Annotated in this window: 54 protein-coding genes (1 of these 54 only partly in view); 31 read left to right on the top strand and 23 right to left on the bottom strand. The window is 69.6% G+C overall.

Annotation, left to right across the window (positions count from 1 at the left end; translation table 11 throughout):
* The 7 genes from NGK70_RS03365 to NGK70_RS03335 form a co-directional block, all read left to right on the top strand.
* A protein-coding gene (locus tag NGK70_RS03365; protein WP_251971965.1) for an ABC transporter ATP-binding protein crosses the window boundary here: on the top strand, positions 1-571 show its 3' portion. The gene continues 188 nt to the left of window position 1, outside the view; 571 of the gene's 759 nt are visible here — the last part of the coding sequence; its start codon lies off the left edge, out of view; it ends in the stop codon at positions 569-571.
* Between the two features lie 139 nt (positions 572-710).
* On the top strand, positions 711-2543 hold the full coding sequence (locus NGK70_RS03360) for an FAD-dependent oxidoreductase (protein WP_251971964.1): 1833 nt from the start codon (positions 711-713) through the stop codon (positions 2541-2543).
* Positions 2540-3382, top strand: a complete 843-nt coding sequence (locus NGK70_RS03355) for a sugar phosphate isomerase/epimerase family protein (RefSeq protein ID WP_251971963.1) — start codon at positions 2540-2542, stop codon at positions 3380-3382. Before NGK70_RS03360 ends, NGK70_RS03355 begins: the two co-directional genes overlap by 4 nt.
* Positions 3319-3618 carry an SDR family oxidoreductase gene (locus NGK70_RS03350; RefSeq protein ID WP_310742577.1) on the top strand — a complete coding sequence of 100 codons (300 nt, stop codon included), beginning with the start codon at positions 3319-3321 and terminating at the stop codon, positions 3616-3618. Before NGK70_RS03355 ends, NGK70_RS03350 begins: the two co-directional genes overlap by 64 nt.
* A 96-nt stretch (positions 3619-3714) precedes the next feature.
* Entirely contained in the window at positions 3715-3987 is a 273-nt protein-coding gene (locus NGK70_RS03345; RefSeq protein ID WP_251971961.1) for a hypothetical protein, read from the top strand.
* A gap of 16 nt (positions 3988-4003) precedes the next feature.
* Positions 4004-4381: a type II toxin-antitoxin system VapC family toxin gene (locus NGK70_RS03340; protein ID WP_251971960.1), complete on the top strand. Its 378-nt coding sequence runs from the start codon at positions 4004-4006 to the stop codon at positions 4379-4381.
* Between the two features lie 180 nt (positions 4382-4561).
* Positions 4562-4825 carry a helix-turn-helix domain-containing protein gene (locus NGK70_RS03335; RefSeq protein ID WP_251971959.1) on the top strand — a complete coding sequence of 88 codons (264 nt, stop codon included), beginning with the start codon at positions 4562-4564 and terminating at the stop codon, positions 4823-4825.
* A 27-nt stretch (positions 4826-4852) separates the two neighbouring features.
* Here NGK70_RS03335 and NGK70_RS03330 read toward each other — a convergent pair whose 3' ends face one another.
* The 3 genes from NGK70_RS03330 to NGK70_RS03320 form a co-directional block, all read right to left on the bottom strand.
* Positions 4853-6007 (bottom strand): aminotransferase class V-fold PLP-dependent enzyme, encoded by a 1155-nt coding sequence (locus NGK70_RS03330; protein WP_251971958.1) that lies wholly within the window; start codon positions 6005-6007, stop codon positions 4853-4855.
* 82 nt (positions 6008-6089) lie between these two features.
* Positions 6090-7862 (bottom strand): FAD-dependent oxidoreductase, encoded by a 1773-nt coding sequence (locus NGK70_RS03325; RefSeq protein ID WP_251971957.1) that lies wholly within the window; start codon positions 7860-7862, stop codon positions 6090-6092.
* A gap of 75 nt (positions 7863-7937) precedes the next feature.
* Positions 7938-8909 carry a helix-turn-helix domain-containing protein gene (locus tag NGK70_RS03320; RefSeq protein WP_251971956.1) on the bottom strand — a complete coding sequence of 324 codons (972 nt, stop codon included), beginning with the start codon at positions 8907-8909 and terminating at the stop codon, positions 7938-7940.
* Between the two features lie 151 nt (positions 8910-9060).
* On the opposite strand from NGK70_RS03320, the gene NGK70_RS03315 reads away from it, so the two are divergent.
* The 9 genes from NGK70_RS03315 to NGK70_RS03275 all read left to right on the top strand — a co-directional run bounded on the left by NGK70_RS03315 (position 9061) and on the right by NGK70_RS03275 (position 17554).
* Entirely contained in the window at positions 9061-9912 is an 852-nt protein-coding gene (locus NGK70_RS03315) for an SDR family NAD(P)-dependent oxidoreductase (RefSeq protein WP_251971955.1), read from the top strand.
* A 15-nt stretch (positions 9913-9927) separates the two neighbouring features.
* Positions 9928-11676 carry an FAD-dependent oxidoreductase gene (locus NGK70_RS03310; RefSeq protein WP_251971954.1) on the top strand — a complete coding sequence of 583 codons (1749 nt, stop codon included), beginning with the start codon at positions 9928-9930 and terminating at the stop codon, positions 11674-11676.
* 76 nt (positions 11677-11752) lie between these two features.
* Complete coding sequence (locus NGK70_RS03305; RefSeq protein ID WP_251973665.1) at positions 11753-12034, top strand: NIPSNAP family protein; 282 nt, start codon at positions 11753-11755, stop codon at positions 12032-12034.
* Positions 12035-12036: 2 nt separating this feature from the next.
* Complete coding sequence (locus NGK70_RS03300; RefSeq protein WP_251971953.1) at positions 12037-12855, top strand: SDR family NAD(P)-dependent oxidoreductase; 819 nt, start codon at positions 12037-12039, stop codon at positions 12853-12855.
* Positions 12856-12930: 75 nt separating this feature from the next.
* Positions 12931-13734, top strand: a complete 804-nt coding sequence (locus tag NGK70_RS03295; protein WP_251971952.1) for a branched-chain amino acid ABC transporter permease — start codon at positions 12931-12933, stop codon at positions 13732-13734.
* A 40-nt stretch (positions 13735-13774) separates the two neighbouring features.
* A complete protein-coding gene (locus tag NGK70_RS03290) occupies positions 13775-14779 on the top strand; it encodes a branched-chain amino acid ABC transporter permease (RefSeq protein WP_251971951.1) in 1005 nt (334 codons plus the stop codon).
* A 48-nt stretch (positions 14780-14827) separates the two neighbouring features.
* Positions 14828-15547, top strand: a complete 720-nt coding sequence (locus NGK70_RS03285) for an ABC transporter ATP-binding protein (protein WP_251971950.1) — start codon at positions 14828-14830, stop codon at positions 15545-15547.
* Positions 15544-16260: an ABC transporter ATP-binding protein gene (locus NGK70_RS03280; protein WP_251971949.1), complete on the top strand. Its 717-nt coding sequence runs from the start codon at positions 15544-15546 to the stop codon at positions 16258-16260. Before NGK70_RS03285 ends, NGK70_RS03280 begins: the two co-directional genes overlap by 4 nt.
* Positions 16261-16345: 85 nt before the next feature.
* Entirely contained in the window at positions 16346-17554 is a 1209-nt protein-coding gene (locus NGK70_RS03275) for an ABC transporter substrate-binding protein (protein ID WP_251971948.1), read from the top strand.
* Between the two features lie 44 nt (positions 17555-17598).
* Here NGK70_RS03275 and NGK70_RS03270 read toward each other — a convergent pair whose 3' ends face one another.
* Positions 17599-17940: a hypothetical protein gene (locus tag NGK70_RS03270; protein ID WP_251971947.1), complete on the bottom strand. Its 342-nt coding sequence runs from the start codon at positions 17938-17940 to the stop codon at positions 17599-17601.
* 336 nt (positions 17941-18276) lie between these two features.
* On the opposite strand from NGK70_RS03270, the gene NGK70_RS03265 reads away from it, so the two are divergent.
* From NGK70_RS03265 to NGK70_RS03255, 3 genes are all read left to right on the top strand, one after another.
* The gene (locus tag NGK70_RS03265; RefSeq protein ID WP_251971946.1) at positions 18277-19200 is read left to right on the top strand and encodes a hypothetical protein; all 924 of its coding nucleotides are present in this window, start codon (positions 18277-18279) and stop codon (positions 19198-19200) included.
* 350 nt (positions 19201-19550) lie between these two features.
* Positions 19551-19802 (top strand): ribbon-helix-helix protein, CopG family, encoded by a 252-nt coding sequence (locus tag NGK70_RS03260; protein ID WP_251971945.1) that lies wholly within the window; start codon positions 19551-19553, stop codon positions 19800-19802.
* Entirely contained in the window at positions 19799-20221 is a 423-nt protein-coding gene (locus NGK70_RS03255; protein ID WP_251971944.1) for a type II toxin-antitoxin system VapC family toxin, read from the top strand. Before NGK70_RS03260 ends, NGK70_RS03255 begins: the two co-directional genes overlap by 4 nt.
* Before the next feature lie 64 nt (positions 20222-20285).
* Here NGK70_RS03255 and NGK70_RS03250 read toward each other — a convergent pair whose 3' ends face one another.
* Entirely contained in the window at positions 20286-20516 is a 231-nt protein-coding gene (locus tag NGK70_RS03250; protein WP_251971943.1) for a MerR family transcriptional regulator, read from the bottom strand.
* 267 nt (positions 20517-20783) lie between these two features.
* Between NGK70_RS03250 and NGK70_RS03245 the strand changes: the two genes are divergently transcribed.
* Both NGK70_RS03245 and NGK70_RS03240 read left to right on the top strand, forming a co-directional pair.
* Complete coding sequence (locus tag NGK70_RS03245; protein WP_251971942.1) at positions 20784-21677, top strand: hypothetical protein; 894 nt, start codon at positions 20784-20786, stop codon at positions 21675-21677.
* A gap of 346 nt (positions 21678-22023) precedes the next feature.
* A complete protein-coding gene (locus NGK70_RS03240) occupies positions 22024-23037 on the top strand; it encodes an IS701 family transposase (RefSeq protein WP_251969112.1) in 1014 nt (337 codons plus the stop codon).
* An 873-nt stretch (positions 23038-23910) separates the two neighbouring features.
* Here the strand turns inward: NGK70_RS03240 and NGK70_RS03235 are convergent.
* From NGK70_RS03235 to NGK70_RS03225, 3 genes are all read right to left on the bottom strand, one after another.
* The gene (locus NGK70_RS03235; RefSeq protein ID WP_251971941.1) at positions 23911-24795 is read right to left on the bottom strand and encodes an AraC-like ligand-binding domain-containing protein; all 885 of its coding nucleotides are present in this window, start codon (positions 24793-24795) and stop codon (positions 23911-23913) included.
* Positions 24796-25138: 343 nt separating this feature from the next.
* Positions 25139-26710 (bottom strand): acyl CoA:acetate/3-ketoacid CoA transferase, encoded by a 1572-nt coding sequence (locus NGK70_RS03230; RefSeq protein WP_251971940.1) that lies wholly within the window; start codon positions 26708-26710, stop codon positions 25139-25141.
* Between the two features lie 29 nt (positions 26711-26739).
* Entirely contained in the window at positions 26740-27903 is a 1164-nt protein-coding gene (locus NGK70_RS03225) for an acyl-CoA dehydrogenase family protein (RefSeq protein WP_251971939.1), read from the bottom strand.
* A 153-nt stretch (positions 27904-28056) separates the two neighbouring features.
* Here NGK70_RS03225 and NGK70_RS03220 point away from each other — a divergent pair, with 153 nt between their 5' ends.
* Positions 28057-29163, top strand: a complete 1107-nt coding sequence (locus NGK70_RS03220) for a Gfo/Idh/MocA family protein (protein WP_251971938.1) — start codon at positions 28057-28059, stop codon at positions 29161-29163.
* A gap of 55 nt (positions 29164-29218) precedes the next feature.
* A complete protein-coding gene (locus NGK70_RS03215) occupies positions 29219-30010 on the top strand; it encodes an IclR family transcriptional regulator (RefSeq protein ID WP_251971937.1) in 792 nt (263 codons plus the stop codon).
* Between the two features lie 70 nt (positions 30011-30080).
* Here the strand turns inward: NGK70_RS03215 and NGK70_RS03210 are convergent, their stop codons facing one another.
* The 7 genes from NGK70_RS03210 to badH all read right to left on the bottom strand — a co-directional run bounded on the left by NGK70_RS03210 (position 30081) and on the right by badH (position 37358).
* Positions 30081-31241 carry an acyl-CoA dehydrogenase family protein gene (locus tag NGK70_RS03210; protein WP_251971936.1) on the bottom strand — a complete coding sequence of 387 codons (1161 nt, stop codon included), beginning with the start codon at positions 31239-31241 and terminating at the stop codon, positions 30081-30083.
* 21 nt (positions 31242-31262) lie between these two features.
* On the bottom strand, positions 31263-32033 hold the full coding sequence (locus NGK70_RS03205; protein ID WP_251971935.1) for an enoyl-CoA hydratase-related protein: 771 nt from the start codon (positions 32031-32033) through the stop codon (positions 31263-31265).
* A 32-nt stretch (positions 32034-32065) separates the two neighbouring features.
* Positions 32066-32632 (bottom strand): tripartite tricarboxylate transporter substrate-binding protein, encoded by a 567-nt coding sequence (locus tag NGK70_RS03200; protein ID WP_251971934.1) that lies wholly within the window; start codon positions 32630-32632, stop codon positions 32066-32068.
* Positions 32633-32778: 146 nt separating this feature from the next.
* Entirely contained in the window at positions 32779-34524 is a 1746-nt protein-coding gene (locus NGK70_RS03195) for a cyclohexanecarboxylate-CoA ligase (RefSeq protein ID WP_251971933.1), read from the bottom strand.
* Between the two features lie 71 nt (positions 34525-34595).
* Positions 34596-35753: a cyclohexanecarboxyl-CoA dehydrogenase gene (gene aliB, locus NGK70_RS03190; RefSeq protein ID WP_251971932.1), complete on the bottom strand. Its 1158-nt coding sequence runs from the start codon at positions 35751-35753 to the stop codon at positions 34596-34598.
* A gap of 19 nt (positions 35754-35772) precedes the next feature.
* On the bottom strand, positions 35773-36555 hold the full coding sequence (badI, locus tag NGK70_RS03185; protein WP_251971931.1) for a 2-ketocyclohexanecarboxyl-CoA hydrolase: 783 nt from the start codon (positions 36553-36555) through the stop codon (positions 35773-35775).
* A gap of 35 nt (positions 36556-36590) precedes the next feature.
* A complete protein-coding gene (gene badH, locus NGK70_RS03180) occupies positions 36591-37358 on the bottom strand; it encodes a 2-hydroxycyclohexanecarboxyl-CoA dehydrogenase (protein ID WP_251971930.1) in 768 nt (255 codons plus the stop codon).
* A gap of 134 nt (positions 37359-37492) precedes the next feature.
* Between badH and NGK70_RS03175 the strand changes: the two genes are divergently transcribed.
* Positions 37493-38014, top strand: a complete 522-nt coding sequence (locus NGK70_RS03175) for a MarR family winged helix-turn-helix transcriptional regulator (RefSeq protein WP_251971929.1) — start codon at positions 37493-37495, stop codon at positions 38012-38014.
* A gap of 4 nt (positions 38015-38018) precedes the next feature.
* The gene (locus tag NGK70_RS03170; protein WP_251971928.1) at positions 38019-38564 is read left to right on the top strand and encodes a cupin domain-containing protein; all 546 of its coding nucleotides are present in this window, start codon (positions 38019-38021) and stop codon (positions 38562-38564) included.
* Between the two features lie 16 nt (positions 38565-38580).
* On the opposite strand, the gene NGK70_RS03165 is transcribed toward NGK70_RS03170, so the two are convergent.
* Together NGK70_RS03165 and NGK70_RS03160 are read right to left on the bottom strand one after the other, a co-directional pair.
* Positions 38581-39771 carry an FAD-dependent monooxygenase gene (locus NGK70_RS03165; protein ID WP_251971927.1) on the bottom strand — a complete coding sequence of 397 codons (1191 nt, stop codon included), beginning with the start codon at positions 39769-39771 and terminating at the stop codon, positions 38581-38583.
* On the bottom strand, positions 39768-41429 hold the full coding sequence (locus NGK70_RS03160) for a (2,3-dihydroxybenzoyl)adenylate synthase (RefSeq protein ID WP_251971926.1): 1662 nt from the start codon (positions 41427-41429) through the stop codon (positions 39768-39770). The genes NGK70_RS03165 and NGK70_RS03160 overlap by 4 nt, the downstream gene beginning before the upstream one ends.
* A gap of 87 nt (positions 41430-41516) precedes the next feature.
* Here NGK70_RS03160 and NGK70_RS03155 point away from each other — a divergent pair, with 87 nt between their 5' ends.
* Together NGK70_RS03155 and NGK70_RS03150 are read left to right on the top strand one after the other, a co-directional pair.
* Positions 41517-42467 (top strand): LysR family transcriptional regulator, encoded by a 951-nt coding sequence (locus tag NGK70_RS03155; RefSeq protein WP_251971925.1) that lies wholly within the window; start codon positions 41517-41519, stop codon positions 42465-42467.
* A 172-nt stretch (positions 42468-42639) separates the two neighbouring features.
* Positions 42640-43242 (top strand): Ntn hydrolase family protein, encoded by a 603-nt coding sequence (locus NGK70_RS03150; RefSeq protein WP_251971924.1) that lies wholly within the window; start codon positions 42640-42642, stop codon positions 43240-43242.
* 48 nt (positions 43243-43290) lie between these two features.
* Here NGK70_RS03150 and NGK70_RS03145 read toward each other — a convergent pair whose 3' ends face one another.
* A complete protein-coding gene (locus NGK70_RS03145) occupies positions 43291-43860 on the bottom strand; it encodes an adenine phosphoribosyltransferase (RefSeq protein WP_251971923.1) in 570 nt (189 codons plus the stop codon).
* A gap of 13 nt (positions 43861-43873) precedes the next feature.
* Positions 43874-46915: an adenosylcobalamin-dependent ribonucleoside-diphosphate reductase gene (locus NGK70_RS03140; protein WP_251971922.1), complete on the bottom strand. Its 3042-nt coding sequence runs from the start codon at positions 46913-46915 to the stop codon at positions 43874-43876.
* A 457-nt stretch (positions 46916-47372) separates the two neighbouring features.
* Here NGK70_RS03140 and NGK70_RS03135 point away from each other — a divergent pair, with 457 nt between their 5' ends.
* Together NGK70_RS03135 and NGK70_RS03130 are read left to right on the top strand one after the other, a co-directional pair.
* Positions 47373-47747, top strand: coding sequence for an iron-sulfur cluster assembly protein (locus tag NGK70_RS03135; RefSeq protein ID WP_251971921.1), 375 nt, complete (start codon positions 47373-47375; stop codon positions 47745-47747).
* Positions 47748-47850: 103 nt separating this feature from the next.
* Entirely contained in the window at positions 47851-48219 is a 369-nt protein-coding gene (locus tag NGK70_RS03130) for an iron-sulfur cluster assembly protein (protein WP_251971920.1), read from the top strand.
* Between the two features lie 15 nt (positions 48220-48234).
* Here NGK70_RS03130 and NGK70_RS03125 read toward each other — a convergent pair whose 3' ends face one another.
* Genes NGK70_RS03125 through NGK70_RS03115 form a run of 3 tightly spaced genes read right to left on the bottom strand, consistent with a single transcriptional unit; the run spans position 48235 to position 51487 of the window.
* Positions 48235-49311, bottom strand: coding sequence for a zinc-dependent alcohol dehydrogenase family protein (locus tag NGK70_RS03125; protein WP_428985566.1), 1077 nt, complete (start codon positions 49309-49311; stop codon positions 48235-48237).
* Between the two features lie 4 nt (positions 49312-49315).
* Complete coding sequence (locus tag NGK70_RS03120; protein ID WP_251971919.1) at positions 49316-50104, bottom strand: SDR family oxidoreductase; 789 nt, start codon at positions 50102-50104, stop codon at positions 49316-49318.
* A gap of 57 nt (positions 50105-50161) precedes the next feature.
* Complete coding sequence (locus tag NGK70_RS03115; protein WP_310742576.1) at positions 50162-51487, bottom strand: NnrS family protein; 1326 nt, start codon at positions 51485-51487, stop codon at positions 50162-50164.
* A 242-nt stretch (positions 51488-51729) separates the two neighbouring features.
* Here NGK70_RS03115 and pbpC point away from each other — a divergent pair, with 242 nt between their 5' ends.
* Positions 51730-53976 (top strand): penicillin-binding protein 1C, encoded by a 2247-nt coding sequence (gene pbpC / locus NGK70_RS03110; protein ID WP_251971918.1) that lies wholly within the window; start codon positions 51730-51732, stop codon positions 53974-53976.
* 111 nt (positions 53977-54087) lie between these two features.
* A complete protein-coding gene (locus NGK70_RS03105; RefSeq protein WP_251971917.1) occupies positions 54088-54420 on the top strand; it encodes a hypothetical protein in 333 nt (110 codons plus the stop codon).
* Between the two features lie 52 nt (positions 54421-54472).
* Here NGK70_RS03105 and NGK70_RS03100 read toward each other — a convergent pair whose 3' ends face one another.
* Positions 54473-55690 (bottom strand): 6-phosphofructokinase, encoded by a 1218-nt coding sequence (locus NGK70_RS03100; protein ID WP_251971916.1) that lies wholly within the window; start codon positions 55688-55690, stop codon positions 54473-54475.
* Positions 55691-55768 lie beyond the last annotated feature (78 nt).

Genomic DNA, 55768 nt, shown 5'->3' with positions numbered 1-55768 from the left:
CCGTCTGGACGGCCAGGACATCACCGGCGCCAACGCCAAGCAGCTACTCACCGAGCACGGCGTGGCCTTCGTGCCGCAGGGGCGTAACCTCTTTGGCCAGCTCTCGGTCTACGAGAACCTGGAGCTCGGCGGCATCACGCTGGGCATGAAGACCACGCACGAGCGCATCCCCGAGGTGCTCAAGCTCTTCCCCCGCGTGTCCGAGCGCCTGCACAGCGCGGCGTCGTCGCTCTCCGGCGGCGAGCAGAAGCAGCTGGAGGTCGGCCGCGCGCTGCTGCTGCGCCCGAAGGTGCTGCTGATCGACGAGCCCTCCATCGGCCTGTCGCCGCTGGTGGTGCAGGACGTCTTCCGCCTGCTGCGCAAGCTGGCCGACGAGCAGGGCGTGACCGTGCTGATGGTGGAGCAGAACGTCAAGAGCGCGCTGAAGATGGCCGACGAGGCCATCGCGCTCGAATCCGGCCGCCAGGTGCTGCACCGCCCCGCCGACGAGCTTCTGGCCGACCCGCACATCGAACGCCTCTTCCTCGGTGGCGCGCACACGATGGCAAGCCCGGACGCCGCCACGGTCTGAGCGGCGACCAAACGCCCAGCAGGTACGGCAGCAAAACGGGCGCTCGATCTTCGGGTCGATCGCCCTTTTCTCTGCCAAACAAGTGGAACACAATTCAACTTGATAACGTCGTTCCTTTGATTTCAATCGGAGCCCCGCCTTGTCTTCCGCCGCACCGGCCCCGGCCTCTTTCGACTGCGACCTGCTGGTGCTCGGCTCCGGCGCCGGGGCGCTGAGCGCCGCGGTCACCGCCGCGCACCTGGGGCTGAAGGTGATCGTGGCCGAGAAGGAGCCTGTCTTCGGCGGCACCACCGCCTGGTCCGGCGGCTGGATGTGGATCCCGCGCAACCCGCTGGCGGTGGCCGCCGGCATCGCCGAGCCCATCGAGGAGCCCCGCCGCTACCTGCAGGGCATCGTCGGCCGGCACCTGGATGCGCAGCGCGCCGAGGCCTTCCTGACCTACGCGCCGCAGATGGTCCAGTTCCACCTCGACCACACTGCGCTGCGTTTCATCGACGGCAACGCCATCCCCGATTTCCACGGCCGTGCCGAGGCCGCGCGCACGGGCGGGCGCTCGGTCTGCGCCGCGCCCTTCGACGGCGCTCGGCTGGGCACCGACCTGAAGCGCCTGCGCCCGCCCGCACCGCTGCTGAGCTTCCTGGGCATGAGCATCGGCAGCGACCTGCGCCACTTCCTGCGCGCCGGCCGCGCCTGGGATTCCTTCTTCTACGCCGCCAGGCGCACCAGTCGACACCTGTTGGAACTCGCGCTGCACGGCCAGGGGCGGATGCGTTTGGGCGGCAACGCGCTGGCCGCCGCGCTGCTCAAGTCGGCGCTGGACGCGGGCGTGTCCCTGCGCGAGCGGCACGCGGCCATCGGCCTGATCGAGGAAGGCGAAGGGAGCAGCGGCCGCATCGTCGGTGCCCGGCTGCGCACGCCGCAGGGCGAGGTCACCCTGCGCGCCCGCTGCGGCGTGGTGTGTGCCTGCGGCGGCTTTCCGCACGACGACGCGCGCAAGGCCGCCCTCTTCCCGCACGCGCCCCATGGCTACGAGCACCGCTCCGCCGCCGTCCCCAGCAACACCGGCGACGGCCTGCGCCTGGCCGAGGCGGCCGGCGCGCGCGTCGCCACCGACCTGGCCGACGCGGGCGCCTGGTGCCCGGTGTCCGTGGTCCCCAATGCCCCAGGCGGGCTGGGCAATTTCCCCCACCTGGCCGAGCGCGGCAAGCCCGGCCTGATCGCGGTGGACCGCGCGGGCCGGCGCTTCGTCGACGAGGCGGGCAACTACCACTCCTTCATGCGCGCCCTGTTCGCCCGCTGCGCCCAGGACTTCCCGGGTCAACCGGTGGAAGCCTGGCTGGTGGTGGACCACCGCTTCCTGCGCCGCTGGGGGCTGGGCGCGGTGCGGCCCTTCCCGCTGCCCTACGGCGCGCACCTGAAGAGCGGCTACCTGAAGCGCGGCGCCACGCTGGCCGAGCTCGCCGCCGCCTGTGGCATCGACGCCGCCGGCCTGCAGCGCACCGTCGCCGAACACAACGCCGACGCCCGCGAGGGCCGCGACCGCGCCTTCGACCGCGGCGGCATCCCCTACGACCGCATGCAGGGCGACGCGGAGCACCCCGGCCCCAACCCCTGCGTCGCACCGATCGAGCAGGGCCCCTTCTACGCGGTGAAGGTCGTACCCGGCAGCCTGGGCACCTTCGCCGGCCTGGCGGTCAACGCCCACGGCCAGGTGCTGCGCGCCGACGGCTCGCCCAACCCTGCCCCGATCCCGGGCCTCTATGCCGCCGGCAACGACATGGCCAGCGTGATGGGCGGCCACTACCCCAGCGGCGGCATCACCCTCGGCCCCGGCATGACCTTCGGCTGGATCCTCGCCCACCACGCCTCCGGCCGGCCGCTGCCCCTGCCCGAGCCGCCCACGCTGCCTGTTCCACCGGTTTCCACGGTTGCCCCGGTTTCCACCCCCTCGCCCCAGGACCTCCGCGCATGACGCCCACCCCCGCCACCCCCCGCCGCATGTACTCGCTGGCGCAGCTGATCGCGCTGCCCTACACCCCGCCGCAGATGGTGCAGCTCGCCGCCAACACCGGCTGCCACGCCTGCGGCATCCGCATCCGCCCCAGCTCGCCCGGCGGCCCCTTCCACGCGCTGGAGACCGACGCCGCGCTGCGCCGCGAGACGCTCGCGCGCATCGCACACACCGGCGTGAAGGTGCTGGACGTGGAGATCATCCGCATCACACCGGACTTCGACCTGGCCAACTGCCGCGCCTTTCTGGAGGTCTGCGCCGAGCTGGGCGCCCGCCACGTGCTGACCGCCGGCATCGACGAGAACGAGGCCCGGCTGACGGCTCACTACGCCGCACTCTGCGACCTGGCCGCGCCCTACGGCCTGTCGCTGGACCTGGAATTCATGCCCTGGACGGCGGTGAAATCCGTCGGCGACGCCGCCCGCATCGTCACCGCGGTCAGCAAGCCCAACGCCGCCGTGCTGGTCGACGCCCTGCACTGGGCCCGCTCCGCCAGCACGCTCGACGGCGTGGCCGCCCTGCCCCGCAGCGCGCTGAACTACGCCCAGATCTGCGACGGCCGCGTGCCCGGGCCGACCACCGTCGAAGGCCTGATCCACGACGCCCGCTGCGAGCGCATGCAGCCGGGCGAAGGTGGCATCCCGCTGCGCGAGCTCTTTGCCCGTCTGCCCGCCGACCTGCCGGTGAGCATTGAGGTGCCGGACGACAAGCGCGCACCAGCGATGGGTTACGAAGCGTGGGCCAAGCAGTGCTTTGCTGCGGCGAAGCGGGTGCTCGAACCGCAGGGGGCCGAACCGTGAGCACGAACCCCAGCATGACCCGCACCCCGCTGACCGAACCCGTTTACCAGGACGCCGCCACCAAGGCCGCCCGCGAGGCCCTCGTCCCGCTCGGCCGCATCGGCACCCCCGCCGACGTCGCCCAGGCCGTCTGCTACCTCGCCGACGCCTCCTACGTCACCGGCCAGAGCCTGGTGGTCGACGGCGGGGTAGCGGACCACATGCTGACGATGATTCCGGGGCGGCCGGGGAAGTGAGGCGGCGCGCAAGACCCCGAATGGGCCGGCCACGACGAACCGAACACGATTCGCCGCAACCGCGATATCCTGACCGCCTCTGACGAGGCAGCAGCGATGAACGCAGTGGTGTTGGAACATGTCCCGGTGGCCGAGCTTCCCCAGGCTTGGCGCGACAGGCTCGGCCCGTTGCTGGCTCAAACCGCCGGGGCCCAGGTGACGGTGCGCATCGAGCAAGAGCCTCTGCCCGTGCCCGCCGAAGACTTTCTGACGGACGACCCGGCCTTTGGCATCTGGCGCGACCGGGACGACGTGGCGGACGTCGATGCCTACGTGCGCCGCCTCCGCGCCTCGCGCTTCAGCCGCGACGGCTCACGCAACGAAGCCTGACGCAGCGGAGCTCGCGATGCTGGTCGACACCGACGTGCTGATCTGGCACCTGCGCGGCTATCCCCAGGCCACGCGGCGGTTGGACCAACTCCCCAACCTGACGATCTCGGCTGTCACCTACCTCGAACTGCTGCAGGGCATGCGCAACAAGGCCGAACTGGTTGCCGTGCAGAAAATGCTGCAGCGGCGACAGACCGTCACCCTGCCGATCACCGAAGCCATCACCCGCCACGCCACCGAGTTGATGGAGGCCATGACCCTGAGCCACGGCCTGCAGATGGGGGATGCGCTCATCGCGGCCACGGCGTTGGAGCATGGACTGCCGGTGCTCACAGGCAACGTCAAACACTTCGCGGCCGTGCCGGCGCTGCAGATCGAGGGATTTGTACCTTGAGTCCCACTGCAAGGGACGTGATCTGAGCCGAACGCAGTAGTCTGTCATCGACACTCCCCACCGCTTTGCAAGGCATCAGGCAGTCCTGCTGAAGCTGGCTCGGGCACGTCTTGCAACATCAATCAGTGCTTCTCGCCCTCTGTCCTAGAGGTGCGAATCGATCCGGAGTCGGTCCCGCACTTGAGCTCGGCGCTGGACAACTTCCTCGACGAAGTGGGCGTGCGTGCCGAGTTCGAGGTGCGGGCGGTGAAGGAGGTGATCGCCTGGCAGATCCAGCAGGCGATGACGGAGCGCTCGATCTCCAAGGCCCGCATGGCCGCCCAGATGGGCACGAGCCGCGCACAGCTCGACCGGCTGCTGGACCCGGGCCGCGATGTCACGCTCTCGACGCTGGCGCGGGCGGCCCGCGTCGTGGGGCGGACGCTACGGGTCGAGTTGCAGTGACGGGCGACCGCTGAGCCCGTCGCTCCGTCAGGCGACGTCGCGCACCAACGCCTGCACCAGGCGATCGACGTCGCCCGCCGTGTTGTAGCCCTGCACCGACAGACGCACGAACACCTGGTCGTGGTGGGAGGTGACGGGCACCTCGATGCCATCGCGCTCGAACAGGCGTTGACGCAGCGCCTGCGGGTCCTGCGGCGGTACGGGGATCGCGACCATCTGCGCCCAGTCGGCGTCACTGGCGATGGGCGGCAGGCCGAAGCGCTCGGTCAGCGCCGTCAGCGCCTCGCGGGCCAGGGCGTGGCAACGCGCGCGAACGGCCGGCCAGTCGTGGCGGGCCTGGAAGTCGATCGCCGCGGGCACCGCCAGCCAGGCGGCCAGGTCGCGGGTGCCTTGCCACTGCAGGCGGCGCTCGAACAGGCTGCGGCCCAGGTAGGCGTCGAAGCCGGAATGCCCGCCGGTGCCCTCGGCATAGCCCCAGCTGGTGACCGGCGCGTCCAGCATCGGCTGGCGCTCTGGGCGGGCGTGCAGGAAGCCGGCGCCCTTGGGCGCGCAGAGCCACTTGTGGCAGTTGCCGACGTAGAAATCCGCGCCGATGGCGTCCAGGTCCAGGTCGATCTGCCCCGGCGCATGGGCGCCGTCGACCAGCGTGGGGATCCCGCGCACGCGGGCGGCGGCACAGACCTCAGCCACCGGCAGGATCAGCGCGGTGGTGCTGGTGAGGTGGCTGAGGTAGATCAGCCGGGTGCGCGGCGTGACCGCGGCCATCAGGCGCTCGACCACCTGCTCGCGCTCGTAGGGCAGCGGGATCTCGACCTGGCGGTACATCGCGCCGGCCTGGTCGCACAGGCGCTGCCAGGTGGCGTCGCAGGCGCCGTACTCCAGGTCGGTGGTCAGCACCTCGTCGCCTGGCTGCAGTGCAAAGGAGCGCGCGACGATGTTGACGCCGGTGGTGGCGTTGGGGACGAAGACCAGGTCTTCGCCCTTTGCGCCCAGGTATTGGCCCAGCGCCGCACGCGCCTGCGCCAGCAGCTCGGCCGAGCGTCGACCGAGGAAGGCCACCGGGTTGCGCTCCATCTCCAGCTGCCAGCGCTGCTGCGCCTCCCACACCTCGCGCGGGCAGGCGCCGAAGGAGCCGTGGTTGAGGAAGACGAGGTCGGGGTCGAGCAGGAAGAGATCGCGCATGGGACAGCCCGCAAAAGGGGCAGTCTAGCGACCGGTGCGTGGAGCTCGACCAGGCCGTCGTCGGCAGCGCTGCCGCGGCGCGTCAACCCCTCGCCCGCGCCACCGCGTCGCGCGCCGCAATGAAGGCGAACACCAGCCCTGGCCCGATGGTGATGCCCGGCGCCGGGTAGACGCCGCCCATCGCGGACTGCATGTCGTTGCCTACCGCGTAGAGGCCGGGGATGACTCGGCCGGCGGCGTCCAGGCTGCGGGCGGCGGCGTCGGTCTTCAGGCCGCGCGCGGCGCCGATGTCGCCGGGGTAGAGCCGCACCGCATAGAACGGCGCCTTGGCCACCGGGCCGAGGCTGGGGTTGGGCCCCGTCCAGGTGGCGTCGCCGTTGGCGCGCTGGTAGGCGGTGCTGCCGCGGCCGAAGTCGGGGTCGATGCCGTCGGGCCAGTGGCGGTTGAAGCGCTCGATCGTCGCGGTCAGGTTCTGCACCGGCAGGCCGAGCTTGCCGGCCAGCTCGGCGATCGAGCCGGCCGCGGTGACGTAGCCATCGGCCAGCGCCGCCGCCAGCCCCATGCCCTTGGGCCGCACCATGCCCAGGCCGTACTTGCGCAGGCCCTCGGCGTCGGTGATCAGGAAGGACGGTATACCGGGCTTGCCGTCGCGGAATTGATGCGCCTGCATCGCCAGCCCGTAGAGGTGGTACGAGGTGGACTCGTTCAGGTAACGGCGGCCCTCGCCGTCCACCGTGATCGTGCCGGGCTTGGCGCGGTCGAACACGAAGTGCGGGAAAGACGCGGTGCTGCCGTCCGGCCGCTGGCGCAGCGACACCGGCGCCCAGAAGGCCGGGCTCATGCCGCCGTCGCCATAGACCGCGCCCACCGCCTCGGCCAAGTCGTGCGCGGCGCCGGTGTGCCCGGGCGCGCCCGGGCACCAGGTGGCCGGCAGCGCGGGGCCGAACTGCTCGGTGCGGCGCTTCGGGTGGCGGTTGAAGCCGCCGGTGCCCAGGATCACGCCGCCCTTCACGGCGATGCGCTTCGTCTGGCCGCCTTGCGTCAGCGTCAGCCCCGTGACCGCGCCGCTGGCCGGATCGCGCTCCAGCGCGCTGGCCTGGGTCTGCATCAGCAGCGTCACGCCGCGCTCCTTGATCGACAGCAGCAGCCGGCCGATCAGTGCGTTGCCCATCAGCAGCCGCGTGCCGCGCGGGTGGCGCAGGCGGTCGCTGAGGTGCCGCAGCATCAGCCGGGTGACGTAGGCCGCCGACTTGAACGACTTGCTCCAGCCCAGCAGGTGCGGGATGTCGTCGCGGTCCACCATCATCCCGCCGAGCACCAGGAACTCCGGGATCGGCGGTCGCACCAGCGCGAAGTGCTCGCCCAGCCGCCGGCCGTCGAAGGGCAGCGGCTCCAGCGCCCGGCCACAGAGCGTCGAGCCCTCCAGCTCGGAGAGGTAGTCAGGGTGGAAGGGCCGGATGCGGTACTGCAGGTGCGAGTGCTTCTCGATCGTCGCCACCGCCTCCGGGCCGTGCATCAGCAGGGCCTCGCGCACGGCGGGGTCGGAGCGATCGCCCACCGCGGCGTCCAGGAAGCGGCGCGCCTCGCCCAGGTTGTCCTGCGGGTTGACCTGCGGCGCCAGGTGCGTGCCCGGCACCCAGGTGGTGCCGGCCGAATAGGCCGTGGTGCCGCCCACGTACTCGGTGGACTCGACCAGCAGCACGCGGGCCCCGGCGATGGCGGCGAAGACCGCGGCGGACATCCCGGCGCCCCCGGCGCCGAGCACCACAACGTCGAACGCGGCCCCATCGGGCAGGGCCTCCAGGCGGGCGGGGAAGTCGGCGGAGGGGGAGGATGCGGCGGCAGCTGCGGACATGGTCGATCTCTCAGGGTGAGATCGACATCATATGGAATTGTATTCCAGTTTGGTAGAGCATCCCAACCGATGCACTCAGCTGAAAGCCGGGCCGACGTCCTCCGGTGAGAGCCGGTCCTTCGCCGCGGCGCGGAATTCACCCGGCGTGCGGCCGGTATGCTTCTTGAAGAAGCGGCCGAAGTAGGCCTCGTCGGCAAAGCCGAGCAGCCCGGCGATCTGCTTGACGCCGAGGATCGAGTAGACGAGTTCGCGCTGCGCCTCGTGCAGCACCCGGGCGTTCACCACGTCCAGGGCGGACTGGCCGAGCTGGTCCCGGCACAGCCGGCTCAGCTGGCCGGCGGAGATGCCCAGCTCCTCGGCGTAGCGCTCCACCGGCCAGCGTTCGCGGAAGTGCTGGTCGAGCAGAACCCGAAACCGCTCCACCTGTACCGCCTTGCGCGGGCGCTCCCCCCGGGCGGTGGCCGGGTCGGCCGGATCGGCCATCAGCAGGTGGGCGAGCCGGGCGATCTGCACGAACAGCGCCATCAGCAGCGCCGAACCGGCGGCCACCTCGCCGGGGGTGTGCAGGTGGGTCTCGCGGGCGATGGCCTCGAACAGCGGTGTCAACGCCTGGCCGTGCCGTTGCTGCGGCGGTACATGCAGCACCAGCGGGCGGCGCAGGAAGGGCAGCAGGCTGGGCGCCCCCACGGCACACAGCGACTCCAGCGGCTGCTGAGCCGCGGTGACCACCGGGCCGTCGACGCTGCGGCGGAAGTGGAAGCCGTGCACATGCCGCGAGGGAATGACGATCAGCGCCGGCGGCTGGATCTCCCAGTGCTGGCCGTCGATGAAGACCTCCCCGCCGCCCTCGGTGACATGCAGCACCTGGATCAGCCCGTCGTGGATGTGCGGCGCGATGTCGTACTGGTAGAGCGACGAACGGTCCGGGATGCGCTCGACCTGGACCATGTCCATCCAGCCCGGCGGCTGGTCGTCGCCATAGAGCACGTAGGCGGGGATCGAACCGCCATGGGCGCTGGTGGGGTGGGTTTTTCCGGGTTGGGTCATGCACGGAATGTCCGGTTGATGGCCGCGTTTGTGAATTGTGGAAGTCTGTTCCGGTTTCGAGAATGCCGTTCTACCAATAGGCAACCGCCTCACCCAACCCCGGACAAACCCGATGCCCTCCGCCACGCAGGCCGCCACCCCCAGGCCTGAAATGTCTGACCCGACGCTGTCGGCCGCCCAGTACCGCAGCTGGCTGGGACTGGCCGGCCGCACCGTGGTGGTCACCGGCGCGGCCAGCGGCATCGGCCTGGCGATTGCCACGGAGCTGGCCGCCGCGGGCGCCCGGGTTGCGCTGCTCGACCGCCAAGCCGACGCGCTGGCCGAAGTGGCCGAGCGCCTCGCCGCCACCGGCGCGCCCGTGCTGGCGCAGGCCTGCGACATCGCCGACGAGGCGGCGGTGCTGGCCGCGGCGGCGGCGGTGCGCCGCACGCTCGGCCCGGTCTGGGGCCTGGTCAACAACGCTGGCCTGCTGCGCCCGGGCGCGCTGGAGGATGTCTCGCTGGCCGACTGGAACCAGGTGCTGGCGATCAACCTGACCGGCGGGCTGCTCTGCGCGCGGGCCTTCGGCGCGGACATGCTGGCCGCCGGGCGCGGCGCGATCGTGCACATCGCCTCCGTCTCCGGCCTGCACCCGCAGACGCGCAGCGGCGCCTACAGCCCGAGCAAGGCCGGCGTGCTGCTGCTCAACCGCCAGCTCGCGGCCGAGTGGGGCCCGCGCGGCGTGCGCAGCAACGCGGTCTGCCCCGGAATGATCCGCACCGCGCTGTCGGCAAAGTTCTACGAGCAGCCCGGCTTCGAGGCCGCGCGCGCCGCCGTCACCGCCAGCCGGCGCGTGGGCGAGCCGATCGACATCGCCGAGCCGACGCTCTTTTTGCTCAGCGACCGCGCCGCCTACGTCAACGGCACCGAGCTGGTGGTCGACGGCGGGCTGGACTGCATGTTGATGGACATGGTGCCGCGCCCCGGGTTCAACCAGACCGCCACAGCCGCCTCCCAGGCCTGATCAGGAGCATTGAAGATGGAACGCATCGAAACCGACCTGCTGGTCATCGGCTCGGGCTGCGGCGGCCTGTCCACCGCGGTCACCGCCCGCAAGGCGGGGCTGGACGTGATCGTCGCCGAAAAGGAGCCGGTCTTCGGCGGCACCACCGCCTTCTCCGGCGGCGTGCTTTGGATCCCCGGCAACCGCCACGGCCGCGCCCACAACCCGGGCGACAGCCGCGAGGCGGCCAAACAGTACCTGCGCAACGAGTGCGGCGCGGGCTTCGACGAGGCGGCGGTGGACAGCTTCCTGGACGCGGCACCGGCCGCGGTGGAGTGGTTCGAGCGCGAGACCGAGGTGAAGTTCGTCCCCACCCTCTACCCCGACTACCACCCGACGGTGCCGGGCGGCGTGGACATCGGCCGCTCGATCCTGGCCGCGCCCTATGACATCCGCGGCCTGGGCGCCGACATGGCGCGGCTGCGCCCGCCGCTGCAGACCATCACCTTCATCGGGATGATGTTCAACTCGTCCAACGCGGACCTGAAGCACTTCTTCAACGCCACGAAGTCGCTGACCTCCTTCGTCTACGTCGCCAAGCGGCTGGCCACGCACATCAAGGAGCTGCTCCGCTACGGCAAGGGCATCCAGGTCACCAGCGGCAACGCGCTGGCCGCCCGGCTGGCCAAGTCGGCGCTGGCCGCTGGCGTGCCGATCTGGACCGAGGCGCCGGCCGTGAAGCTGGTGCAGCAGGCCGGGCGGGTCGTGGGTGCGGTCATCCGCCGCGACGGCAAGGAGGTCGAGGTGCGCGCCCGCCACGGCGTGGTGCTGGCCTGCGGCGGCTTTCCGCACGACGCGAAGCGCATCGCCCGGGCCTACCCGCACCTGAGGAGCGGCGGCGAGCACCTCTCGCCGGTGCCCAGCGGCAACACCGGCGATGGCATTGCGCTGGCGGAGAGCGTGGGCGGTCAGTTCGACCTGCGCTTCCCCTCGGCCTCGGCCTGGATGCCGGTGTCGAAGGTCTTGAACGCGGACGGCAGCACGGGCGTCTTCCCGCACCTGCTGGACCGCTACAAGCCCGGCATCATCGGCGTGACCCGCCAGGGGCGGCGCTTCTGCAACGAGTCCGAGTCGTATCACGACGTGGGCGCCGCGATGATCGAGGCCTGCCGGGGCGAGGCCGAGACCGCCGCCTGGCTGGTCTGCGACGCCGCGGCGCTGGCCAAGTACGGCCTGGGCTACGTCAAGCCGGCGCCGGTGCCGCACGGGCGCTTCCTGCGCAACGGCTACCTGAAGAAGGGCGCCACGCTGGCCGAGCTGGCGCAGGCCTGCGGCATCGATGCGGCGGGGCTGGAGCGCACGGTGCGCGAGTACAACGTCGGCGCTGAGCAGGGCCAGGACCCGGCCTTCGGCCGCGGCAGCACCAGCTTCAACCGCTACTTGGCCGACCCGGCGCAGCGGCCCAACCCCTGCGTGGCGCCGCTGGCCCAGGGGCCGTACTACGCGGTCAAGCTGATCATGGGCGACCTGGGCACCTTCGACGGCCTGCGCACCACGCCCTTGGGCGAGGTGCTGTCCACCCAGGGCGCGGCGATCCCCGGCCTGTACGCCGTGGGCAACGACCGCGCCAGCCTGATGGGCGGCAACTACCCCGGCGCTGGCATCACGCTGGGGCCGAACCTGGTGTTCGGCTGGCTGCTGGGGCGCCACCTTGCCGGGTTGGCCGGGAAGGCCGGAACGGATGTCCAGGACGCCGCCACACAGGAGCAGCGCCGTGCAGCCTGACGCCCTGCCCGCCGGCCGGCTCGGCGCCACCAAGGCGCTGGTGGACCACCGCATCTACACGATCGCGCTGCGCAAGATGCCGGAGTTCCTGGAGGTCTTCGACCGCCTGGCCATGCCCATCCTGCTGAGCACGCTGGGCGCGCCGCTGGGGTTCTGGGTCAGCCAGGTCGGGCCGCAGAACCAGTTCGTGCACCTCTGGGGCTACGACAGCCTGGCCGACTACGAGGCGCGCTGCCTGGCGCGCGACAGCCACCCCGACTTCCCGGCCTACCTGGGCGCCTCGGGCCACCTCATCACGGCGCAGGAAACGCGGCTGATCCGCCGCGTCGCACTGCCGAGCATCCAGGGCTGGACATGAGCATGACCGCAGTCTCCGCCGCGATCACCGCCCCCCGCACCGTCCTCGTCACCGGCGGCGCCGACGGCATTGGCTGGGCCACCGCGCAGCGCTTTGCGGCCGGCGGCGACCGGGTCGTGATCATCGACCTGAAGGACGATCTGGCCGCCCAGCGCGCCGCCGAGCTGGGGTCAGGAGCTGGCGCAGCCCACCTCGGCCTGGGCGGGGACGTGACGCAGGAGGCCTCGGTGCAGGCCGTGGTGGCGCACGTGCTGGCGCAGACCGGCCGCATCGACGTGCTGGTCAACAACGCCGGCATCGGCGACCAGCCCGGCGCAACGGTGGACCAGGCGGTCGATGCCTTCGACCGCGTGCTGAGCGTGCACCTGCGCGGTACCTTCCTGATGAGCCGCGAGTGCGGCCGGGTGATGCTGAGTCAGGAACAGGGCGGCGCCATCGTCAACCTGGCCTCGATCGTCGCCAGCGCCGGCATCCCCGGGCGCAACGCCTACGGCGCGGCCAAGGCCGGCATCGTCGGCATGACCAAGGCGATGGCCGTCGAGTGGGGCGCTCGCGGCATCCGCGTCAACGCGGTGGCGCCCGGCTACGTGCGCACCGCCCTGGTCGAGAAGCTGCAGGCGCAGGGCTCGCTCAACACCGACGCCATCCACGCCCGCACGCCGATGGGCCGCATGGGCACCCCCGCCGAGATCGCCGAGGCGATCGCCTTCCTGGCCTCTGCGCAGGCCAGCTTCATCACCGGCGCGGTGCTGGCGGTGGACGGCGGCTGGATCGCCCACGGCGGCGCCATCCCGTCCGTGCCGCCCGTCGTGGCGTCGTGAATTTCCGCCTGAGCAAGGACCTTCCATGCTGATCCACCTCTTCAACGCCTGGTCTACGGCGCGCTGCTGATCGTCATGTGCTCCGGCCTGGCGCTGATCTACGGGCTGCGCCGGGTCGTCAACTTCGCCCACGGCTCGCTGTACATGCTGGGCGCCTACATCGGCTACTCGGTGGCCGCGCAGAGCAATTTCTGGCTCGCGCTGATCGTCGCCCCGGCGGTGATGGCCGTGCTCGGCGTGGTGATTGACCGCTGGGGCTTTCGCCTGCTGCAGGACCGCGACCCGCTCACCGTGGTGCTGGTCACCTTCGGTGGCCTGCTGGTGATCGAGGACTTCGTGCAGACCGTCTGGGGCAAGAACAACCTGTCGGTGGCCACGCCGCAAGCGCTGGCCTTCTCGGTGGACCTGCTCGGCACCCCCGTGCCGGCCTACCGCATCGGCGTGATCGTCGTCGGCGCCGCGGTGGCACTGGGGCTGACGCTGTGGCTGCGCCACTCGCGCATGGGCCTGTTCGTGCGCGCCGCCTCGACCGACCCGGTCACCACCGCGATGCAGGGCGTGCACACCGATGCGCTGTCGGCCCTGGTGGTCGGCCTGGGCACCGCGCTGGCCGGGCTGGCCGGGGTGGTGGCTGCGCCCTTCCTGTCGCTGTCGCCCTCGATGAGCTCGGACGTGATCATCGACAGCTTCGTGGTCGTCGTGGTCGGCGGCCTGGGCAGCCTGGCTGGCGCCTTCATCGCCGCGCTGGTGCTGGTGCTGGGCATGGTGCAGGCGCTCGGCGCCGTGTGGCTGCCCGACACCTCCGCGCTGCTGCCCTTCGTGCTGATGGTGGCCATCCTGATCTGGAAGCCGGCGGGCTTTGCCGGGAGCCGTACTTGAGCCGCCCCCCGAAACCTCCGCGCCGCGAACGGAACGCCCCATGAGCAACCTCCGCCTCCTCCTCACCACCGCCGCCGCCCTGGCGCTGGGCGTGGCCGCCGCGCTGCTGATCGGCTCCAGCACCGTGCTGTCGCTGCTCAACCAGGCGGTGATCTACGCTCTCTTCGCCCTCGGCGTGGGCCTGCTGCTCAAGCAGAACGGCATGGTCAGCTTCGGCCACGCGCTGTACTTCGGCTCGGCCGGCTACGTGGTGGCCATCCTGCTGCAGGCCAAGGCGGTGCCCGCCGAGGCCGCGGTGCTGATCGCCGTGCTGGGCCTCACCGCGCTGGCCTTTCTGATCGGGCTGGTGATGGTGCGCGTGCCCGGCGTGGCCTTTGGCATGCTGACACTCGCCGTCGGGCAGATGGCCTACCTGACCGCCTCGCGCTCGCGCGGCGTCACCGGCGGCGCCGACGGCATGACCATCGAGTGGCCGAACACGCTGTTCGGGCTGTCGATCTCGGCGCTGACCAAGCCCTCGGGCATGCTGATCCTGGCCTGGTCGGTGCTGGTGCTGGGCAGCGCGGCGCTGACGCTGCTGCTCAGGAGCCGCTTTGGCGCCATCACCGAGGCGGTGCGCGACAACGAGGAGCGCGCCCGCTTCATCGGCATCCGCACCGTCCTGCCGCGCGCCGCGGTGTACGCGCTGTCGGCGGCGATCACCGCCTCGTCGGGCGTGCTGGCCGCGCTGAACACCGGCTTCGTCTCGCCCGAAACGCTGCACTGGAGCCTCTCCGGCGTGGCGCTGATGATGGTGGTGGTCGGCGGCACCAAGGTGCTCTGGGGCCCGGCCCTGGGCGCGGCGGTGTACTTCCTGGCCAAGGACGTGCTGGGCGACCACGCGCAGCACTGGATGGCGATCTTCGGTATCGCGCTGATCGTGGTGATCGTCTACGCGCCCGAGGGCCTGTCCGGCCTGATCCAGCGCCTGCTGCAGCCGCGCAAGCCCAAGCCCTCGGCCCTGGTGTCGGGCATCTATGGCGGTCGCGTGCGCCGCTCGCATTGACGTGATGAGCCCTCGGCTCCTCACCCTCCCAACGCATTGAGGCTCTCCATGCCCGACTACGTGTTGCAGACCACCGACGTGGCGATCCACTACGGCGGCGTCAAGGCGCTCGACGGCGTCGACATGACGCTGGAGCGCGGCAAGATCCGCGGCCTGATCGGCCCGAACGGCGCCGGCAAGTCCACCGTCATCGACGCCATCACCGGCCGGCGCCGCCTGACGCGCGGCAGCGTCAAGATCAAGGGCGAGGACGTCAGCGCGCTCGGCGTGGTCGAGCGCCGCGCCCGCGGCCTGTCGCGCTCCTTCCAGCGCACCTCCATCTTCGGCCAGATGCCGGTGCGCAAGCAGGTGGAGCTGGCGGCCTTCAAGATGGGCGCCCCGGACCCCGGCGCCGACGCCGACGACGTGCTGCGCGAGCTGGACCTCGACGAGCTGGCCGAAGTCACCGCCGCCGACCTGGGCTACGGCCAGCAGCGCCGGCTCGACCTGGCGCTGGCCCTGGTGGGCCAGCCCACCGTGCTGCTGCTCGACGAGCCGATGGCCGGCCTGTCGGTGCAGGAATCGCTGGACCTGGCCGACCACCTCAAGGCGCTGACGCAGCGCCGGCACGTCTCGGTGCTGCTGGTCGAGCACGACATGGACGTGGTGTTCGGCATCTCCGACGTCGTCACCGTCTTCGAACTGGGCCGGGTGATTGCTGCCGGCTCGCCCGCCGAGGTGCGCGCCAACCCGCGCGTGCGCGAGGCCTACCTGGGGAGCGCCGCATGAGCAGCGGAAAGTCTTTGCTTCGTCTGGACGGCGTGCACGCCTACTACGGCGCCGCGCACATCCTGCACGGCATGAACCTGGAGGTGAAGGAAGGCGAGCGCGTCGCGCTGATCGGCCGCAACGGCGTGGGCAAGACCACGGTGGTCAACACCATCCTCGGCCTGGCCACGCTCAAGGCCGGCAGCATCCGCCTGGGCGACTACGCGCTGACGCAGCCGCGCACCTACCTGGCCGCGCAGCACGGCATCGCCGTCGTGCCGCAGGGCCGGCGCATCGTCGCCAACCTGACGGTGGAGGAGAACCTGCAGCTCGGTGCCGCGACCATGGGTTCAGGCCGCAAGGGCCACTGGACGGTGCCGGAGATCTACAAGCTCTTCCCGATCCTGCAGGAGCGCGCACACACCCCCGGCACCGCGCTGTCGGGCGGCCAGCAGCAGATGCTGGCGGTGGGCCGCGCGCTGATGGCCAACCCGGCGCTGATCCTGCTCGACGAGCCCACCGAGGGCCTGGCGCCGGTGATCGTCGACCAGCTCGGCGTGATCTTCAACCAGGTCGCGGCGCAGGGCACCGCGCTGCTGCTGATCGAACAGAACATGACGCTGGTGATGCGCGTGGCCGAGCGCTACTGCGCCATGGCCAAGGGCGCCATCGTCGCCAAGGGCCGGGTGCACGAGGAAAGCCTCGACGAGCTGCACAAGCACGTGATGGTCTGAGCCCCCGCATCGCACCACCCCACCAAGTTTCACAAGAACCGGCGCCGGCCGGATGGCAACGAGCACACCCGAAGGAGACATGCTCATGACGACGAAGACCCCCCTGAACCGCCGCACCGTCGCCCTGGCTGCCGCGGCACTGACCGCCACCCTCGGCCTGAGCGGCAGCGCCTGGGCCCAGGCCAAGGACCCGGTCAAGGTCGGCCTGCTCAGCTCCAAGTCGGGCGTGTTCGCCCAGCAGGGCGAGGAGGTCATCCGCGCGGTCAAGTTCGCGATCGAGGAGGCCAACGCCAAGGGCGGCGTCGACGGCCGCAAGGTCGAGGTCGCAGAGGCCGACGACGAGGGCACGCCCGACGCCGGTCGCCGCGTAGCCGAGAAGCTGGCGCGCGACGGCTACAACCTGCTGATCGGCGCGATCCCCTCCTCCATCTCGCTGGCGCTGGGCCCGAACCTGGAGCGCTGGGACGCCGCCTACTTCGTCGTGGCCAGCAAGAGCGACAAGATCACCGGCGACTCCTGCAAGCCGCGCATGTTCCGCACCAACCACTCGGACGCGATGGACATCGCGATGATTTCCGAGTGGGCCAAGGGCTTCAAGGAGAAGACCTACGCCTCGATGGCCGCGGACTACGTCTGGGGCCGCGACTCGGCCGAGTCCTTCGCCAAGGCCGTCAAGGCGCAGGGCAAGGAGATCAAGCTGCAGCTGTACGCGCCGCTGGGCACCAAGGACTTCTCGCCCTTCATCGCCCAGCTCAAGGAGGCCAAGGTCGACGCGATCTGGGTGGCCGAGACCGGGCGCGACGCGATTGCCTTCGTCAAGCAGGCGGCCGAGTTCGGCCTGATCCCGCAGACCAAGCTCATCGGCCACTCGTTGATCCTGAACTTCATGATCAACGGCACCGACAAGCTGCTCGAAGGCACCCCCGGCACCACCGGCTACACCCCGGACATCGACAACCCGCGCAACAAGGCCTTCGTCGCCGCCTGGAAGGCCAAGTTCAACCGCCTGCCCACCGACAACGAGGGCCAGGCCTACAACGGCGCCCAGGTCATGTTCGACGGCGTGCGCCTGGCCAAGAGCGCCAAGCCCGGCGATGTGGCCAAGGCCCTGTCCGGCGCCAAGCTGGACACCATCTACGGCGCCGGCCTGACGATGCGCGCGGCCGACAACCAGCTGGTGCTGCCGAACTACGTCGGCCGCGCCAAGGTGGCCGACGGCGTGCTGCGCCCGGTGATCGAGCAGAGCTTCCCGCCCTCGCTGGCGCCGGCCGCGTCGCCGCTGTGCAAGATGTGAGTTGAACGCCCGGCCTCGACCGGCGCGTTGTCGTCGGGGCCCGGCTACGCCCGATCCAGCCACACGTACAGGACGTAGCCAGTGCCCAGCACATACAGGGGCGTGAAGATGCGCTTGTTGTGTTTGGCCAGCCAGCGCGGCAGGTAGATGTCGAAGTTCTCGTCACGCCGGTCGGTGTAGCGGGCGGCCACCCCGGTCAACGGGCAGGACCAGCGGTTGACCAGCAGCACCAGACCTTCCAGCGCCACGCACCCGACCAGCAGCGCCGCCCACCCCAGCTGCCCCTGCCAGGCCGCCAGCGGTGCCCCGACGATGCAGGCGACGAAAAACCCCCAGATCAGCGTGTGCAGCGCCTTCACGGTCTCGAGTGCGGTGTGCGGTTTCATGGGGGCCTCGACGAAGAGGGGACCTGCCGAGCAGCGAGCCCGGCCACATCCTGCCCGTCAGCGTACAGAGACGCCGCCGCGCTGTCCTGGCCGCAGGTCAAGCTCACGCGGCGGGCCGGTGGGTTGAGCAGCAGCACGCGCCACGACCCGTTCTCGGCGAAGGCGATGGTGGATCCTGGGATCACCTGATCGGGCGATGCTCTGACCGGCCTCCCGCCCTCCGCCAGGTCCTCGCTGCTGCAGCTGAAAAACGCTGAGCAAGTCCGCCCAATTCCAGCGGCTGGACAAGTTGGCGCTCACTCAGTATTGCCACTTTTGGCAAGGGAATACTGTTCGATGAGCCACAACCCAACCCACGTCATCACCGGGCCCGACGAAACAGCGCCCAGCGTTGATGGCCTGTTGACCTCCGACGAGGAGATGAGTGACACCGCCGAGCGAGCCAGCATCGTCACCCCCGTCCTCCATGTCGAAACCCAAGACGGCGACTTCAATGTCAGCACAGTCCTGATCCCGCCCGCCGAGTGGCCGGCGTATAGCGACGTCCAGGCGGCCTACGTGCCCCCAGCCATCCACATCGACTGGGGCGCCAGCGCTGAGCCCATCTCCCTGGCAGCTCCGGCGGGTGAGCCAACCGCGGCGATCGATTCCGCCTCCAAAGAGCCGTTGGAACCCGTCACCATCGCCCCGCTCGTGGAATCGGTTTCCCTTTCAACCCCAGCGAGCTGCGAGTTCCTTCCTGCCGAAGAAGCGCCTGACGTGCCGGTCGCGGTCCGGGTCGATGGCGAGGACGTGGGCGCCGACAGCCTGGTCGATGTCAGCGAGGACATCGTCCTCCCGATCGACCCGCCTTGCGGCATCCTTCCCGGCGACAACCTGCCGATCGCGATCGAGATCGGAGACCTGGACAACGGCGAAGAAGACAAGCCCCAGCCAGACCCCACGGCCGACGAGAAGCTCCTGGATGGACCTGTCGACGACTTCCTCGCTATCGACTGGACGGTCGAGACCGGCGGCTGCGACGCCGTCATCGCCATCTGCAAGCTGATGCCCATCGATGGCTGGGAGATCGTACCGACCGGCGTGCCAATCGATGCCGACCTGCAGCCCATCGACCTCGCCGATACACCCGTCGACCCCATCACGCCAGTCGAGTGCCCGGTCGACCAGGAGGTCGGTCAGCTGTACTACACGGTTGCGCAGAACAGCGACAGCCTGGCGGTCGACACTTTGGTGGCGTTGGATGGGGTCGTGCAGTAGTTCGCCAGATGGGCTCGGGCCTGCCGCACAGCCCCTCACTGCCCCCCACCTCCCCCACCCCCGCTTCCCCAACCCGGAAATGCCCCGCCGCCATCACCGCCAGATCGGCGGCGATGCGGGGGTGAATGCCATCAGGTTCAGCACGTGTCGCGCTGCAGGTCGATGCGCTGGACCAGCTTGTGCACCTGGCCCTGTTGCTGAGCGGCGGATGCCGCCAGGGCAACGCCTTCCGCAGTCCGGTGGATTGGGCAGCGCCACGAGCGCCAGGGTGGAAGATGGTCACTCCCGTCGCACTTGCAGCCGCCAGAGGTCACACGGTACGATCCCCTGACGATCGGTAAGACACCGCCATGAACACCCTGACCATCAAGATCCCGCCCAGCCTGGACAGCGCCCTGGCGCAGGCCAGTGCCCGGGCCCAGGTAACGAAGTCGGAACTGGTGCGTCGGGCGGTCGCGGCCTACCTGGCGGCCGGTGCGGAGCGCAGCGCGGGCCCGCCCAGCGCGTTGGAACTGGCGGGCGATCTGGTCGGCTGCTTCGGTGGCGGGCCTGACGACCTGGCCTCCAACCCCCGCCACCTCGACGACTTCGGTCGGCCGTGAGCGGCGCGCCCGCCGTCCTGCTCGACACTGGGCCCTGGGTGGCCCTGCATTGCCGGGATGACCGCCACCACGCCTGGGCGCGCGAGCAGTTCGGCCTCATCACCGGGCCGCTGCTCACCTGCGAAGCGGTGGTCGCCGAAACCTGCTTCCTCCTCGCCCGCGGCGGCCACGACCCGGCCAAGGCACTGGCCCTGCTCAGCCGTGGCGTGGTGCGCATCGGCATGTCGCTGGGCGACGAGGCCGAGGCCGTGAAGGCGCTGTTCGAGCGCTACGACAACGTGCCGGCCTCGCTGGCCGACGCCTGCCTGGTGCGCATGAGCGAGCTGTACGCCACCAGCCGGGTGTTCACCCTCGACAGCGACTTCCACATCTACCGCCGCCACGGGCGCAAGGTGATCCCGTTACTGCGACCGGACTGAGCGGCGCTGCCGCAACGGATCATCTCCAGCGTCGGTGTAGACCAGCATGTAGTAGCCGATGAAACTACGCACCACGCTCGTTGGCCTCGTCGCGGTCGAAACGCCAGCCGCCCAGCCGGCCCGGCGTGTTCAGCGCGGACTGCTCGAACTGCTCCAACTCGGCCGCCAACTGCTGCCGGCCGGCTAGCTGCTCCAGATAGTCGCGCACCGCCTGGTTCAGGCTCTTGCCCATCGACTGGACCGAGCGACGCGCCAACTCGACGACGCGGTCGTCGACCGACAAGGTGATGTTCATCGCCACTCCACGGGTTGAGTGCGCACAGTCTACGTGTGAACCGCTGGGCGCTGCTGAATGGGATCGGGGCGACACACTCCACAAGCTTGTGCACCTAGCCCTGCTGCAGCACGCGCATCTGGCCGTCACCTCATCAGTTTTGATGAGGCGCAAGCTTGCCAGTTTGCGCAAGATCAACGCGACAGAAATACATCTTTTCATTCTGCGGGCGTGGTGCTTCTGTACCCGCCAAAGACCAGTGAACAGGGAACTGTGTGGAGGGTCACCATGAAATTACTCCGAACATGCGTGGTGCTGGCAGCTGTGAGCACGGCAACTGCATCCGCAGCCGACCAGACTGAATCCAATGCAGAGACGCGTGCACCTGCATCAACGGCGTCATCACAGATGTCAACCCTGGCGACGGGCGATCTCATCATCCTGAAATCCGCGGCAGACGGTTTTACACCTCTGTTGAATGACGAGAAGGGCAGTAATGGGAATGATAAGTTCATCGCGCCACCTCGTACAAAACTAAAGGTAACCACCGATGAATCTGGAATCTTGACGGTGGTCGTCAAAGATCTGCCCTGCGACGTGAAGGAAGTCCGTCCCAAGGCCTCCGATGCGGCAGGCCCTTCGGCGCCTGAAGGATCGGCGGTGTACATGTCAACTACTATCTTTCAGGTAGCCTCCACAATCACCGTCAGTGAAACTGACTGCAAAGCCTTGAAGCCCATGGTCAAGGAAGGCCGCAGCTACAGGGTGAGCAGTACCAAGCTGCGCGAGTTCGGCTACAACCAACTCGGATTCATTTACGGCGGACTCATCATTCCCTACAAATACTTTCGGCACGACAAGAGCTTGGAACCCGGAACGACCATCGGGCCGTTTATCGGTTATCGTATGGGCCAAACGGGCTGGGGCATCAGCCTCATTGGAACCTATGCCGTCACCGAGATCAGGGTCAAGGTGAAAGACGGCGACACGCTCAAAGATCGGAATTTTTGGGGATTGTCGAGCGGTATCGGCCTGATGTTTGACGTCACGAAATCCGAAACCCCGTTCCGCGCCGGGATCATGTGGGGGAGGGATCGTGTTGGCTCAAACAATGTTGAAGTCTACCCGCACGATGGAAAGGGTTGGATTGCGGCCCAGTTAGGCTGGGAGTTCAGTCGCTAGCCTACCGTGAAATCGTGATGTTGCCATCCACGAGTTCGGGGACGCGATGGGTTTGCAGGTTTATTTCGAAGGCTTCAGAAATGACCAACAATCAGTCCACTGTATTGCGAGTCATGGGCACACTGTACAAGAATCCGCCCGAAACCACGAGGAAAAATAATTCTTGCATTATATCATTGAATCCATCACTTCACTGTTGAGTCCACCCCGAATCCGGATGTTCTTGATGTTTCTGGAAAATGAATACCCTTTTCAAAAACATAGGACTTACGCAAACGTTTAAATCAAACTAGATTATTTAATATATCGGCGCCGATTTCGTGGTATTTGTGATAATATATTCACCATGAAACCCACGAGCCGAGACTACTGCCAATTTCTGATATCCACACAAATCAACTACACGCAGACCTATTTTGCGGATCACCATCAGAGGTTTTCTCATGACGCCATAAATCGCTACTTGCAGGCTGCCAATATCAGCCCGGCCGATGTCTGGAATCTGGCCCGACGAAACATCGAATTTGACGACGATGCCTGCCTGGTTTTCGATGACAGCGTTCTGGACAAGAACCACTCGCACAAAATCGAGCTGGTGCGCAAACAGTACAGCGGCAACGCCCACGGCCTGATCAAGGGCATTGGGGTGGTCAACTGCCTGTACGTGAACATCAAGACCGGCCACTACTGGATCATCGACTGGCGCATCTATGCGCCTGACGAAGACGGCAAGTCCAAGCTGGATCATGTCCAGGAGATGTTCGACAATGCCATGGCGCACAAGAAGCTGCCCTTTCGCACCGTGCTGATGGACTCCTGGTACGCCACCATGGATCTGATGAAGCACATCCACCGGGCGGGCAAGCACTTCTACTGCCCGCTCAAGAGCAATCGCAAGGTTGACGACAGCCAAGGCCAGCAGCCCTACAAGGCGGTCAGTACGCTGCAGTGGAGTGCCCAAGAACATGTGCATGGCAAACACGTCAAACTGTTCAAGTTTCCCAGTGACATCAAGCTGAAACTGTTCCGGGTTGTGGTTGATACCAATCGCACGGACTGGGTTGTGACAAACGACCTATCTCAAGATTCGACGGACGATACGCATGAGATGTGTGCCGTGCGCTGGAAGATTGAGCAGTACCACAGGGAGATCAAGCAGGTTCTTGGCATCGAAAAATGTCAGTGCAGAATGGCCCGGTCACAGAAGAATCACATCGCCTGCGCGATATTGGCCTGGGTCCACCTCTGCGAGACGGCCAAAGCGCTGAAGACAAACATCTACAGCCTGAAGAAGGGAATCCTCTCGGAATTCCTCAAGAAGGAACTTCGGTCACCAACCATTCGCATGGCACCCATCTGACATATTGAGTCGAAATGGCGAATCATTGCGCTAGCTGAAGTGACCCTGCGTAAGTCCTAAAACAGTCCCCTCTATTTGCTGATCGTTGTCATCGCTGTCGCGGTCAGCGGTTGCGATAGTTTCAATCGGCATTACATGGAGTCTAAACCCCACATTAATCCCGGACTCAGATGGCTGGATGAAGCGGAAACTGAAGGCGACTGTAAGATTCGCAGGGTCGATTGCATCGACAACGCATACGGGTCAGAAGCTGCGATAGCATTGTGCCGAGAGCGAACCAACGAATGCATTGCGCGGACCAAGAATGGCGGAGGCCCTCGAGTTGCGGCGAGATCTCCGCAATCGACGACTTCTGAAGGCGCATCCGATTCCCGTGAGTTGCAGGAAGCATTGGGGCAACTTGGTTCTGCCATTGGTAGTTATCAACACTCACGAAATCGACAACCAGACGGTGATAGGCCGAAACCTCAGGCATCAACCCCAAGCCAAGAAAATCAGTCACAGCCACATAGAGGCCAACCCGGGGAACCCGTTCACGGCTGCTTGACGCCAATCCAAGAAGGTGTGGGCGGATTCACAAACACCTGTTCGTTCAAGGTCAATTTTGGATTTTGTAACATCAAACCACGACCCGATGCATGGGCAACAGTTCACGATTGTGCACGCGCCTCTAATTTGATAAATTACAGAGGCATTAACGCCAACAGTAGACAGGTGTTACAAAATCGTGCGGCAGAATCTACCGCATGGTTTGCATGCAAAGATCCCGCAATTCCGAAAGAGATGCGATTTGAGGGCGGTCGCATCATTGCCTTTTGCCGAGTTCCGTGAACGAACAGAGATCGAACGGTATTACGCACTGATCTTGCTCAATTAAGCTAGCCAACCCACCCTCTGCGCCTCAAACACCGCCTCCGTCCTGTTCTCCGCGCCCAGCTTCCCGTACAGCCCCCGTACGTGCGTGCGCACCGTGTTCACGGAAACACCCAAGCGGTCAGCGATCTCAACATAGCTATAGCCCTTGGCGGTCAACTCAAGAATCGCCCGTTCGCGTGGCGTGGGTCTTTGCAGCGTGTCCGGCGGAGCAGGCAGACCCGCTTGCTCGGTTTTTGACGACCACATGACCGGCGACGATCCGGATCCCTGCGGCGCTTTGTCCACGATTTCCGCGGCGCAGCCTACGATCAGTTCGCATGCGACATGGCCCAAGACATCGGTGCTTACCGAGCCTTGATCACTGGATAGTATTTCCGCCGCATGACGCAGGAGTGTTGCGGTGGGGTGGGCGCAGGACAAGGTGGTAGCGGTCACACGGTGGAGGTCCGGCACCCGATCCCGGACCAGTTGCGCGGGCAGGATCAGCACGTGCTGTTCGAATCCTGCATCGAAGGCGAGTTCGTAGGGGTGGTCACTGGTGTACAGCGCCATGTCGCCCGGTTGAAGGACGGCCTCCCGCCCATCCTGGCGAACCACTGACCTGCCGCGGCGCTGGATGTTGACCAGTACATGCTCCTGGCTGGCTTGGGCGATGAATTTGGGCGTCAGGCGGACGCGTTGGGCCTGTGAACGCACCCGAGAGATGCTCAGCGCGCCGATCTGTCGTTGGTCGATGTGACCGAAGAACCTTGACCGCTGGGCCACTTCAAGGCAGTTGACCCGGACCAAATGAGCACAGACCATGTCCACCCAAAAAGCGTGACGCTCCGAGGCGTCGACGCCCTGGGTCGAAATAGAGATGCAGTTTCTGTGCTGCAGCATGGCGCCCTCTCCTCTACCCTCGAACCCTCTTCATCCGGTGGCTGTCGCCAACAACGGGTCTCATGACATTGCTGAATGTCAAGCTGCAGCGTACCGTGAAAAAGTTGACACAGCAACGACTCGGGTGGCACGAGCGCAGGCAGGGAGATGTACGCCGTGCGGGACACCAGTGGCTACGCGGGAAGGTTGGCGGGTACGTGCGATTGAAGCAGGCTGGGGCCTGTTCCCCACCAATGTCTGCCCAAGCCGCTTGAGCGGGTCGCGGCAGGACGGCGCGGTATTTCCCTGCCCGCCTCGTAGCGCCGGCCGCCGCTGCGACGGTTCACTGACGCGGGCTGCAGCCTCACCGCTCCGCCAACGCCCCCACCCCCTCATCCTCCACCCGGAAGTGCCCCGCCGGCATCACCGCCAGATCGGCGGCGATGCGCGGCGTGAAGTCCATCTGGTCCAGCACGTCGCGCTGCAGGTCGATGCCGGGGGCGATTTCGAAGAGTTCCAGGCCTTCGGGCGTGAGTCGGAAGCTGGCGCGCTCGGTCAGGTACAGCGCGGTTTGGCCGCGTTGCAGGGACTGCGGGCCGCTGAAGGTGATCTGGTCGACGCGCTTCACGAGCTTGTGCACCTGGCCCTGCTGCAGCACGCGCATCTCGCCGTCGCCGGTGGCGAGCTTCACCCCCTTGGCCGCGAAGGTACCGCAGAAGATCACCTTGCGGGCGTTCTGGGCGATGTCGATGAAGCCGCCCGGGCCGACGGCCAGGCCGCCGAGGCGGGAGACGTTGACGTTGCCCAGCTCGTCCATCTCGCCGAAGCCGAGGAAGGCCAGGTCGAGGCCGCCGCCGCCGTAGAAGTCGAACTGCGTGGGGGCGTCCAGCATCGCGCTGGCGTTGCGAGCGTAGCCGAAGAGCACGCCGTCCAGGAGGCTGCCGCCGTAGGTGCCGTGCTCGATGGTCTGGTAGATGCGGTCCAGCTCGCCGCGCGCGACCACCAGCTTGGCGACCGCGTCGGGGATGCCGACGCCGTAGTTGACCACCGCGCCCTCGAAGAGCTCGCAGGCGGCGCGGCGGGCGACGGCCTGGCGCTCGTCGAACTCGCGGGCCTCGGCGGGCAGCGGGGCGAAGCGGGCCTCGCCGGTGAGCTCGCCGCTGAGCGTGGCGTCGAAGGGGATGTCGTAGCTGCTGCGCTGGCCGGCATCGACCACCACCGCGTCCACCCAGGCGGCGGGGATGCGCACCTCGCGGGCCTTGAGGCTGCCGCGCGGCAATCGCTCCTTCACCTGCACGATCACCTTGCCGCCGCTGCTGCGCGCGGCCAGGGCGATGTGGGCGGCGTCGAGGTTGGCGGCCTCGTGCTCGAAGCTGATGTTGCCGTCCTCGTCCGCCGCTGAGGCGCGCACCAGCGCGACGTCGACGCGGTAGGGCTTGTAGCGCAGGTACTCGCGGCCGTCGATGGTGACGACTTCGGCCAGGTCGTCCTGCGCCGCCTCGTTCATGCGCCCGCCGCCGTGGCGGGGGTCGCAGACGGTGCCGAGGCCGACGTGGGTGATCAGGCCCGGGCGGCCGCCACCGATCTCGCGGAAGAGCTGGGACGACACACCGCCGGGCAGGATGTAGGCCTCGATCTGGTTGGTCTGCGCCAGCTGCTGCATGCGCGGCGACCAGACCCAGTGCCCGCCGATGACGCGCTTGACCAGCCCGGCGTAGGCGAAGCAGTTCATGCCGAGGGTGGCCTTGTCGCCAATGCCCAGGGCGTGCACCACCGTCAGGCCGTGGGGCCCTTCGCCGGCCAGGAAGCGGCGCTCCACCGCCTGGAACAGGTGCGTGGCCTCCATCAGCCCGCCGCCCCCGCCCATCAGCGCGACGGTGTCGCCGTCGCGGATCAGCCGCACCGCCGCGTCGGCGGTCATGAACTTGTTCTTCATGGCAATGTCCGGTTCGAGGGTTCAGCGGCTCAGCGGTGCAGGTCGTGGAGGGCGGCGCCCTTCTTCATCACCTGCTTGGCGATCACGCCACGGTGGATTTCCGAGGTGCCGTCGAAGATGCGGTAGATGCGGGCGTCGCGGTAGTAGCGCTCGATCGGCAGCTCCTTGCAGAAGCCCATGCCGCCGAAGAGCTGCACCGCGCGGTCGACCACGCGGCCCAGCGTCTCGGCCGCATGCACCTTGACCATCGCGATGTCCTCGCGCGCGTCCAGGCCCTGGTCGAGCTTCCAGGCGGCCTGCAGCACCATCCAGCGCGCGGCGTTCACCTCGATGACGCTGTCGGCCAGCATCGTCTGGATCATCTGGAAGTCGCCGATCTTCTGGCCGAACTGCTTGCGCTCAGTGGCGTAGGCGGTCATCTGCTCCAGCACATGGCTGGCCTTGCCCACCGCGCGCGCGCCGACCTGCGCCAGTCGCACCACGTTGAGCGCGCCCATCGCCAGCTTGAAGCCCTGGCCGCGCTCGGCCAGCAGCGCCAGCGGCTCCAGCACCACCTGGTCGAAGAAGAGTTCGACGTGCGGCGTGCCGCGCAGGCCCATCATCTTCTGGTCCTTGCCGACGGTGAAGCCGGGCAGGCCCTTGTCGACCATGAACATGCTGATCTCTTTGTCGCCGGTGCGGGCCGAGACCAGGAAGAAATCGCTCCACTCGCCGTCGCTGATGAAGTGCTTGGCACCGTTGAGCACCCAGCAGCCGTCCTCGCGCAGCTTGGCGTGGGTCTGGATGCCCGCGGCGTCCGAGCCAGCGCCGGGCTCGGTGATCGCGATGGCGCAGGTGCGCTCGCCGCGCACCGCCGGTTCCAGCCAGCGCGCGCGCTGTTCGCCGCGGCACTCCAGCAGCGGCTCGTAGACGTTGCCGAAGGCGCGGCGAATCAGGATGTCGCTGGTGTGGCCGAACTGCTCCTCGCAAAGGATGCGGTCCACCGCGCTCAGGCCGCCGCCGCCCACCGATTCGGGCATGTTCATCGCCCACAGGCCCAGGGCCTTGGCCTTTTCGTGGACGGCCAGCGCCGCCTCGCGCGGCAGTGCGCCGCTGTCCTCGATGCCCTGTTCGAGCGGCTGGAGTTCCTGCTGGATGAAACGCCGCACGGTGTCGAGCAGCATCTTCTGTTCGTCTCTGAGGCCGAAGTCCATGGCTCGGAGGTCTCTCGGTTTGACTTGGAAAAGTCTAGGTTGGATCGAAATTCATTAGTGGAAACACGTTCCACTATCGCTCGGCGATTCTCACACAATCGACCCATCCGCCGCCACTGCGGACTAACCAGTCCCCGCCGGAGATCCAGCACGATGACCCTCGACGCCACAGCCACCGCCACCGCAACCTTCCCAACGCCACCCGCCCGCATGCCGATCGCCCTGATCGGCGCCGGCGCCATCGGCCGCATGCACGCCGAGCGCTGCCTGACCCACCCGGCGGTGCAGCTGGTCGCCCTCGCCGACCCCACCGAAGCGGGGCAGGCCTATGCCCGCTCGATCGGCGTGGCGGCCTTTGCCGACCACCGCGCGCTGCTGGATGCGGCCGGCGCGCTGGGCCTGGCCGCGGTGATCGTGGCCACGCCCAACGCCACGCACCGGCCGGTGGGGCTGGACTGCATCGCCCGCGGCCTGCCGGTGCTGATGGAAAAACCGGTGGCCGGCAGCCTGGACGACGGCGCGGCGCTCTGCGACGCGGCCGACGCCGCGGGCGTGCCGCTGCTGGTGGCCCACCACCGCCGCCATAACCCGATCAGCCAACGCGCCCGCGCGCTGATCGCCGAGGGCGCCATCGGCCGGCCGGTGGTCGCCAACGTGCTGGCCACCTGGATGAAACCGGCGCCCTACTTCGACCTGGCCTGGCGGCGCGAGCCGGGGGGCGGGCCGGTGCTGATCAACCTGATCCACGACATCGACCAGCTGCGCTGGCTGCTCGGCCCGCGCGCGGGCGAGGTGGTGTCGGTGCAGGCAGCAACGTCCTCGGCGCAGCGCGGCTTCGAGGTGGAGGACAGCGCCGCGGTGATCCTGCGCTTCGAGCAGGGCGCGCTGGCCACGCTGCTGACCAGCGACGCGGCAGTGTCGCCCTGGAACTGGGACCTGGCTGCCGGCGAGGCGGCGCACTACCCGCAGCAGGCCATCGACAGCGCCCACCTGGCCGGCAGCGAGGGCGCGCTGACGCTGCCGCGGCTGAACCTCTGGCGCTACGACGGCGCCGCCGGCTGGCACGAGCCGCTGACGCTGCGCCACACCGCGCTGCACCGGCGCGACCCCTACGTCGAGCAGCTGACGCACCTGCGCGCGGTGGCCGAGGGCCGCGAGGCGCCGGTCTGCCCGGGGCGCGACGCGCTGCGCAGCCTCGAAGTCGCGCTGGCGGTGCACACCGCGGCAGCACGCGGCGAACCGGTAAGCTTGGCGGGGTGAAATCGGCGATTCCCTACGAGCCCACCTTGAACACCACCCCCGCGGGAGACGACGCATGTCCGGCGTGATGGAAAGAACCCTGGCGATCCTGGAGCGCCTGGCCCGGGACGTGCGCGGCGTGCCGCTGGCCACGCTGGCCGACGAACTGGACATCCCGCGCAGCGCCACGCACCGTCTGCTCACCGAACTGGCCGAGCACGGCTACGTGCGCCAGTCGCGCGAGCGTGGCGACTACATGCTCACCACCAAGCTGATCTCGCTGGGGCTGAACTACCTGAAGCACTCCGGCGTGGTGGACCTCTGCCAGCCGATCATGGACCGGCTGGCCGAGACGGCCGGCGAGCTGGTGCGCCTGGGCGTGGTGGACGTGGACCACATCACCTGGGTGGCGCTGTCGCAGGGCGCGCGCTCCGGCCTGCGCTACGACCCGGACCAGGGCATCGACGCCAAGCTGAGCTGCACCTCGTCGGGCCACGTCTGGCTGTCGACGATGAGCGAGGACGACGCGCTGACCCTGGTCAGCCGCCAGGGCTTCGGCAAGACCAGCGACTACGGCCCGGCCGCCCCCACCACCCCGACCGCGTTGCTCAAGGCGATCCGCACCGCGCGCAAGCAGGGCTACGCCATCACGGTGGACACCTACGCGGCGGGCCTGGCAGCGATCTCCACCGCCATCTCCGTGCCCGGCCGCGGCGCGGTCGGCGTGCTGGCCATCTCAGGCCCCTCGGTGCGCCTGACCGAGGAGCGCATGCGGGCGCTGGCGCCGGACCTGCTGGCCGCGGCCAGCGACATCGCGAATGTCAGCGGGGCCTCGCCGCTGTTTGATCGGGCCTACGCGCCGGCCTGAGGGACGGGCGGGATCGGGTCAGGGTGGCAAGAGGCAAGAGGCAAGAATCGAACACCCCCCGCCCGCGCCTTCACCCCTCCCGCAGCAACTCCCTTGCAATGACGACCTGCTGGATCTGCGAGGTGCCCTCGTACAGGCGCAGCAGGCGGGCGTCGCGGTAGAAGCGCTCGACCGGGTACTCGTTGATGTAGCCGGCGCCGCCGTGGATCTGCACGCCGCGGTCGGCGACGCGGCCGACCATCTCGGTGGCGAAGAGCTTGGCGCAGGACACGCGCATCGACACGTCCGGGTCGGAGGCGCCGGGCGGCTTGCGGTCGAAGCGTTGTGCCACCTCCTGCACCAGCGCCCAGGCGGCCAGCAGCTCGGCCTGGCTGTCGGCGAGCAGGGCCTGGATGAGCTGGAACTCGCCGATCGGCTTGCCGAACTGACGGCGGTCGCGGGCGTAGCGGCGCGATTCGTCCAGGATGCGCGAGGCCAGCCCGCAGGAGACGGCGGAGATGTTCAGCCGGCCGCGGTCGAGCACCTTCATCGCGGTCTTGAAGCCCTGGCCGGGCACGCCGCCGATGATGTGGGACGCCGGCACCCGGGCGTTGTCGAGGATGACGTCGCAGGTCTTGGTGCCACGCTGGCCCATCTTCCGGTCGGGCTTGCCCAGCGACAGGCCCGGCGTGTCGGCCGGCACGATGAAGGCCGACACCCCGGCTGCGCCCGGCCCGCCGGTGCGTGCCATCAGCGTGAAGGCGCCCGCGCGCGGTGCATTGGTGATGAAGCGTTTGCTGCCGTTGAGGACGTAGTGATCGCCCTCCAATCGCGCGCTGGTCTTGAGCGATCCGGCGTCCGAACCGGCATCCGGCTCGGTCAGCGCGAAGGAGATGATCAGCTCGCCACTGGCGATGCGGGGCAGGACCTCGGCCTTCTGCTCGGGTGTGCCGTCCATCAGGATGCCCTGCGAGCCGATGCCGATGTTGGTGCCGAAGACGGAGCGGAAGGCCGGCGCGGTGCGGCCCAATTCGTAGTTCACCAGGATCTCCTGGCTCACCGACAGGCCGATGCCGCCGTACTCTTCCGGCACGGTCAGGCCGAACAGGCCCATGGCCTTCATGTCCTCGATCAGCTCGTCGGGGACGCGGTCCTGCTCCTCCACCCCATCTTCGGCGGGGATCAGGCGCTCGCGCACGAAGCGCTGGACGGTGGCGAGCAGCAGCTCGAAGGATTCGGCATCGATGGCCATCGCAAAACTCCGGTGACCGCTTCAACGGTGCTTGAACTCAGGCGGCCGCTTGGCGAGAAAGGCCTGCATGCCCTCGTGCGCGTCCTCGCTGGCGAAGCGGGTGTAGAGCTGGCGGCGCTCGAAGAGCACGCCCTCGGCCAGCGTGGATTCGTAGCTGCGGTTGACGGCCTCCTTGATGGCCATCAGCGCGGGCAGCGAGTAGCCGGCGATGCGCTCGGCCAGCGCCAGCGTGGCGCCGTGCAGCTCGTCATCGGGCACCACGCGGGAGACCAGCCCGTAGAGGTCGGCCTCGTCGGCATCCAGCACGCGGGCGGACAGGCACAGGTCCATCGCCTTGGCCTTGCCGATGGCGCGGGGCAGGCGCTGCGTGCCGCCGGCACCGGGCAGCATCGCCAGCTTGATCTCGGGCAGGGCGAAGCGAGCGCTGTGCGCAGCGACGATGACGTCGCAGGCCAGTGCCAGCTCGCAGCCGCCGCCGAAGGCAAAGCCTGCCACCGCGGCGAGCACCGGCTTGCGCACCGAGCGGATCGTCTCCCAGTTGCGGGTGATGAACTGGCCCTGGTAGACGTCCATATAGCCCCAGTCGGCCATCACCGCGATGTCCGCCCCGGCGGCAAAGGCCTTGGGCCCGCCCATCAGCACGATGGCACCGACGCGGTCATCCGCGTCGAAACGCAGCAGCGCCTCGCCCAGCGCGTCCATCAGCTCGTCGTTCAGCGCATTCAGCGCCTCCGGCCGGTTCAGTGTGATGACGGCCACCCGGCCGCGGGTCTCGGTCAGGACAACAGGCATGAGGCCTCCAAAGGTTCATTCACGCGCCGTGATCACTCCACGATGATCTTGCGGTCTTTGATGAGGGTCGAGAGCTGTTTGCCCTCGTCGGCCAGCAGCTTCTTGAAGGCCGGCGTGTCCAGTGCCACCGGCTCGGCGCCCAGGTCGCCGAAGCGCGGCTTGAGTGCCGGGGCGGCCAGCGCCTTGTTCAGCTCGCGCGTCAGGCGGCCGATGGACATCACCGGCGCCAGGTCGCGCGAGGGCAGGAGGTTGGACTTGAACAGCGAGGGGTTGGCCGTCTCGACCGAGGTGGGTGCGATCAGCAGCGTGTAGCCATCCGGCGCCGCCTTGATCACCTCGCCGGCCGCCAGGTTGCCGCTGGCGCCGGGTTTGTTGTCGACGATCACGGTCTGGCCCAGCGCCTCGGTGAGCGCCTGGGCCAGGGTGCGGGCCATCACGTCGGTGGTGCCGCCGGGGGCGAAGCCCACGACGATGCGCACCGCCTTGGCCGGCCAGGCGGGGGCCTGGGCGATGGCCGGCAGCGCGGCGGCGGCCAGCGTGGCGGCGGCCAGCTTCAGGGCGCTGCGGCGCAGCGGCTGGGGGCGGTTCGGGAGGGTCATGGCGGGTTCCTGATGTGAGATGCAGACAGGTGTGGGGACGAGCCGGCCCGCTCCGGGCGCGGCAGCGCGCACCGGAGGAGGCGGGTTCAGGGAAAGACGAGGGGCGGTGAGCGGGTGAGCAGGCGACCGGCCGGACCGCCGCCGGATCAGATCTGGCCGCTGGCGACCATCTCCCGGACGATCTCGCGCAGCTTGAACTTCTGGATCTTTCCGGAGGGCGTGGACGGCATGGCCTCGCGCAGGATCAGGCGCTCGGGGATGTACTGCAGCGCCACCTTCTGCGCCTTCAGGAAATCCACCAGTTCGGCCAGCGTCAGCGTCTGGTCGGCCTTCGGCACCACCACCGCGCAGGCGCGCTCGCCCAGGCGCTCGTCGGGCACCGCCACCACCGCCACCTGGGCGACCCCCGGGTGCTTGTAGAGCAGCGCCTCGACCTCGAAGACGGGGATGTTCTCGCCGCCGCGGATGATCACGTCCTTGCTGCGCCCGCTGATGCGGATGTAGCCGGCCTCGTTCATCGTGGCCAGGTCGCCGGTGTCGAACCAGCCGTCGGCGTCGGTGTTGTTCCACTGCGGCCGGTGCAGGTAGCCGCCGAAATTGGACACCGAGCGCACCAGCAGCTTGCCGGACTGGCCGCGCGGCAGCTCGGCTCCATCGTCGCCCACCACTTTCAGATCGACGCCCGGCAGCGGGCAGCCATCGGTGGTGGCGGCGAGCCGGTCGTCGTCGTCGAGCTCGATCAGCGTGACGGCGCCGTTCTCGGTCATGCCCCAGGCGGACACGATCTTCGTAGCGTAGGCCCCCTGAGCCCCCTGCGGGTGCTCGCCCCCCGAGGGGGAACGCGGATCTTGGGAGCGGCCCGGCGATCCGCTGAGCACGCTGCGCGCCTGCTCGACCAGCGGGCCGGGGATGGGCGCACCGGCGCAGAGGAAGGTCCGCAGCGTCGGCACCGCCTGGCCCGTCTCGGCCACGGTGCGCGCCAGATCGTTCAGGAAGGGCGTCGAGGCCATCGTGAAGCTGGCGCCCTCGGCGCGGATGACCTCCACCGCCTTCTTCGGCTCCCAGATGTCCTGCAGCACCGCGCTGGCGCGCAGCATGATGGGCATCATCAGGCCGTACATGAAGCCGGTCTGGTGCGCCATCGGCGAGGCCATCAGCACCACGTCGTCGGCGCCCAGGCGCAGCCGCTCGGCGTAGGGGACGATGTTGGCCATCACCGTGTTGGCCGAGTGCATCACGCCCTTGGGCTCTCCGGTGGTGCCGGAGGTGTAGATCAGCTGGGTGATGTCGTCCGGGCCCGGGCGGCTGCGCGTCAGGATGTCGCGGGCGTCCGGCTCGTTCTCCCAGGCCGGGCCGCTGAGCAGGGCCTCGTAGCTGTTGGCGCCGCTGCCGCCGACCACCACCAGCTGCTGCAGGTCGGGCAGAGTGGGCTTCAGGCCTTCGAGCATCTGCTCGTAGTCGAAGCCGCGGAAGGTCTTCGGCACGATCATCAGCTTGGCGCCGCCGTGCTTGAGCATGAAGCCCAACTCGCGCTCGCGGAAGATGTGCATCAGCGGGTTGAGCACCGCCCCCAGGCGCGAGCAGGCCAGGTAGGTGACGGTGAACTGCCACCAGTTGGGCAGCTGCATCGCCACCACGTCGTTGCGGCTCACGCCCAGGCGCGCCAGGCCGACGGCGACGCGGTCGGCCATCGCCGCCAGCTCGCGGTAGGTGAAGCAGGTGGTGGTGGGCGCGGCGGCACCGCCCTCGACCTGGATCGCGGTGAGGGCCCGCTTGTCCGGGTACGCGGCGACGCAGGCGTCCAGGTCGTCGTTGATCGTGCGGTCGAACCAGAAGCCCTGGGCCACGCTGGCGGCGCGGCGCGGCGGCAGCAGAACGGCGTCGAAGTCCATGTCTTGTCTCCTGTCCTCGGATGGGATCGGTCTTGTCGGGATCGGTGGCGCGGGGTTCCGGGGCCTGCGGTTCAGGCCGGCACGTTCTTCCGCCCGGCGCGGGTGCGGGCGATGATGGTCTTCATGATCTGCGCGGTGCCATCGCCGATCTGGAAGCCCAGCACGTCGCGCAGGCGCTGCTCCATCGGGCCGCGGTCATAGCCACCGTGGCCGAAGCAAAGCAGGCACTGGTGGATGACGTCGTAGGCCAGCTTCGGCCCCCACCACTTGGCCATGCCGGCTTCCGCCGTGTGCGGCAGGCCGCGGTCCTTCAGCCACAGCCCTTGCAGGCAGAGCAGCCGGGCGCCCTCGACCTCGGTGTCGAACTGCGCCAGCGGGTGCGTCACGCCCTGGAAGGCCGACAGCGGCTGGCCGAAGGCCTGGCGCTGGGTGATGTACTCCCAGGTCTCGTCCAGCGCGACGCGGGCGACGGCCAGGCACTGCAGGCCGATCAGCGAGCGTGAGAAGTCGAAGCCCTGCATCACCTGCACGAAGCCCTTGTTCTCGTCGCCGAGGCGGTGGCTGACCGGCACGCGCACGTTCTCGAAGAAGATCGAGCCGCGGCCGATGGCGCGCTGGCCGTGGCAGTCGAAGCGGCTGGTGGTCAGCCCGGGCGTGTCCATCGGCACCAGCAGCGCGGTGACGCCGTGCGCACCCGACTCCACCGTGCCGGTGCGCCCGAACACCACCGTGATGTCGGCCTGGTCGGCCGCGGAGATCGAGGTCTTCTCGCCGTTGATGACGTACTCGTCGCCCACCCGCTCGATCTTCAGGCGCAGGTTGGCCGCGTCCGAGCCGCCACGCGGCTCGGTGAGCGCGATGGCGCAGATGGCCTCGCCGGCGGTGAGTCTCTTCAGCCAGGGCCTCACCACCACCGGGTCACCGTAGCGCGACAGGATCTGCCCGTTCAGCGACGCCAGCAGGTTCAGGTAGGACACGCTCAGGTCGGCGCGGGCGATTTCCTCGTGGATCACGCCCGCGGCCAGGCAACCCAGGCCCTGTCCGCCGAATTCCTCCGGCAGCTCGGGGCAGAGGAAGCCCATCTCGCCCATCTCCTTGAGCAGCGCGCGGTCCAGATCCCGCGTTTTATCCCGCGCCAGGAAGCCCGGCGCCACCCGGCCGGTGGCAAAACGCCGGGCGTGTTCCGCAAGAGTCTGGAGATCGTCGTCGGTGTAGGGGTTCGGATTCATCCGCGCGCTCCTCGGGGCCTTATTTCGCGTACTTCTTGAAGTCGGGCTTGCGCTTTTCCTTCAGCGCATTCACGCCTTCGCGCGACTCCTCGGTGTCGTAGTACAGCTTGAGCGCGTACATGCCCATGCCGGCGATGCCGCTCTGGTGCGCGGTGTCCATGTTGAAGCTGCGCTTGGCAATCGCGATGGCGGTGGGGCTGCGCTCGCAGATCGTCTCGGCCCACTCCTGCACCGTGGTGTCGAGCTGCTCATGCGGCACGCAGACGTTGGCCAGGCCCATCGCCTCGGCCTCCTTGCCGCTGTAGCGCTTGTTCAGGTACCAGATCTCGCGGGCCTTCTTCTCTCCGACCACGCGGGCCAGGAAGGCGGTGCCGTAGCCGGGGTCCACCGAGCCCATCTTGGGGCCGACCTGGCCGAAGATGGCCTTCTCGGAGCAGATCGTCAGGTCGCAGATCGTGCACAGCACGTTGCCGCCGCCGATGGCAAAGCCCTGCACGCGGGCGATCACCGGCTTGGGCACGTCGCGGATCGCGGTGTGCAGCTCCTCCATCGGCAGGCCGATGGTGCCGCGGCCGTCGTAGTGGCCGTCGTGCGCCGACTGGTCGCCGCCGGTGCAGAAGGCCCGGTCGCCCGCGCCGGCCAGCACGATGCAACCGACCTCGCGGTCGTAGCCGGCCTTGTTCAGCGCACGGATCAGCTCGTCGCAGGTGGTGCCGCGGAAGGCGTTCATCTTGTCCGGGCGGTTGATGGTGATCCAGGCCACGCCGTTGCGGACTTCGTACAGGATGTCTTCGAAATTCATGAGGCTGCTCCTTGAGGGTCTGTGGGGTGGTTGGATCACCCGTGCATCGTCAGGCCGCCCGACACGCTCACCACCTGGCCGGTGATGAAGGCGGCGTCGTCGCTGCCGAAAAAGGCGATCGCGCCGGCCAAGTCATCCGGCTGGCCCAGGCGGCCCAGCGGGATGGCGCTGCGGAAAGCCTCCAGCAGCTTGGCCGGGTCGCGCGCGCCCTCGGCCACGCCGGCCAGCAGCGCGGTGTCGGTCGGCCCCGGGCAGACGGTGTTGACCGTGATGCCCTGGCGGGCGTGCTCGCGCGCCAGCGTCTTGGACAGCGCCACCAGGCCGCCCTTGCAGGCGGCGTAGACAGCCTCCCCGGAGGAGCCGCCACGCGCGGCGTCCGACGCCACGTTGACGATGCGGCCGTACTTGCGCTCCACCATGCCCGGCAGGATGGCGTGGTGCATGTGCAGCGCGCCGACCAGGTTGATCGCGATCAGCTGGTCCCACTCCGCCGGCACGGTCTTGGTGAAGGGCTTGAACACGTCCCAGCCGGCGTTGTTCACCAGCACGCCGATGGGGCCCAGCTGGGCCTCAGTGGCGGCCACCGCGGCGTCCACACTGGCGCGCCGGGAGATGTCGGCCGCGAAGGCCTGCGCCCGGCCGCCCTCGGCGCGGATGCCCGCGGCCACCGCCTCGGCGGCCTCCAGGTTGCGGTCGAACACCGCCACCGCAGCGCCTTCGGCCGCAAAGCGCCGGCAGGTCGCCCCGCCGATGCCGCCACCGCCACCCGTCACCACCACCGTCTTGCCGTCGAATCTGCGCATGTCCACTCAGTCCTTGCAGGGTTAGGATCGTCGCCACGGGTTGCCTCGCTGCGACCTCAATTGCGTCAATGTATTGACATATCTTAGGCGGGCGCAGCCCGTCAGCGCAAGTCCCTGGCGGACCCGGAAATCTCATGACAAACCCTGATGAATCAGTCGCCAGCGCCAAGTACGAGATGGCCAATCGGCTCTTCTTTCGTCTCTACCAATGCGCAAACATGTTGCACAAAACCGGGACACGAGCCGTGGAGGCCGAAGGGCTGACGACGCAGCAATGGGCGGTGCTGGGCGCGCTGTCACGGCCGGTGGCGCAGGGCGGCATGGGCGTGGGCGACCTGGCCCGCTACCTGATGGTGAGCCGGCAGAACCTGTCGGGCGTGCTGAGCCGCATGGAGCGCGACGGCCACCTGGCCATCGTCCCGGACGGGCGTGACCGGCGCGCCCGCCTGATCACCATGACCGAGTCCGGCCGCCACGTCTGGCAGGACCTGGCCCTGCCCAAGATCCACGCCTACTACGAGGAGATCCTGAAGGACTTCTCCTTCAACGACACCACCCACACACTGCACTATCTGCTCAAGATCCTGGAGAACATGCAGCGGCTGGATGGGGAGTGGGTGGACGGCGGGGAGACCGGCTCGACCGACGGAGCCTGACATCATGACCCCGCCCCCTTCGAACGATGCACCCGATGCGACCGGCCTGACCGATCGCGCCCAGGCCCTCGCCTCGCAACTGATCCGGAACTTCGATGGCGCGCCCATGGAGCACCTGGTCCGCGAACCCCTGTACGACGGCCAATTCGCCCGGCTGGCCGCGGGCACGGTCGCACGCAAGCTCGGGGCGTCCATCGATGTGCTCGCACCCGGCAAGTGCGGCTGCCCGTACCACTGCCACCATGCCCAGGAGGAAATGTTCGTGCTGCTGGAAGGCAGCGGCACGCTGCGGGTAGCCGGCGAGAGCCTGCCCATCCGGGCGGGCGACGTGATCTTCATTCCCGCCGGGCCGGACTACCCGCACCAGATCATCAACACCTCGTCGGCAGCGCTGAAGTACCTGTCCATCAGCACCCGGGAGTCACCGGAGATCGTGGAGTACCCGGATTCAGGCAAGTACCTCGCGACGGCTCAGGGCCGTGACGGTACGGCCTTCGACGTCGTCCAGCGTGCCGCGCCAAGTCTGGATTACTGGGACGGTGAGCCCTGAGCCGCTTGCCCCCACGTCAATGCCCGGGGTCGGCCTCCGGGTGCAACTGCTCATAGGCCTGCGCGAGCCCGGGATCGCGCCGCCGCATCTCCGCGTGGCTGACGCGGCCGGTGCGGGTCATGTAGCTGTAGGCGAACTCGACCGGGCTCAGGCCCGGCACCCACTCGTCCATGCGCTCGTACCAGCGCAGGCTGACGTTGGCGGCGTTCCAGATCTTGTGCATCGGCGGCAGGCGCTGCGCCTGGAAAGCCTCCAGCGCGGCGCGCACCTGCTCGCGCGCGGGCCGCTCGCCGAGGTTCTGGTCTCGGCAGGCTTTCGCGAGCGCGATCGCATCCTCCATCGCCAGCCGGGTGCCGGAGCCGATCGAGAAGTGCGCGGTGCGCAGCGCGTCGCCCAGCAGCACGACGTTCTCGAAGCTCCAGCGCTCGTTCCACACCGCCGGGAACTGGCGCCAGTAGGAGTGGTTCGACAGGATCGGGTGGCCGCCCAGGTCCTTGGCGAAGGCCTGTTCGCAGCGGGCGATGGTGGCCGCCGGGTCCAGCGTGTCGAAGCCGGCGCGCCGCCAGGTTGCGTCGGTCACCTCCACCAGGAAGGTGCTCATCGTTGGGCTGTAGCGGTAGTGGTGGGCGCAGAAGACGCCCCACTCGGTGTCGCGGAAGGTGAGCGTGAGGCTGTCGAAGACCTGGCTCGTGCCGTACCAGATGAAGCGGTTGGGCCGCCAGTCGATCGTGGTGCCGAAGCGCGCCTCGTTCTCCGCGCGCACCCACGAGAAGGCGCCGTTGCTGGCGACGATGAGGTCGGCCTCGTTCTCCGTTCCCGCCTCCGGGTCGATGGCCGCCAGCGAGGTGGCTTCCGTGTCGAAGCGGATCTGCACGCCCAGCGCCTCGGCGTGGGCGACCATCAGCTGCAGCAGCTCCAGGCGGCCAATCGCCGAGAAGCCGTTGCCGGTGATGGGGATGCGGGTGTCGTTGTGGACGATGCTGAGGTGGTCCCAGGTTTCCATGTGCGGGGTGACGAGGGCGTAGAGCGCCTCGTCGTCCGCACGCAGGAAGTCCAGCGCCCGGTCGGAGAACACCACGCCGAAGCCCCAGGTGGCGTCGCGCGAGCCGCGCTCGATGACGGTGACCTCGTGCCGCGGGTCCTGGCGCTTCATCAGCGCCGCAAAGCACAGGCCGGCCGGGCCGGCGCCGAGGATCTTGATCTTCATGGACGGCTCTCCTGTTCCACCTGCGCGGCGATGCGTTCGCGCAGCTCGCGCTTCATGATCTTGCCCACCGGGCTGGTGGGGAAGGCGTCGACCAGCTCCAGCCGCTCGGGCAGCTTGAAGCTGGCGATGCCCTGGGCGCGCAGGTGCGCGATGAGCTCGGGCAGCGTCAGCGTGCGGCCGGCCTTCGGGATGACGAAGGCGCAGGCCTTCTCGCCAAAGACCGGGTCGGGCATCGCCACCAGCGTCACGGCCAGGACGGCGGGGTGGCCGAAGATGAGGTTCTCCACCTCCTCGCAGCTGATCTTCTCGCCGCCGCGGTTGATCAGGTCCTTGCGCCGGCCCTCTGTAAAGACGTAACGACCGCGCTTGCGCACGATGTCGCCCATGCGGTACCAGCCATCCGGAGTAAAGGCCTCGCGGTTCTTGCTCTCGGCGTTGTAGTAACCGCGGATCGTGTACGGCCCGCGGGTGAGCAGCTCGCCGGGCTCGCCGTCGGCCACGTCGCGGTCCTGGTCGTCCACCACGCGGATCTCGTCGGCGGCGCAGACCGGCGTGCCGGAGCTCTCCAGCACCAAGTCATCGGCGTCATCCAGCCGGACCATGTTGATCAGGCCCTCGGCGGTGCCGTAGACCTCCTGCGGCGTGCAGCCGGGGAAGCGCTCGCGCAGGCGCTGGCGCAGCTCGGGCGCCAGGCGGGCACCGCCGTTCTGGATCACCCGCAGGCTGCGGGTGTCGAAGCGCTGCAGCTCGGGCGAGGTCAGCCAGCCGGCGATCAACGGCACCACCGCAGCGACCACCGTGACGCGCTCACGCGCGATGGCGCCGAAGATCGCCGCCGTGTCGGTGGACGGTGCGATCACCAGCGTGCCGCCGTAATAGAAGGTGGCCAGCATGCCCGGCGAAGCCAGGTTGTAGTTGTGCCCCAGCGGCAGGATGGCCATGAAGACGGTGCCGCTGTCAAAGCCCGCCGCCACGCCGCACAGCCGCGCGTTGAGCACGTAGTCCTCGTGCGTGCGCGGGATCAGCTTGGACATCGAGGTGGTGCCGCCCGAGAGCAGCATCGTCGTCACCTCGGCCGGGTCCACCGCCACTGTGGCCAGGGCAGCGGCTGCCCCAGCCTCATTACCCGCGCGCGCCAGCAGGTCGTCGTGCGCCACCTGGCCCTCGGCCGGCGTGCCGACGATGACGATGTGGCGCAGGTGCGGTAGCTCGCGCTGCACCTCGGCGACCATCGGGCGATAGTCGAAGTCACGGATCGCGTCCGGGCCGACGTAGGCCACCGCGCCGGAGGCCCGCACGAAGTGCCGCACCTCCGCCAGCCGGTGCGCCCGCAGCGCCATCACGGGAATCGCGCCGATGCGCACCAGCGCCAGGTAGTGGTGGACGAACTCGGGGGTGTTCGGCAGCTGCATCACCACGCGGTCCAGCGGCCGCAGGCCCAGCGCCAGCCAGCCGGCGGCCACACGGGCCACCGCGCGGTCCAGCTCGGCGTAGGTCTGGCGGAACTCGCCAACCTCTCCCGCCACCACCGCCGCTTTGTCCGGCGCACGGGACACGGTGCGGGCCACCATGTCCCACAGGGTCAGGCCTTCCCACCAGCCTTCGCGCCTCCAGCGCGCGGCCAGCTCGTCCGGCCAAGGGGTGCATCCTTGCAGCACGGCGTGTCTCCAGTCTGTCGTTGTGGCCCGCACCTTAGTGGCCGGCCCGGATTCCCACCAGCAATCTCGCCAAATAGCATCATTCCCATGAAGAATGATCCAGGCCGCGCCACCGCGGACGCCGCCCCGGACTGGGACCTGAACCTGCTGCGCATCTTCGACGCCGTGCTGGCCGAGCGCAGCATCACCCGCGCGGCCGAGCGCCTGGGCCTGGCGCAGCCGACGGTGAGCAACGCACTGGCCCGGCTGCGTCGGCTGACGGGCGACGCGCTCTTCGTGCGCACCCGCGAGGGCATGGCGCCCACCCCGCACGCGCAGGCCATGGCCACGCCGCTGCGCCAGGCGATGGCAACGCTACAGACCACACTGCGGCGGCCGGCGGCCTTCGACCCCGCGACCAGCGAGCGGCGCTTCACGCTCTACATCTCCGACCTGGGCGAGGCCTTTTTCCTGCCGCGCCTGCTGGCGCAACTGCGCGAGCAGGCCCCGGGCGTCAAGCTCGCCACGCTGCCGATGCCGGAGCACGACCCGCAGGCCGCGCTGCAAAGCGGCGAGGTGGACCTGGCGATCGGCAACCTGCCGGAGTTCAGCGGCGCGGGGTGGTACCAGCAGCGCCTGCTGCGCGAGCACTACATCGTCATCGCCCGGCGCGACCACCCGCTGCTGGATGGGGCCGGGCGGCTGTCACGCGCCGCGTTCGGCCAGGCCGCCCACGCGGTGGTGCTGCCCGCGGGTACCGGCCACGGCGTCGTCGAGGCCACGCTGCGCGCCGAGGGCCTGGGCGAGCGCATCGCGCTGCGGGTGCAGAACTTCCTCAGCCTGCCGGCCATCGTCGCCTGCACCGACCTGCTGGCCATCGTGCCGCGCAGCGTGGCGGCGCAGTGGTCGTCGCAGTGGGCGGCCAACCTCCCGCTGCAACAGGCCGAGCCCCCGATCGCCCTGCCCGACTTCGACGTGCGCCAGTGCTGGCACGAGCGCTGGCATGGCGATGCGGGGCACCGCTGGCTGCGCGAGCGGCTGGCAGGAGCGGGTGCCTGAACCGCCGCGATGCACGGGCCCGCGAACAAGGTCTGCGCCGGCCGGCAGATCGGGCCTCTGCCGGTCTGCACCGGCGTTACGCTGCCAGCCTCGTGCTGCCGCCTGCCGTTCCAACGGCGGCGGCGGGTGATCCATTGGCCTGCCCGGCGGGCCCTGTCCAGGAGTTGCACGCATGTCCACCGTGGTTGCGGTCCGCAGTGCCGACAGCATCGTCATCGGCGCCGAGACCCTGCTGATGCAGGGGGAGGCCCGGCTGGGCCACGCCTATGGCGACAACCCGAAGCTCTTTCTCGTCGGCCACAGCTGCATCGGGCTGACCGGCAGCGTGGCGCACTACACCGCGCTGATCCAGGCGCTGCGCAGCCTGGGTGACGACTGCCGCTTGGGCAGCAACGAGGAGGTGTTCAACACCTTCACCCGCGTGCACAAGCGGCTGAAGGACGACTTCTTCCTGAACCCCAAGAAGCAGCCGGACGACCCCTACGAGGCCAATCACATCTCGGCCCTGGTGGCCAACGGCAGTGGCATCTATGGCGTGTACGCCCACCGGGAGGTGCTGAACTTCGGCCGCTTCTGGGCCAACGGCACCGGCCGGCCCTACGCGCTGGGGGCGATGCATGCGGGCTGGCAGATGGGCGGTGAGCGCCCCGACGCCCTCGCGGTGGCCCGCCAGGGGCTGGCCGCGGCGATGGAGTTCGACCGGGGCAGCGGGGGCGAGATGCGGCTGTACCGCTTCGAGGTGGGCAGCGACGCCGCGCCGCAGGCGGTGGACTGACGACGGCCTTCTGGACCTGGGTCGGGGGGCGACGCCCGACCAGCCGCCTCAGTGCCCCTCGAAGTCCACCAGCGTGAACAGCGGCAGGCCGCTATCGCGCAGGCGCTGCGAGCCGCCCAGCTCGGGCAGGTCGACGATGGCGGCGCCTTCGATCACCTGGGCGCCCAGGCGCTCCAGCAGGCGGCGCCCCGCCATCATGGTGCCGCCGGTGGCGATCAGGTCGTCGATCAGCACCACGCGGTCACCGGGCTTGACGGCGTCGGTGTGGATCTCCACCGTGGCGCTGCCGTACTCCAGCTCGTAGGTTTCCTCGACCGTCGTGAAGGGCAGCTTGCCCTTCTTGCGGATGGGCACGAAGCTCACGCCCAGTTCGTAGGCGAGCACGCTGCCGATGATGAAGCCACGCGCGTCCAGCCCCGCCACCACGTCCGGCCGGGGGCTGAAGTAGCGGTGCACGAACTGGTCGATCAGCACCCGGAACACCTTCGGGTTGGCCAGCAGCGGGGTGATGTCGCGGAACATCACGCCCGCCTCGGGCCAGTCGGGCACGGTGCGGATGTGGGCGCGGATGAAGGCGCCCGGGTCGCTGATCAGGGGGTCGCGCGGGGCGGAGGACATCGCTGCCGTCCGCTCAGCCGCAGGCGCCGACGTAGCCGCAGCTGGTGCAGAAGTCGCACCCGTCCTTGTGGATCATGGTGGCGTTGCCGCACTCGGGACAGGGCTTGCCGGCCATCGGCCGGGTGGCGGCCTTGCCCGCCGGGGCGGTGGCAGATGCTGCCGAGCCGGCCGATCCGACCGCTTCCGTGGCTTCGGCGGGCGCGGCCAGCACGCCCATCGCGTTGACGGGCTCGCCGGTTTCGTCGAGCACGCCGAGCATCGCGTAGCGGTGCAGCACCAGCCGGGCGACGTAGGCCACCGTACTGGGCCAGACCTGCTGGCGGCGCTGGCCGGGCACCGGGGCCATGAAGTGGCCCAGCGGCTCGCCGACGTTGAGCAGCTTGCGCAGCTTCATGCCGATCCAGGCGGGGTCGATCACGCGCATGTCCAGCGACAGCAGGCGCGCCAGGCCGTCCAGCGCACGCGGGTAGTTGCCGGCAAAGCCGATCGCGCAGGGGCGGGTGACGTGGCCACCGTCCGGCGTGGGCAGGCTGACTTCCTTGAGCGTGAGGGTGAACTGCTCGCCGGTGGCGGGGTTGTCGATGTCCACCGCCCAGGCCAGCGTGCCGTCGGTGCCAGTGCGCGGCTCGCTGCGGCTGAACATGGCGTCCAGCACGGGCGTCGAGCCCCCCTCCTGCAGCGCGCCGAGCTGCTCGCAGCGCCAGCGGATCACCGCGGCGGTGGCCGCGACCACGCCCGGGAAGAGGCGCCGCTCGCCGTTCGGTGGGAAGGGCATCTCGAAGGCGCGCTCCTCGGCCACGGTGGCCAGCGCGTCGAGCTTGAGTTTGAGCCAGCTCGGGTCGTTGGCCCGCATGTCCAGCGACAGCGTCTTGGCCAGCGCACCCAGGCCGCGCGGCTGCTCGGCGCCGTTGACCCAGACCTCGAAGGGCACGTTGCGCTCGAACAGGCCGGCGTCCGGGCCGGCCTCGGCCGGCAGCTCACCCACGAACAGCGCGAAGTCGCCGTGCGGGTGCTGGATCATGTAGCTCCAGGCCGGGTTGCCGGCGTTCATGTCCGGGCGCTTCGGCCAGCGCAGGGAGGCCAGCACCGGCTGCGGCAGGCGGTCCAGGCGCAGGCGCTGGTTGGCGTTGCTGTCGTCCAGTGGGGCGGGCTGCACGGTCAGCGGCGGCGGCTCGGCGGCCTTGGGCTCCTCGGCCTTGGGCGCTTCCGTCTTGGCCGGCTCGACGCTCAGCACCGACCCGAGGATGCTGTTGGGCCGGTAGGTGGCCAGCCCCTTCAGGCCGGACTTCCAGGCCACCGTGTAGAGGTGCTGGAAGTCCTCGTACGGGTAGTCGGCGGGAACGTTGACCGTCTTCGAGATGGCGGTATCGATGCAGGGCGCCACGGCGGCGACCATGGCCTCGTGCGCCTCGGCGCTCATCTCCAGCGCGGTGACGAAGGCGTCGGTCAGCGGGGCGTCCGGGCCCTTGAGGTGGCGGTACAGGCGCCAGGCGTGGTCCTCGACGTTGTAGATCTTGAAGCTGCCGTCGGCCTCGCGCTTCTTGCGGGTGTAGGTCCAGCTGAAGGGCGGCTCGATGCCGTTGCTCGCGTTGTCGGCGAAGGCCAGGCTGATGGTGCCGGTCGGCGCGATCGACAGCAGGTGCGAGTTGCGCAGGCCGTGCTCGCGGATGCGCTCCTTCACGGCCGCAGGCAGGCGCGAGGCGAAGCTGCCCCGGCTCAGGTACAGGTCGGCGTTGAAGAGCGGGAAGGCGCCGCGCTCCTTGGCCAGTTCGACGCTGGCGTTGTAGGCGGCGTCGCGCATCACCTCGCTGATGCGGCGGGCGGCGTCACGCGCGGCGGGCGTGTCGTAGCGCAGGCCGAGCATGATCAGCGTGTCGCCCAGCCCCGTGAAGCCCAGGCCGACGCGGCGCTTGTTGGCCGCCTCCTGCTGCTGCGCGGGCAGCGGCCAGACGGTGGCGTCCAGCACGTTGTCGAGCATGCGGGTGGCCACCGCGCAGACTTCGGCGAAGCCGGCATCGTCGAAACCGGCATCGGCCTCGAAGGGGCGGGTGACGAAGTGGGTCAGGTCCACCGAGCCCAGGCAGCAGCAGCCATAGGGCGGCAGCGGCTGCTCGGCGCAGGGGTTGGTCGCGGCGATGGTCTCGCAGTAACCCAGGTTGTTGTCGTTGTTGATGCGGTCCAGGAAGAGCACGCCGGGCTCGGCATGGTCGTAGGTGGAACGCATGATCTGGTCCCACAGGTCGCGCGCGCGGACCTTGCGGTAGGCCCACAGCCCATCGGCACGCTGGTAGGAGCCCGCGGCCCGCTGCTTGGCGCCGGGCTCGGCGCGGTGCACCAGCTCGATCTCGCTGTCCGTCTCGACGGCTTCCATGAAGGCGTCGGTCACGCCCACCGAGATGTTGAAGTTGCGCAGGTCGCCCTGGTCCTTGGCGTGGATGAAGGTCTCGATGTCCGGGTGGTCACAGCGCAGCACGCCCATCTGGGCACCGCGGCGCGCACCGGCGGATTCCACCGTCTCGCAGCTGCGGTCGAACACGCGCATGTAGCTCACCGGACCGCTGGCGTGGCTCTGCGTCGAACCCACCCAGGCGCCCTGCGGGCGGATGCGACTGAAGTCGTAGCCCACGCCACCGCCACGGCGCATCGTCTCGGCCGCCTCGGTCAGCGCGGTGTAGATGCCCGGGAAGCCGTCCTCGGCCTCGGCGATGGAGTCACCCACCGGCTGGACGAAGCAGTTGATCAGCGTGGCACTCAGCGTGGTGCCGGCGGCCGAGGCGATCCGCCCGGCCGGCACGAAGCCGCGCTCCTGCGCCCATAGGAAACGCCGCGCCCACTCGGCGCGCTGCTCGGGCGCCTCGACAGCCGCCAACGCCTGCGCCACCCGCTGGCGCACGGCCGAGACGCTGGTCTCGTCACCCTTGGCGTACTTCTCTATCAACACTTCCGCGCTGATAGGCTGCGGCGGCAGCGTGCTGGCGCTGCGGGGGGCGGCGGGCGCCACGCCCTGGCTGTCGGCAGAGAAAAGGGGCATGTCCTGCCCGAGTAGTTCGTTCATCGCAAGGGTCCTGTTGTCCTGTGTGGCACGTGGGCCGCGACGGGGCGCAACACGCCTGCGCACGCTCGTCGATGCCGGTCTCCCGGTGTGGTTGCCGTGGTGGGTCCGGCCGGCCGGGAACGGCACTGGCGGGATCGGCACAACGGCAGCAAGGATAGCACGCAGACACTAGCCGTAGCGTATCAAAGCAATCCGCCCACTAGGGCTAGTGTCCAAGCTGCCACAACCCGACTGCCACGCCTGGACAACCGCAAAGGCCTGACCTGCCGCAATCTGTTGCACTTGCGTGGCCGTGGCGTCGCCAGCAGGGGCAAGGCCTTGATGCGACGCAAACGCTCACCAACCCAGGCTGTGGATAGTGTGACCCCAGCCAGTCAGGCTGTTGTCAGCGTACCGCGACGGCCGTCCGCGGCCCGAACAGGCCCGGAAAGACCCGTACCGAGTGGAGGTTTCGTCCATGTTGCACACCGCCCCCCCCGCCCACCCGCCAGTCGCTCCGGAAATGCTGCTGTCCGGCCCGGTCGATGCCCTGCTGCGCACCCTGGACGCGCTGCGCCACGTCTGCGACCCCGCCGTGGGGGAGAACATCGTCGACCTGGGCATGATCGAATCGCTGCGGCTGTCGGACGGCGAGGTGGAATTGCGCCTCGTGAGCGCGGGCGCCAGTTGCCCACTCAGTGACTTGACCGCCGACGACGCCTTTCGCGCCATCCAGCGCGCCCTGCCCGACACCGACATCTACCTGACCCACGACCTCGACGTCGAATGGAGCCCGGCGCGCGCCAGCGCCGCCACCCGCGCCCGCCAGGGCTGGAAGACGGCCATCCGCTGACCCCCACCGCAGCACCTGCCGCACCCCCTGTTGCCGGACGCGCAAAGCCGCCAGACCGTTGCGCTCCCCCCGGGAACCGGGGTGTTCAGGGCATGATCACGCCATGTCGTCGCCCCGCCCGGCCATCTGGCTCCAGCCCGTATCGCCCTCCCCCACTGCTGCGCCCGCCGCCGCCCCGCCCCGACTGAGCGGCCCCGCCGACCCCATCGAGCGTGTGATGACCCGGCTCACCCAAGTGCGCGATCCGGTGTCCGGTGCGGACGTGGTCAGCGCCGGCCGGGTGGTGGCGCTGGAGATCGGCCCGGAGGAGGCCACGCTGACCCTGCGCATCGGCTCGGGCCACTGCGACAGCGCCCACCACGTGGCCGAGGAGGCCTTTGCGGTGCTGCGTGCCGAGCTGCCCGACACCGATCTCTACCTGCGCCACGTCCAGGCCACTCCCTGCGTCCCGGAGCCCGACGCGCCGCTCTGATTCGGCAGGCAGTCCTCAGTCGCCGGACTCGGGGCTCGTCGATACCGCCGGGCGCAGCACCGCCGCCCCGCCGAAGCGCCCGGCACGCAAGTCGTCCAGCGCCTGGTTTGCCTCCGCCAGGTCGTAGACATGGGTGTGGATGCGCAGCGGCAGGTGCGCCACCAGGGCCATGAAGGCCTCGCCATCGGCCCGCGTCAGGTTGGCCACCGAGACGATGCGCCGCTCGCCCCAGAGCCAGGCGTACGGGAAGGCCGGGATGTCACTCATGTGGATGCCGGCGCAGACCACCGTGCCGCCCGGGCGCACGGCCTGCAACGCGGCCGGCACCAGCGCGCCCACCGGCGCGAACAGCAGGGCCGCGTCCAGCGCCGAGGGCGGCAGCGCCTCCGACGGCCCGGCCCAGGCCGCCCCCAGCGAGCGAGCCAGGTCCTGCGCCGCCTCGTCCCCTGCGCGGGTGAAGGCGAACAGCTCGCAGCCCTCGGCCACCGCCACCTGAGCGATCAGGTGCGCGGCGGCGCCGAAACCGTAGATCCCGAGCCGGCGCGGCAGGACGCCGTCGTTGAAGCGCCGCGCCATCGCATAGGCGCGGTAGCCGATCAGCCCGGCGCACAGCAGCGGCGCCGCCTCCTCGTCGCTGAAGCGCGCCGGCAAGGCAAAGACGTAGCGCGCATCGGCCAGCACGTGCTCGGCATAGCCACCTTCGATCTGCCAGCCGGTGAACCGGGCGCGCTCGCAGAGGTTCTCCCGCCCGGCGCGGCAGGGCTCGCACTCGCCGCAGGTCCAGCCCAGCCAGGGCACGCCGACGCGCTGGCCCAGGGCAACGCCGGTGACGCCCTCGCCCAGCGCGCTGATGCGCCCGACCACCTCGTGCCCCGGAACCACCGGCTGGCCCGGGTGGGCCAGCTCGCCGTCGACGATGTGCAGGTCGGTGCGGCACACCCCGCAGGCCGCCACGCGCAGGCGCACCTGGCCGGGCCCGGGCCGGGGCAGGTGCTCGCGCCAGACCTGCTGCAGCGGCCGGCCCGGCGCCTCCAGCGCCATCGCCAGCCAGGGGCGTGATGCCGCTGGGGTATCCTGCGCCGACGTGGCCATGGCGTCAGCCCCGGCCGACGAAGGGCATCGCGGTGGCCATGACCGTCATGAACAGCACGTTGGCCGTCAGCGGCAGCCCGGCCATGTGCACCACCGCGTCGGCGGCGTGCTGCACGTCCATCACCGGCTCCACCTTCACCGAGCCGTCGGCCTGGCGGATGCCGGCCTGCATCGCGGCGGTCATGTCCGACGCCGCGTTGCCGATGTCGATCTGCCCGACGGCGATGTTCCAGGCCCGGCCGTCCAGCGCCGCGGTCCGGGTCAGGCCGGTGAGCGCGTGCTTGGTGGCGGTGTAGGCCACCGAGCCAGGGCGCGGCGCGTGCGCCGAGATCGAGCCGTTGTTGACGATGCGCCCGCCCTGCGGCACCTGCGCCTTCATCTGCCGGAAGGCCGCGCGGGTGCAGAGGAAGGCGGCGGTGAGGTTGACATCCACCAGCTGCTGCCAGTTGGCCAGCGTCATGTCCTCGATCGATACGCCCTTGGTGAAGGCGCCAGCGTTGTTGAACAGCAGGTCCAGCCGGCCGAAGCGCGCCACCGCGGCGGCGAACAGCGCATCCACGCCGGCCTCCTGGGTCACGTCGGTGGGCACCGCGAGGGTGCGGGCCGGGATGCCGGCATCGGGCATCGCCGCAGCCGCCTCGGCAACCACGGCCTGCAGCGGCTCGGCACGGCGCCCGGCCAGCACCACGCTCCAGCCGGCACGCAGCAGGGCCAGCGTGGTGGCCCGGCCGATGCCGCTGCCGGCACCGGTGACGAGGGCGATGCGGGGAGGTGGGAAGCTGGGTTCGGGCACGTCGGGCTCCTGTGATTCGATCAGGGCCCTACTCTAGATAGAAATGCACGGGCCGGTTCAGCCGGGGCGTCCATCCAGCCTCGCCCGTGTCAGGATCGGCCAGTAGCGCCAGGCGTACACGCCCATCCCGGTGGCCCACAGCAGGGCGCTGGCCAGGATGGCCACGAGCGTGGTGGCCGGTAGCACCAGCGGCAGCGCCACCCGCGCCAGTGCCGCCAGCGCGATCAGCCCGTAGGCTGCGACTTCCCAGCGGTCCGCCTCCAGCGCCCGGCCGGTGTGGCCACGCGCGGTGCGGGTCATCATGCCGATGGTCAGCCCGCCGATCGCCCCCACCGTCAGCGCGTGCGTCGCCAGGCTGGGCGTGATCCAGCCGGCCTGGGCGGCGGCACGCAGCAGCAGGTGCAGGGGAATCCACGCATAGGCCAGGTGCAGCACCCACACCAGCGGCACACCGGTGGTGGCGCGCGGCTGCCAGAGCCACCAGCGCCGCGCATGCGCCCCAGCAGCCAGCAGCGCGATCGCGGCCACCAGCCAGGCGCCAGCAGCGGCGGCCAGTGGCGAGTCGCCCGGCAGCGCCGGCCACAGGATCGGCAACAGCACGCCGGTCAGCGCATCGACCGCCCACAGCGCCAGCACGCTGCCCAGCGCCAGGCGCTCGACCCCCGGCAGGCGCTCGGCACCGGCGCCACGCACGCCGTTGTTGGTGAACATCGGGATCACCCGCCCGCCCATCACCGCCATCACGAAGAGCACCGCGTCCAGCGCCAGCTGCAGCCCGCCCCGGCCCAGCCCGGGCAGCACCCCCAGCTCCGACAGGTGGAAGGCCAGCTGCGCCAGCGCGATGCCGCCCAGCACGAGCGGGAAGAAGTCGTTGCGCCGGTTGTCCCCGGCACGCAGCGACCGCCACAGCGCCCAGCCGGTAGCGATCGGAAAGGCCACGTTGACGGCCAGCACGACCCAGCCCAGCGTGACCCAGCCCAGCGTGACCCAGCCCAGCGCTGCACCCGGCCAGGCCCCCAGCGCGAACACCGCCAGCCGTCCCGTCAGCCACAGCGCCACCAGCGCCTGCAGCTGCCGCCCGGTGGGCGTGGGCTGGCCGGACCAGTTGCGCCCGGCGGTGAATAGAAAGCCCACGACGACCGCCAGGGTGTAGCCGAACACCATCTCATGCGCATGCCAGAGCAGCCCCGGCAGCGCCAGGGGCACCGACCCGCCGGCGAACTGCAGCGCCCAGAGCGCCACCGACAGCGCCGCGAAGGCGCTGGCCACGAGGTAAAAAGGCCGGAAACCGAGTGCCCACAGCGCCCAGCTGCCGGGGGGAACGGCGGGACGGCGGACTTCTTCGAGCTGGATGAACTGCATCGCGATGAAACCTGACTTCAATCAAGTCTGTGCAGTCTGCCCGCAAAGCTGCCCAGCCGACCAAACCCGCGCCGCCGGGGTGGTGGCCGGCTTGAAGCGGGTCAAGAAAATCGCCGCCAGCCAGCATGCCGACGCCAGAATCCGGCCATGCCGACCCGCCGATGCCCCGCCCCCAGCACGCCGTTGCCGCCCATCGAGGCGCGGCTGGGCACGGCCGTGCCGCTGCGGGAACGGCGGCCGCGCCTGGCTGGAGCCGGTTCGGCGTGAGGCTCGGGTTCCGGCTCCTCGGTGTGGGCCTGGCCAGCGTCACGCTCGCCGGGTCGGCCTGGGCCCTGCCCGGCCTGGCGGAGGTGAGGGCCGCGCACCAGCCGTCGGAGCTGACCTTCGTCGACCGCCACGGCGAGCCGCTGCAGAGCCTGCGCGTGGATGCACGCTCGCGCCGCCTGCCCTGGGTGGCGCTGGACGACATCTCCCCCGCGCTGCGCGTGTCGGTGGTGCTCAGCGAGGACCGGCGCTTCCTCGAACACGGCGGCGTGGACTGGAGCGGCCTGGCCCGCAGCGCCTGGGCCAACCTGCGCACGCTGGGCCACGCGGGCAAGGTGCAGGGCGCCTCGACGCTGACGATGCAGCTCGCCGGCCTGATCGATGGCGAGCATGCCCGCCCGGCCGGCGGACGCAGCCTGCTCGGCAAGGTGGGGCAGATCGCGGCGGCCCGGCAGATCGACGCCCGCTGGCGCAAGCGCGACATCCTGGAGGCCTACCTGAACCTGGTGCCGCTGCGCGGCGAGTTGGTCGGCGTGCCGGCGGCGGCGCGCATCCTGCTGGGCAAGCACCCCAGCGGGCTGGACGCGCAGGAGGCCGCGCTGCTGGCCGCCCTGCTGCGCGCGCCCAATGCCGGACGCGAGGCGGTGACCCGGCGCGCCTGCGAGCTGCTGACCCTGCAGCAGCTGCCCTGCGCCGGGTTGGAGGGCCTGGCCGGGCGCGCCCTGGCCACCGGTGCCGGCGCCCGTGCCGGGCAGCCCGCCGACCTGGCTTGGGCGCCGCACTACGCCCGCGCGGCCTGGCAGGCGGCCGATGTGGCCCGCCGTGCGACGCCCGGCCCGCTGCGCACCCCGCTGGACGCTGGCCTGCAACGCCTGGCGGTGCAGCTGCTGCGCCAGCAGCTGGCCGAGCTGAACGCGCGCCACGTCGAGGACGGCGCCGTGCTGGTGCTGGACAACGCCAGCGGCGAGGTGCGCGCCTGGGTCGGCTCCTCCGGCGCGGCGCTGTCGGATGCGGCCCAGGTGGACGCGGTGCAGGCCCGCCGCCAGCCGGGCTCGACGCTCAAGCCCTTCGTCTACGCGCTGGCCTTCGAGCGCCGCCTCATCACCCCTGCCAGCCTGCTGGACGACACGCCCACGCGACTGATGGCCGGCAGCGGCCTGTACACGCCGCAGAACTACGACCGGCGCTTCCACGGCTGGGTCAGCGCACGCACCGCGCTGGCGTCGAGCCTGAACGTGCCGGCGGTGCAGCTGGCCACCTGGCTGACGCCGGACGCGCTGTTCGAGCGCCTCAACGCCCACGGCCTGGCGCTGACGCACAGCGGCGGCCACCACGGCCCGGCGCTCGCGCTGGGCAGCGCCGAGGTCACGCTGCTGGCGCTGACCAACGCCTACCGCAGCCTGGCCAACGGCGGGCGCTTCAGCCCGGTGCGACTCTGGCCCGCCGAGCCCGCTGGGCCCGCCGTTACCGCATGGAAACCTGCAGCCAGCCCGGCGGCGGCCTTTCTGGTCGGCGACATCCTGGCCGACAACGCGGCGCGCTCGCTCACCTTCGGGCTGGACAGCCCGCTGGTCACGCGCGGCTGGGCGGCGGTCAAGACCGGCACCAGCAAGGACCTGCGCGACAACTGGTGCATCGGCTGGACCGATCGCTACACCGTCGGCGTCTGGGTCGGCAACGCCAGCGGCGCGCCGATGCAGCAGGTCAGCGGCAGCAGCGGCGCGGCACCGGTCTGGCGTGCGCTGGTGCAGGCGCTGCACGAGGGCCAGCCGGCCCGGCCGCCCACCCCGCCGGCCGGCGTCGTGCGGCAGATCACCGTTGCGGGCGACGCACCGGCCAGCGGCGGCGTTGCCGAGTACTTCCTCGCCGGCACCGAACTGGCCCGACTGCGGCGCGGCGCTCACGCCCGCGTGGCCGGCAGCACCGCGCTGCAGGGCATCGCCAGCCCGCGCGATGGCGCCATCTACGCGCTCGACCCCGACATCCCGCCGGCGGTGCAGCGCATCGTCTTCGAGGGCGAGGCCGGCAGCTGGTGGCTGGACGGCCGGCGCCTCGGCCAGGGCGCTCGGGTCGCGTGGCCACCCTGGCCGGGCCGGCACCGGCTCGAACTGCGCCTGGCCGGTGGGCGCCGCCAGCAGGTCGGCTTCGAGGTGCGGGGGGCACAGGCAAGGGCCCCGGCGCCGGGTAGCCCACCGACCGCGCCGGCTGCCCCGAACGCGTCGCCCCCACCCCCGGCCCGCCGCTGAGCTCCCCCCCCCCGCAAACAGGGGACTCAAGCGCAGTCACCCGCACCCGATACCCCTGCGGAAGAGCGGGATCCCGAAGGGGGGCCCGATGTCAACCGACAAGGACGCAAGATGATGTCGATCGAATGGGGTGTGTACCTGGCCGGCGGTGCCGGCATGGCGCTGCTGGCCGCCGCGGTGGACGCCGCGCTGCCGGCCTCCCGGCGCAGCTGGTGGCATGCCCGACCCCGCCAGGCCTTTGCGCCGCGCCACGAGCACGCCGCTGCGCTGACCACCTCAGCGGCAGATGTGGCCGAGGTTGGCAGCATGGCCCCCGTGCCGGCGCTGCAGCTGGTGGAAACCGCCGAACGCCGCGACACCCGGCAGCTGCCCTTCGTCGGCCGCGACCGCCGCCGCGCCGCGCGCGCCGCGGCCCGGCAGCGCCGCGCGGCCAACGACCGCTGAACCCAACAGACCGGGCCGGGGCGCCGCGGATCGCCCGCGGCTCAGCCCATGCTCAACCCCGGTTCAGCACCTTCGCCACCGGGTTCGGCCGCAGCCGGAAGGCATCCGGCATGCCCGAGCCCAGCAGCGGACGCAGGTAGAGGCGGAAGGCGTCCGTCACGTCGGTGCCGCAGGCGCTGATGAAGTGGTCCTCCATCGTGCGCGTCTTGCCGGCCACCGCCGACAGCGGCAGCAGGTCGTAGTCCACGCTGTAGGTGCCCGTGCGCTGGATGGCCACCGAGCCATCCCGGCCGCCCCACATTGCGTACTGCACCGCCTTTTCGCCCACCTCGCGGGCCTCGCGCTGGTCCACATCCGACACGCAGCCGATGAAGCTGCGCTGCAGGTAGCCGAAGGTGTCGCCGCGCACCCGCTTGATCTTCAGCTTGGCCTTGATCTCCTCGCAGAGCAGATCAGCCAGCGCGCCGCTGCCCGAGAGCTGCACGTTGCCGTGCGCGTCATGCTCCAGGTCCTTGGCCAGCGAGGCGATGATCGGGGCGCCCGACGCGTCGTGGATGCCCTCGCTCACCGCGATCACGCAGCGGCCCAGCCGCTCGTAGGTGGCCTTCACGTCGGCCAGGAACTTGTCGATCTCGAACACCCGCTCGGGCACGTAGATCAGGTGCGGGCCGTCGTCGGCAAACTTCTTGCCCAGTGCCGAGGCCGCGGTCAAGAAGCCGGCATGCCGGCCCATCACCACGCCCACGTAGACGCCCGGCAGCGCGGCGTTGTCCAGGTTGGCACCGGCAAAGGCCTGGGCGACGAAGCGCGCCGCACTCGGGAAGCCCGGCGTGTGGTCGTTGCCGACCAGGTCGTTGTCGATCGTCTTGGGAATGTGGATGCAGCGCAGCTCGTAGTTGGCCGCCTGCGCCTGCTCGCTGACGATGCGCACCGTGTCGGACGAATCGTTGCCGCCGATGTAATAGAACTGCCCGATCTCGTGCGCCTGCAGCACCTTGAAGATCTCCTGGCAGTAGGCCAGGTCCGGCTTGTCGCGCGTCGAACCCAGCGCCGCGGCCGGCGTGGCGCCCACCAGCTCCAGGTTGTGGCTGGTTTCCTGGGTCAGGTCGACCAGGTCCTCGTTGATGATGCCGCGCACGCCGTGGCGCGCGCCGTAGACCAGTTCCACGCCACGGTGGCGACGCGCTTCCAGCACCACGCCGACCAGCGACTGGTTGATCACGGCGGTGGGGCCGCCACCTTGGGCGACGAGGATCTTGCGGGGGTTCATGGGCTCAACTCCTGTGCGGCCAACCGGGCCGTCAATGCTGCGCTGCATCGTACACGCGGGGTGGCGGTGCCGGCCTGT

It is taken from the genome of Sphaerotilus microaerophilus (assembly GCF_023734135.1).
GTDB lineage: Bacteria > Pseudomonadota > Gammaproteobacteria > Burkholderiales > Burkholderiaceae_C > Sphaerotilus > Sphaerotilus microaerophilus.
The sequence above is the reverse complement of the archived record's forward strand: the minus strand, read 5'-3'. Positions and strand labels throughout refer to the sequence as shown.

Coding starts and splice junctions, on each gene's coding strand:
- NGK70_RS03355 (WP_251971963.1), top strand. CDS start 2,540: ATGACGCCCACCCCCGCCACCCCCCGCCGCATGTACTCGCTGGCGCAG.
- NGK70_RS03345 (WP_251971961.1), top strand. CDS start 3,715: ATGAACGCAGTGGTGTTGGAACATGTCCCGGTGGCCGAGCTTCCCCAG.
- NGK70_RS03340 (WP_251971960.1), top strand. CDS start 4,004: ATGCTGGTCGACACCGACGTGCTGATCTGGCACCTGCGCGGCTATCCC.
- NGK70_RS03330 (WP_251971958.1), bottom strand. CDS start 6,007: ATGCGCGATCTCTTCCTGCTCGACCCCGACCTCGTCTTCCTCAACCAC.
- NGK70_RS03325 (WP_251971957.1), bottom strand. CDS start 7,862: ATGTCCGCAGCTGCCGCCGCATCCTCCCCCTCCGCCGACTTCCCCGCC.
- NGK70_RS03320 (WP_251971956.1), bottom strand. CDS start 8,909: ATGACCCAACCCGGAAAAACCCACCCCACCAGCGCCCATGGCGGTTCG.
- NGK70_RS03315 (WP_251971955.1), top strand. CDS start 9,061: ATGTCTGACCCGACGCTGTCGGCCGCCCAGTACCGCAGCTGGCTGGGA.
- NGK70_RS03310 (WP_251971954.1), top strand. CDS start 9,928: ATGGAACGCATCGAAACCGACCTGCTGGTCATCGGCTCGGGCTGCGGC.
- NGK70_RS03305 (WP_251973665.1), top strand. CDS start 11,753: ATGCCGGAGTTCCTGGAGGTCTTCGACCGCCTGGCCATGCCCATCCTG.
- NGK70_RS03300 (WP_251971953.1), top strand. CDS start 12,037: ATGACCGCAGTCTCCGCCGCGATCACCGCCCCCCGCACCGTCCTCGTC.
- NGK70_RS03295 (WP_251971952.1), top strand. CDS start 12,931: ATGTGCTCCGGCCTGGCGCTGATCTACGGGCTGCGCCGGGTCGTCAAC.
- NGK70_RS03290 (WP_251971951.1), top strand. CDS start 13,775: ATGAGCAACCTCCGCCTCCTCCTCACCACCGCCGCCGCCCTGGCGCTG.
- NGK70_RS03285 (WP_251971950.1), top strand. CDS start 14,828: ATGCCCGACTACGTGTTGCAGACCACCGACGTGGCGATCCACTACGGC.
- NGK70_RS03280 (WP_251971949.1), top strand. CDS start 15,544: ATGAGCAGCGGAAAGTCTTTGCTTCGTCTGGACGGCGTGCACGCCTAC.
- NGK70_RS03275 (WP_251971948.1), top strand. CDS start 16,346: ATGACGACGAAGACCCCCCTGAACCGCCGCACCGTCGCCCTGGCTGCC.
- NGK70_RS03270 (WP_251971947.1), bottom strand. CDS start 17,940: ATGAAACCGCACACCGCACTCGAGACCGTGAAGGCGCTGCACACGCTG.
- NGK70_RS03265 (WP_251971946.1), top strand. CDS start 18,277: ATGAGCCACAACCCAACCCACGTCATCACCGGGCCCGACGAAACAGCG.
- NGK70_RS03260 (WP_251971945.1), top strand. CDS start 19,551: ATGAACACCCTGACCATCAAGATCCCGCCCAGCCTGGACAGCGCCCTG.
- NGK70_RS03250 (WP_251971943.1), bottom strand. CDS start 20,516: ATGAACATCACCTTGTCGGTCGACGACCGCGTCGTCGAGTTGGCGCGT.
- NGK70_RS03245 (WP_251971942.1), top strand. CDS start 20,784: ATGAAATTACTCCGAACATGCGTGGTGCTGGCAGCTGTGAGCACGGCA.
- NGK70_RS03240 (WP_251969112.1), top strand. CDS start 22,024: ATGAAACCCACGAGCCGAGACTACTGCCAATTTCTGATATCCACACAA.
- NGK70_RS03235 (WP_251971941.1), bottom strand. CDS start 24,795: ATGCTGCAGCACAGAAACTGCATCTCTATTTCGACCCAGGGCGTCGAC.
- NGK70_RS03230 (WP_251971940.1), bottom strand. CDS start 26,710: ATGAAGAACAAGTTCATGACCGCCGACGCGGCGGTGCGGCTGATCCGC.
- NGK70_RS03225 (WP_251971939.1), bottom strand. CDS start 27,903: ATGGACTTCGGCCTCAGAGACGAACAGAAGATGCTGCTCGACACCGTG.
- NGK70_RS03220 (WP_251971938.1), top strand. CDS start 28,057: ATGACCCTCGACGCCACAGCCACCGCCACCGCAACCTTCCCAACGCCA.
- NGK70_RS03215 (WP_251971937.1), top strand. CDS start 29,219: ATGTCCGGCGTGATGGAAAGAACCCTGGCGATCCTGGAGCGCCTGGCC.
- NGK70_RS03210 (WP_251971936.1), bottom strand. CDS start 31,241: ATGGCCATCGATGCCGAATCCTTCGAGCTGCTGCTCGCCACCGTCCAG.
- NGK70_RS03205 (WP_251971935.1), bottom strand. CDS start 32,033: ATGCCTGTTGTCCTGACCGAGACCCGCGGCCGGGTGGCCGTCATCACA.
- NGK70_RS03200 (WP_251971934.1), bottom strand. CDS start 32,632: ATGACCCTCCCGAACCGCCCCCAGCCGCTGCGCCGCAGCGCCCTGAAG.
- NGK70_RS03195 (WP_251971933.1), bottom strand. CDS start 34,524: ATGGACTTCGACGCCGTTCTGCTGCCGCCGCGCCGCGCCGCCAGCGTG.
- aliB (WP_251971932.1), bottom strand. CDS start 35,753: ATGAATCCGAACCCCTACACCGACGACGATCTCCAGACTCTTGCGGAA.
- badI (WP_251971931.1), bottom strand. CDS start 36,555: ATGAATTTCGAAGACATCCTGTACGAAGTCCGCAACGGCGTGGCCTGG.
- badH (WP_251971930.1), bottom strand. CDS start 37,358: ATGCGCAGATTCGACGGCAAGACGGTGGTGGTGACGGGTGGCGGTGGC.
- NGK70_RS03175 (WP_251971929.1), top strand. CDS start 37,493: ATGACAAACCCTGATGAATCAGTCGCCAGCGCCAAGTACGAGATGGCC.
- NGK70_RS03170 (WP_251971928.1), top strand. CDS start 38,019: ATGACCCCGCCCCCTTCGAACGATGCACCCGATGCGACCGGCCTGACC.
- NGK70_RS03165 (WP_251971927.1), bottom strand. CDS start 39,771: ATGAAGATCAAGATCCTCGGCGCCGGCCCGGCCGGCCTGTGCTTTGCG.
- NGK70_RS03155 (WP_251971925.1), top strand. CDS start 41,517: ATGAAGAATGATCCAGGCCGCGCCACCGCGGACGCCGCCCCGGACTGG.
- NGK70_RS03150 (WP_251971924.1), top strand. CDS start 42,640: ATGTCCACCGTGGTTGCGGTCCGCAGTGCCGACAGCATCGTCATCGGC.
- NGK70_RS03145 (WP_251971923.1), bottom strand. CDS start 43,860: ATGTCCTCCGCCCCGCGCGACCCCCTGATCAGCGACCCGGGCGCCTTC.
- NGK70_RS03140 (WP_251971922.1), bottom strand. CDS start 46,915: ATGAACGAACTACTCGGGCAGGACATGCCCCTTTTCTCTGCCGACAGC.
- NGK70_RS03135 (WP_251971921.1), top strand. CDS start 47,373: ATGTTGCACACCGCCCCCCCCGCCCACCCGCCAGTCGCTCCGGAAATG.
- NGK70_RS03130 (WP_251971920.1), top strand. CDS start 47,851: ATGTCGTCGCCCCGCCCGGCCATCTGGCTCCAGCCCGTATCGCCCTCC.
- NGK70_RS03125 (WP_428985566.1), bottom strand. CDS start 49,311: ATGGCCACGTCGGCGCAGGATACCCCAGCGGCATCACGCCCCTGGCTG.
- NGK70_RS03105 (WP_251971917.1), top strand. CDS start 54,088: ATGATGTCGATCGAATGGGGTGTGTACCTGGCCGGCGGTGCCGGCATG.
- NGK70_RS03100 (WP_251971916.1), bottom strand. CDS start 55,690: ATGAACCCCCGCAAGATCCTCGTCGCCCAAGGTGGCGGCCCCACCGCC.